61 protein-coding genes (1 of these 61 only partly in view) are annotated in these 56313 nt (G+C 54.6%); 40 read left to right on the top strand and 21 right to left on the bottom strand.

Going from position 1 to position 56313, the window contains the following annotated elements; all coding sequences use genetic code 11:
* Positions 1 to 101: 101 nt before the first annotated feature.
* The 3 genes from AC1MDE_RS07760 to AC1MDE_RS07770 form a co-directional block, all read right to left on the bottom strand.
* Positions 102 to 272, bottom strand: coding sequence for a hypothetical protein (locus AC1MDE_RS07760; protein WP_167347096.1), 171 nt, complete (start codon positions 270 to 272; stop codon positions 102 to 104).
* A 159-nt stretch (positions 273 to 431) separates the two neighbouring features.
* On the bottom strand, positions 432 to 1928 hold the full coding sequence (locus AC1MDE_RS07765; protein ID WP_058959628.1) for a SulP family inorganic anion transporter: 1497 nt from the start codon (positions 1926 to 1928) through the stop codon (positions 432 to 434).
* 151 nt (positions 1929 to 2079) lie between these two features.
* The gene (locus AC1MDE_RS07770) at positions 2080 to 2337 is read right to left on the bottom strand and encodes a biofilm/acid-resistance regulator YmgB/AriR (protein ID WP_034820289.1); all 258 of its coding nucleotides are present in this window, start codon (positions 2335 to 2337) and stop codon (positions 2080 to 2082) included.
* A 485-nt stretch (positions 2338 to 2822) separates the two neighbouring features.
* Here AC1MDE_RS07770 and AC1MDE_RS07775 point away from each other — a divergent pair, with 485 nt between their 5' ends.
* From AC1MDE_RS07775 to AC1MDE_RS07885, 23 genes are all read left to right on the top strand, one after another.
* Positions 2823 to 3254 (top strand): MarR family winged helix-turn-helix transcriptional regulator, encoded by a 432-nt coding sequence (locus AC1MDE_RS07775; protein ID WP_479398246.1) that lies wholly within the window; start codon positions 2823 to 2825, stop codon positions 3252 to 3254.
* A 2-nt stretch (positions 3255 to 3256) separates the two neighbouring features.
* Positions 3257 to 4936, top strand: coding sequence for an efflux MFS transporter permease (locus AC1MDE_RS07780; RefSeq protein WP_480344457.1), 1680 nt, complete (start codon positions 3257 to 3259; stop codon positions 4934 to 4936).
* Entirely contained in the window at positions 4933 to 6021 is a 1089-nt protein-coding gene (locus AC1MDE_RS07785) for an HlyD family secretion protein (RefSeq protein WP_058959625.1), read from the top strand. The genes AC1MDE_RS07780 and AC1MDE_RS07785 overlap by 4 nt, the downstream gene beginning before the upstream one ends.
* Positions 6018 to 7388, top strand: a complete 1371-nt coding sequence (locus tag AC1MDE_RS07790; protein ID WP_480344458.1) for an efflux transporter outer membrane subunit — start codon at positions 6018 to 6020, stop codon at positions 7386 to 7388. Before AC1MDE_RS07785 ends, AC1MDE_RS07790 begins: the two co-directional genes overlap by 4 nt.
* Positions 7389 to 7619: 231 nt before the next feature.
* Positions 7620 to 8012 carry a hypothetical protein gene (locus AC1MDE_RS07795; RefSeq protein ID WP_097119582.1) on the top strand — a complete coding sequence of 131 codons (393 nt, stop codon included), beginning with the start codon at positions 7620 to 7622 and terminating at the stop codon, positions 8010 to 8012.
* A 197-nt stretch (positions 8013 to 8209) separates the two neighbouring features.
* On the top strand, positions 8210 to 8941 hold the full coding sequence (locus tag AC1MDE_RS07800; protein ID WP_058959623.1) for a beta-ketoacyl synthase chain length factor: 732 nt from the start codon (positions 8210 to 8212) through the stop codon (positions 8939 to 8941).
* Complete coding sequence (locus AC1MDE_RS07805; protein ID WP_058959622.1) at positions 8931 to 9731, top strand: lysophospholipid acyltransferase family protein; 801 nt, start codon at positions 8931 to 8933, stop codon at positions 9729 to 9731. Before AC1MDE_RS07800 ends, AC1MDE_RS07805 begins: the two co-directional genes overlap by 11 nt.
* Before the next feature lie 3 nt (positions 9732 to 9734).
* The gene (locus AC1MDE_RS07810; protein ID WP_034820252.1) at positions 9735 to 9992 is read left to right on the top strand and encodes a phosphopantetheine-binding protein; all 258 of its coding nucleotides are present in this window, start codon (positions 9735 to 9737) and stop codon (positions 9990 to 9992) included.
* A gap of 11 nt (positions 9993 to 10003) precedes the next feature.
* Entirely contained in the window at positions 10004 to 10258 is a 255-nt protein-coding gene (locus AC1MDE_RS07815) for an acyl carrier protein (RefSeq protein ID WP_058959621.1), read from the top strand.
* Between the two features lie 8 nt (positions 10259 to 10266).
* Positions 10267 to 10827, top strand: a complete 561-nt coding sequence (locus tag AC1MDE_RS07820; protein ID WP_480344459.1) for a COG4648 family protein — start codon at positions 10267 to 10269, stop codon at positions 10825 to 10827.
* Entirely contained in the window at positions 10824 to 12152 is a 1329-nt protein-coding gene (locus AC1MDE_RS07825; RefSeq protein ID WP_480344460.1) for an AMP-binding protein, read from the top strand. The genes AC1MDE_RS07820 and AC1MDE_RS07825 overlap by 4 nt, the downstream gene beginning before the upstream one ends.
* A complete protein-coding gene (locus tag AC1MDE_RS07830; RefSeq protein WP_058959618.1) occupies positions 12139 to 12486 on the top strand; it encodes an ApeI family dehydratase in 348 nt (115 codons plus the stop codon). Before AC1MDE_RS07825 ends, AC1MDE_RS07830 begins: the two co-directional genes overlap by 14 nt.
* A complete protein-coding gene (locus AC1MDE_RS07835; RefSeq protein WP_480344461.1) occupies positions 12480 to 14174 on the top strand; it encodes a glycosyltransferase family 2 protein in 1695 nt (564 codons plus the stop codon). Before AC1MDE_RS07830 ends, AC1MDE_RS07835 begins: the two co-directional genes overlap by 7 nt.
* Positions 14167 to 14583: an acyl-CoA thioesterase gene (locus tag AC1MDE_RS07840; RefSeq protein WP_480344462.1), complete on the top strand. Its 417-nt coding sequence runs from the start codon at positions 14167 to 14169 to the stop codon at positions 14581 to 14583. Before AC1MDE_RS07835 ends, AC1MDE_RS07840 begins: the two co-directional genes overlap by 8 nt.
* A gap of 17 nt (positions 14584 to 14600) precedes the next feature.
* Positions 14601 to 15191 carry an outer membrane lipoprotein carrier protein LolA gene (locus AC1MDE_RS07845; RefSeq protein WP_182059005.1) on the top strand — a complete coding sequence of 197 codons (591 nt, stop codon included), beginning with the start codon at positions 14601 to 14603 and terminating at the stop codon, positions 15189 to 15191.
* Positions 15157 to 17478 (top strand): MMPL family transporter, encoded by a 2322-nt coding sequence (locus tag AC1MDE_RS07850; RefSeq protein ID WP_058959614.1) that lies wholly within the window; start codon positions 15157 to 15159, stop codon positions 17476 to 17478. Before AC1MDE_RS07845 ends, AC1MDE_RS07850 begins: the two co-directional genes overlap by 35 nt.
* Entirely contained in the window at positions 17475 to 18050 is a 576-nt protein-coding gene (locus AC1MDE_RS07855; RefSeq protein WP_034820211.1) for a DUF3261 domain-containing protein, read from the top strand. Before AC1MDE_RS07850 ends, AC1MDE_RS07855 begins: the two co-directional genes overlap by 4 nt.
* Positions 18047 to 19204: a beta-ketoacyl-[acyl-carrier-protein] synthase family protein gene (locus tag AC1MDE_RS07860; RefSeq protein WP_058959613.1), complete on the top strand. Its 1158-nt coding sequence runs from the start codon at positions 18047 to 18049 to the stop codon at positions 19202 to 19204. Before AC1MDE_RS07855 ends, AC1MDE_RS07860 begins: the two co-directional genes overlap by 4 nt.
* A complete protein-coding gene (locus AC1MDE_RS07865; RefSeq protein ID WP_034820205.1) occupies positions 19197 to 19670 on the top strand; it encodes a hotdog family protein in 474 nt (157 codons plus the stop codon). Before AC1MDE_RS07860 ends, AC1MDE_RS07865 begins: the two co-directional genes overlap by 8 nt.
* Entirely contained in the window at positions 19667 to 20398 is a 732-nt protein-coding gene (locus AC1MDE_RS07870) for a 3-ketoacyl-ACP reductase FabG2 (protein ID WP_034820202.1), read from the top strand. The genes AC1MDE_RS07865 and AC1MDE_RS07870 overlap by 4 nt, the downstream gene beginning before the upstream one ends.
* Positions 20398 to 21630 (top strand): beta-ketoacyl-ACP synthase, encoded by a 1233-nt coding sequence (locus AC1MDE_RS07875; RefSeq protein ID WP_058959612.1) that lies wholly within the window; start codon positions 20398 to 20400, stop codon positions 21628 to 21630. Before AC1MDE_RS07870 ends, AC1MDE_RS07875 begins: the two co-directional genes overlap by 1 nt.
* Positions 21631 to 21987: 357 nt before the next feature.
* On the top strand, positions 21988 to 24186 hold the full coding sequence (locus AC1MDE_RS07880; RefSeq protein ID WP_480344463.1) for a TonB-dependent receptor: 2199 nt from the start codon (positions 21988 to 21990) through the stop codon (positions 24184 to 24186).
* Between the two features lie 315 nt (positions 24187 to 24501).
* Entirely contained in the window at positions 24502 to 24675 is a 174-nt protein-coding gene (locus AC1MDE_RS07885; RefSeq protein ID WP_166931874.1) for a hypothetical protein, read from the top strand.
* Here the strand turns inward: AC1MDE_RS07885 and AC1MDE_RS07890 are convergent.
* Positions 24672 to 25820, bottom strand: a complete 1149-nt coding sequence (locus AC1MDE_RS07890) for a glycoside hydrolase family protein (RefSeq protein ID WP_479399810.1) — start codon at positions 25818 to 25820, stop codon at positions 24672 to 24674. The genes AC1MDE_RS07885 and AC1MDE_RS07890 overlap by 4 nt on opposite strands.
* Positions 25821 to 25975: 155 nt before the next feature.
* Between AC1MDE_RS07890 and AC1MDE_RS07895 the strand changes: the two genes are divergently transcribed.
* Positions 25976 to 27433 (top strand): phospholipase D-like domain-containing protein, encoded by a 1458-nt coding sequence (locus AC1MDE_RS07895; protein WP_058959609.1) that lies wholly within the window; start codon positions 25976 to 25978, stop codon positions 27431 to 27433.
* Between the two features lie 64 nt (positions 27434 to 27497).
* On the opposite strand, the gene mdoC is transcribed toward AC1MDE_RS07895, so the two are convergent.
* On the bottom strand, positions 27498 to 28649 hold the full coding sequence (mdoC, locus tag AC1MDE_RS07900; protein ID WP_480344464.1) for a glucans biosynthesis protein MdoC: 1152 nt from the start codon (positions 28647 to 28649) through the stop codon (positions 27498 to 27500).
* A gap of 279 nt (positions 28650 to 28928) precedes the next feature.
* Here mdoC and AC1MDE_RS07905 point away from each other — a divergent pair, with 279 nt between their 5' ends.
* The 3 genes from AC1MDE_RS07905 (at position 28929) to AC1MDE_RS07915 (ending at position 33383) form a co-directional block, all read left to right on the top strand.
* Entirely contained in the window at positions 28929 to 30464 is a 1536-nt protein-coding gene (locus AC1MDE_RS07905; protein WP_182058499.1) for a glucan biosynthesis protein G, read from the top strand.
* Positions 30457 to 33006, top strand: a complete 2550-nt coding sequence (gene mdoH / locus AC1MDE_RS07910) for a glucans biosynthesis glucosyltransferase MdoH (RefSeq protein WP_058959607.1) — start codon at positions 30457 to 30459, stop codon at positions 33004 to 33006. Before AC1MDE_RS07905 ends, mdoH begins: the two co-directional genes overlap by 8 nt.
* 137 nt (positions 33007 to 33143) lie before the next feature.
* A complete protein-coding gene (locus tag AC1MDE_RS07915; protein WP_211727775.1) occupies positions 33144 to 33383 on the top strand; it encodes a YceK/YidQ family lipoprotein in 240 nt (79 codons plus the stop codon).
* Positions 33384 to 33386: 3 nt separating this feature from the next.
* On the opposite strand, the gene AC1MDE_RS07920 is transcribed toward AC1MDE_RS07915, so the two are convergent.
* The 3 genes from AC1MDE_RS07920 to AC1MDE_RS07930 form a co-directional block, all read right to left on the bottom strand.
* Complete coding sequence (locus AC1MDE_RS07920) at positions 33387 to 33785, bottom strand: MysB family protein (protein WP_034820175.1); 399 nt, start codon at positions 33783 to 33785, stop codon at positions 33387 to 33389.
* 118 nt (positions 33786 to 33903) lie between these two features.
* Positions 33904 to 34170: a hypothetical protein gene (locus AC1MDE_RS07925; RefSeq protein ID WP_034820172.1), complete on the bottom strand. Its 267-nt coding sequence runs from the start codon at positions 34168 to 34170 to the stop codon at positions 33904 to 33906.
* A gap of 558 nt (positions 34171 to 34728) precedes the next feature.
* Entirely contained in the window at positions 34729 to 35652 is a 924-nt protein-coding gene (locus AC1MDE_RS07930) for a Kdo(2)-lipid IV(A) acyltransferase (RefSeq protein ID WP_034820169.1), read from the bottom strand.
* A gap of 268 nt (positions 35653 to 35920) precedes the next feature.
* Here AC1MDE_RS07930 and trhO point away from each other — a divergent pair, with 268 nt between their 5' ends.
* The gene (gene trhO, locus AC1MDE_RS07935; protein WP_058959603.1) at positions 35921 to 36976 is read left to right on the top strand and encodes an oxygen-dependent tRNA uridine(34) hydroxylase TrhO; all 1056 of its coding nucleotides are present in this window, start codon (positions 35921 to 35923) and stop codon (positions 36974 to 36976) included.
* 44 nt (positions 36977 to 37020) lie between these two features.
* On the opposite strand, the gene AC1MDE_RS07940 is transcribed toward trhO, so the two are convergent.
* From AC1MDE_RS07940 to mdtH, 10 genes are all read right to left on the bottom strand, one after another.
* Positions 37021 to 37596 (bottom strand): YceI family protein, encoded by a 576-nt coding sequence (locus tag AC1MDE_RS07940; RefSeq protein ID WP_479398269.1) that lies wholly within the window; start codon positions 37594 to 37596, stop codon positions 37021 to 37023.
* Between the two features lies 1 nt (position 37597).
* The gene (locus AC1MDE_RS07945; RefSeq protein ID WP_479414611.1) at positions 37598 to 38170 is read right to left on the bottom strand and encodes a cytochrome b; all 573 of its coding nucleotides are present in this window, start codon (positions 38168 to 38170) and stop codon (positions 37598 to 37600) included.
* Positions 38171 to 38464: 294 nt separating this feature from the next.
* On the bottom strand, positions 38465 to 39580 hold the full coding sequence (gene solA, locus AC1MDE_RS07950) for an N-methyl-L-tryptophan oxidase (RefSeq protein ID WP_058959600.1): 1116 nt from the start codon (positions 39578 to 39580) through the stop codon (positions 38465 to 38467).
* Between the two features lie 107 nt (positions 39581 to 39687).
* A complete protein-coding gene (bssS, locus tag AC1MDE_RS07955; RefSeq protein WP_013508627.1) occupies positions 39688 to 39942 on the bottom strand; it encodes a biofilm formation regulator BssS in 255 nt (84 codons plus the stop codon).
* Between the two features lie 288 nt (positions 39943 to 40230).
* A complete protein-coding gene (locus AC1MDE_RS07960) occupies positions 40231 to 40500 on the bottom strand; it encodes a hypothetical protein (protein ID WP_034820140.1) in 270 nt (89 codons plus the stop codon).
* A 143-nt stretch (positions 40501 to 40643) separates the two neighbouring features.
* Positions 40644 to 40889, bottom strand: a complete 246-nt coding sequence (dinI, locus tag AC1MDE_RS07965; protein WP_034820137.1) for a DNA damage-inducible protein I — start codon at positions 40887 to 40889, stop codon at positions 40644 to 40646.
* Between the two features lie 68 nt (positions 40890 to 40957).
* The gene (gene pyrC, locus AC1MDE_RS07970; protein WP_058959599.1) at positions 40958 to 42004 is read right to left on the bottom strand and encodes a dihydroorotase; all 1047 of its coding nucleotides are present in this window, start codon (positions 42002 to 42004) and stop codon (positions 40958 to 40960) included.
* Positions 42005 to 42139: 135 nt separating this feature from the next.
* Positions 42140 to 42703 (bottom strand): lipoprotein, encoded by a 564-nt coding sequence (locus AC1MDE_RS07975; RefSeq protein WP_038647632.1) that lies wholly within the window; start codon positions 42701 to 42703, stop codon positions 42140 to 42142.
* A gap of 110 nt (positions 42704 to 42813) precedes the next feature.
* On the bottom strand, positions 42814 to 43461 hold the full coding sequence (gene grxB / locus AC1MDE_RS07980; protein WP_058959598.1) for a glutaredoxin 2: 648 nt from the start codon (positions 43459 to 43461) through the stop codon (positions 42814 to 42816).
* Positions 43462 to 43552: 91 nt separating this feature from the next.
* Positions 43553 to 44755, bottom strand: a complete 1203-nt coding sequence (gene mdtH, locus AC1MDE_RS07985) for a multidrug efflux MFS transporter MdtH (protein ID WP_479414610.1) — start codon at positions 44753 to 44755, stop codon at positions 43553 to 43555.
* A 244-nt stretch (positions 44756 to 44999) separates the two neighbouring features.
* On the opposite strand from mdtH, the gene rimJ reads away from it, so the two are divergent.
* From rimJ to murJ, 4 genes are all read left to right on the top strand, one after another.
* Positions 45000 to 45593 carry a ribosomal protein S5-alanine N-acetyltransferase gene (gene rimJ / locus AC1MDE_RS07990; protein ID WP_034820126.1) on the top strand — a complete coding sequence of 198 codons (594 nt, stop codon included), beginning with the start codon at positions 45000 to 45002 and terminating at the stop codon, positions 45591 to 45593.
* Between the two features lie 12 nt (positions 45594 to 45605).
* A complete protein-coding gene (locus AC1MDE_RS07995) occupies positions 45606 to 46247 on the top strand; it encodes a DUF480 domain-containing protein (RefSeq protein WP_034820121.1) in 642 nt (213 codons plus the stop codon).
* 1 nt (position 46248) lies between these two features.
* Positions 46249 to 47169, top strand: a complete 921-nt coding sequence (locus tag AC1MDE_RS08000) for a Gfo/Idh/MocA family protein (protein ID WP_479414609.1) — start codon at positions 46249 to 46251, stop codon at positions 47167 to 47169.
* Positions 47170 to 47290: 121 nt separating this feature from the next.
* Entirely contained in the window at positions 47291 to 48829 is a 1539-nt protein-coding gene (gene murJ / locus AC1MDE_RS08005; RefSeq protein ID WP_058959596.1) for a murein biosynthesis integral membrane protein MurJ, read from the top strand.
* A 31-nt stretch (positions 48830 to 48860) separates the two neighbouring features.
* Here murJ and flgN read toward each other — a convergent pair whose 3' ends face one another.
* From flgN to flgA, 3 genes are all read right to left on the bottom strand, one after another.
* Entirely contained in the window at positions 48861 to 49292 is a 432-nt protein-coding gene (flgN, locus tag AC1MDE_RS08010) for a flagellar export chaperone FlgN (protein WP_058959595.1), read from the bottom strand.
* 5 nt (positions 49293 to 49297) lie between these two features.
* The gene (gene flgM, locus AC1MDE_RS08015) at positions 49298 to 49606 is read right to left on the bottom strand and encodes a flagellar biosynthesis anti-sigma factor FlgM (RefSeq protein WP_034830662.1); all 309 of its coding nucleotides are present in this window, start codon (positions 49604 to 49606) and stop codon (positions 49298 to 49300) included.
* Positions 49607 to 49711: 105 nt separating this feature from the next.
* Complete coding sequence (gene flgA, locus AC1MDE_RS08020; RefSeq protein WP_058959594.1) at positions 49712 to 50371, bottom strand: flagellar basal body P-ring formation chaperone FlgA; 660 nt, start codon at positions 50369 to 50371, stop codon at positions 49712 to 49714.
* A gap of 153 nt (positions 50372 to 50524) precedes the next feature.
* On the opposite strand from flgA, the gene flgB reads away from it, so the two are divergent.
* The 8 genes from flgB to AC1MDE_RS08060 all read left to right on the top strand — a co-directional run.
* A complete protein-coding gene (flgB, locus tag AC1MDE_RS08025) occupies positions 50525 to 50938 on the top strand; it encodes a flagellar basal body rod protein FlgB (protein ID WP_034830667.1) in 414 nt (137 codons plus the stop codon).
* A 2-nt stretch (positions 50939 to 50940) separates the two neighbouring features.
* Positions 50941 to 51345: a flagellar basal body rod protein FlgC gene (gene flgC, locus AC1MDE_RS08030; protein WP_034830669.1), complete on the top strand. Its 405-nt coding sequence runs from the start codon at positions 50941 to 50943 to the stop codon at positions 51343 to 51345.
* A 12-nt stretch (positions 51346 to 51357) separates the two neighbouring features.
* The gene (flgD, locus tag AC1MDE_RS08035) at positions 51358 to 52032 is read left to right on the top strand and encodes a flagellar hook assembly protein FlgD (RefSeq protein WP_034830672.1); all 675 of its coding nucleotides are present in this window, start codon (positions 51358 to 51360) and stop codon (positions 52030 to 52032) included.
* Between the two features lie 24 nt (positions 52033 to 52056).
* A complete protein-coding gene (gene flgE / locus AC1MDE_RS08040; RefSeq protein ID WP_034830674.1) occupies positions 52057 to 53289 on the top strand; it encodes a flagellar hook protein FlgE in 1233 nt (410 codons plus the stop codon).
* Between the two features lie 20 nt (positions 53290 to 53309).
* Complete coding sequence (locus AC1MDE_RS08045) at positions 53310 to 54068, top strand: flagellar basal body rod protein FlgF (protein ID WP_058959593.1); 759 nt, start codon at positions 53310 to 53312, stop codon at positions 54066 to 54068.
* Positions 54069 to 54085: 17 nt separating this feature from the next.
* A complete protein-coding gene (flgG, locus tag AC1MDE_RS08050) occupies positions 54086 to 54868 on the top strand; it encodes a flagellar basal-body rod protein FlgG (RefSeq protein ID WP_034830678.1) in 783 nt (260 codons plus the stop codon).
* Positions 54869 to 54929: 61 nt separating this feature from the next.
* Positions 54930 to 55640, top strand: a complete 711-nt coding sequence (locus tag AC1MDE_RS08055) for a flagellar basal body L-ring protein FlgH (RefSeq protein WP_034830679.1) — start codon at positions 54930 to 54932, stop codon at positions 55638 to 55640.
* 11 nt (positions 55641 to 55651) lie between these two features.
* Positions 55652 to 56313 carry the 5' portion of a flagellar basal body P-ring protein FlgI gene (locus tag AC1MDE_RS08060; protein ID WP_058959592.1) on the top strand. It continues 445 nt past the right edge of the window, so the window shows 662 of its 1107 coding nt (coding positions 1–662); the start codon lies at positions 55652 to 55654; its stop codon lies off the right edge, out of view.

The following is a 56313-nucleotide window of genomic DNA, read 5'->3' on the forward strand; positions in this document are numbered from 1 at the left end:
CTGCTCATCTGCTCATCTGCTCATCTGCTCATCTGCTCATCTGCTCATCTGCTCATCTGCTCATCTGCTCATCTGCTCATCTGCTTTGGGCGCGATAAGTCTCAAGCTTGCGGTTGCCCTACGGGGCCTTTACTCATCGGGCCGCCCGGAACAGGTTGCTCTGTGGGCACATTCGGACGACCATCAGGCCCAATTGGCCTGTCGGATTGCTGGCAACCCATCAGCGAGACCAGACAAGTAATAATCAGCATTCCACCGAATAAACTCTTCATTAATCACGTCCTTTATTTGGGCAACCGAGCGTTGCTTCCTAAGCGTAGTCGATATATCGCTGACGAAAGCCCATAAAAAAGCTGCCATCTCGTTGGAGATGACAGCTTAGAGAAAAATCAATCTGGACGAAGTGACTCAAACTCACTTCATTGAAATCATCACCCCAAATTACCGCTCAGGCGATCGCGGAAATCGCTACTGCGGTTATCCAGCCCGATGACGGTGACTGTCGCACCGTGACGTTGATAGCGGTATTCAATGGCATCCAGTGCCGCGACGCTGGATGCATCCCAGATTTGTGCATGCGTCAGGTCAATGGTGACAACTTTTGGATCGTGTCCGTAATCGAAATGTTCGAATAAATCATTGCTGCTGCCAAAGAACAGCGGGCCGCGCACCGTGTAATAGACCTGTTCACCGTTATCGCTTAACTGGCGTTCAGCATGGATAACATGGGCAATACGGCGTGCAAACAGCATCATGGCGAGGATCACGCCAATCAAAACGCCCAGCGCCAGGTTGCCAGTCCAAACGGTGACCACAACCGTCAGGGCCATCACCGAGGTTTCTGACCACGGCATACGTTTTAGCGTGGCGGGTTGCAGGCTGTGCCAGTTAACAGTTTTCACCGCGACCACCATCATGATGGCCGCGAGGACCACCATAGGAATCTGCGCCATGATCTGGCTCAGTCCGGTGACCAGCAGCAACAGCACAATACCCGCCGCAATGGTTGAGATGCGCGTGCGTGCTTTGCCCAGCTCAACGTTAACAATGGTCTGACCGATCATGGCACAGCCAGCGATACCGCCATAAAAACCGGCCAAAATATTACCGACGCCGAGTGCCCAGGACTCGCGGCGCTTACCTGAAGGCGTATCGGTAATATCGTCCACCAGTTTGGCGGTGAGCAGAGATTCCATCAAACCCACGAAGGCGATACTCAGCGCGGTAGGCCAGACAATCTGTAACGTCTGTAAATTAAACGGCACCAGCAGCGTGGTAAATCCGGGCAAGCCTGAACTCATTGGCCCTTCATCGCCAACGTTAGGCACGCGATAACCCAGCAACAACGCCACCCCGGTGACGACGACAATGGCGACCAGCGGTGACGGGACGCTTTTCAGGATTTTGGGTAACAGCAGCACAATCGCCAGGGTCACGGCAAACAGCACCCATACCAATCCCGATTGCCCCCAGACGTGGGGAACCTGCGCGAAGAAAATCAGAATGCCCAACGCATTCACAAAGCCCAGCATCACTGAACGCGGAATATAGCGCATCATGCGGGACAGCCCGGCAAGACCAAAAATAATCTGAATGATACCGCCGAGAATGACCGCAGGAAGAATGTATTCAACCCCATGCGCGTGGACCATCGGTCCAATCACCAGTGCCACCGATCCCGCTGCTGCCGTGACCATGGCTGGGCGGCCACCTAAAATCGACAAGGTCAGACACAGCACCACCGAGGCAACCAGACTCACTTTGGGATCGACACCCGCAATAACAGAGAAGGAGATCACTTCGGGGATCAGTGCCAGAGCGGTAATCACCCCAGCCAGACACTCACGGGTAAGCAGCGCAGGCGAGCGTAAAACGCTGCCCACGGTAATATCGTTCGCCGCAGGGGCGTGTTCTGTAGATGGGCTCATAAATGTGCAGGCTCTTTAATTATTTTGCGCATACCGTCACGGCATGGCAGCAACCAGTTGGACACTAAACGCGGGTGATGTTAGCGGGCATTGAGGGATGAAGCTAGCGGGAGAGCGAAGAAGAGAGTGATTCCGTCCCTGGAATCCGATATTACACCGAGAGATCGTCAGGTGTTTTGTTAACCACCAGTTCGAGAAGATGACGATAAATATCCAGTTGGATCACATCACTTTCCATCTCAAGGCGATTAATCAGCGAAGCGATGATGGCTTTATTGGTGACCGGCATTCCGGCTTGCAGGATTTCAGCGATGATCTGCCCGAAAACTTCCATCTCGGTGCTGTCGCTGTTACCGGCGAGTTTAAAGTAGTCAGCGATAGCGTCACTGCTGGTGGCGGCGTTTTGCATGTATGAAGCCCTTCAGATCGGTCTGATGGCAACCTGGCCTTCAGTTCCATGATGAAAAACTTACGCGCGGACAGGCGCGTAAGACCCAAACTCATCAACCAACGCAAAAAAGACACCTCTGAAGGTGGAAATCCAAAAACACCTTCAGAGGCGACGCAAAGTGCATCATTCGTTACGGAGCCAGTCGCTGGCTCACGGGAAGTAAACTTATACAATGAACCCTAACTTGTACAATGATATTTTTGAGGAATTTGTGCTTATTGTTATTTATCAGCGATTTAAATGATTTGATTTACACGAAACTTATACAAAATAGCTGTACATGGATAGGCTTTGTGGCAAGCCGCATCTATTTGAGAACAGAGTGGAAGGGCTGAGGCGCGCGAACTACAGTGCTAATGTAAGCAAACTTTTCATCAGGCTGACACTTTGTTTATAATAACGCACTTGTTTAGTTAGGTCTCTAATCATTAGGCTACTACGTTTTGAGTGACTATCCGCAACCTTTTTCGCGTTTATTACATCTTACGGCACATGCATGGCGGCTGGCAGTCGATCGTCGCCTTAAAGAGAGTGGCTTAAGTATGAGCAGTTGGATGGCCATCGCCACAGTGGCCACGGCCATGGAGCCGCCGACCCAGAAAGCGCTGGCCCAACTGTTGGGATTAGAAGAAGCGAGCGTGGTGCCACTGGTAGATCGACTGGTAAAACAGCAGTTACTGGCGCGCGTGCAGCCGAAAGAGGATCGCCGTAAACGCCTGCTGGTGTTGACCGAGCAGGGCGGCGTCGCATTTGCTGAAGTGAAAACCCAGGCAGACAGCTTGCGCGCACAGTTGCTGGCAGACATCGATCCTGAAGCGCTGGCAGTGACCGAGAAGGTTTTGCAACAGCTGCTGGCTCGACTGGGAAGTATCTAATCGTGGCAAAACGCAATCCTTATGCACAACGTGAATGGCTGCCTCATGAAAAACCGATGCTGCCGGGTTCACCTTCCACCCCAATCCACTCGCCCTCAAAGCGCGTGGCGTTTGGCATTATTGGACTGCTGATCTCCATCACCGGCGCGCTCAGTAATGCGCTGGTGACGGCCAATCTTACCAATCTTCAGGGCACCTTTGGCGCTTACAGCAATGAGATTGCCTGGCTGCCGGCTGTCTACGTGATGGGCAACATTTCCATCAACCTGCTGCTGGTTAAATTTCGTCAGCAGTTTGGCCTGCGGCTGTTTACCGAAGCTTTTCTCGTGCTTTACGTCATCGTGGCGTTCTTCCATATCCTGGCCAACGATCTCAGTTCCGCCATTATTGTGCGCACCGCTCACGGGATGGTGGGCGCGGCGCTAAGCTCCCTTGGTATCTATTACCAAATTCAGGCCTGGCCGGCGAAACACCGACTCAAAGCCCTGGTGATCGGCATTACCGCATCGCAGTTGGCGATCCCGCTCGCCCGTTTGTTCTCTACCGAATTGCTCCAGCTGGAAGAGTTGCGCGGTCTTTATCTGTTTGAGTTAGGGCTGGCGATGATAGCGCTCGGTTGTGTTTTGGTGGTGAAGTTGCCGCCGGGCGATCGTATCAAGGCCTTTGAAAAGATGGATTTTGTCACCTTTATCCTGCTGGCACCCGGCATGGCACTGCTGTGCGGCGTGCTATCGCTGGGCCGCATCGAGTGGTGGTTTACCACGCCGTGGTTGGGTATTTCATTAGCCCTTTCGTTGGTGCTGATTGTTGCGGCAGTGGTGGTGGAACATAACCGCGCGAATCCGCTGATTAACACCCGATGGTTAAGCAACGGCATGATTGTACGACTGGGCATTGTGATGATCATGATGCGTATTGTGTTGGCCGAGCAAAACACCGGCGCGGTGGGCTTCCTGCAACAGCTTGGGTTGCTGAATGACCAGATGCGTGGCCTGGCTTTAGCGATTATCGCTGGGGTGATTTTTGGCATGATCGCCAGTGCATTGACCATCAAACCGACGCATTTCAGTTGGCCGATCGTCACCTCGCTGGTGGTGATGATCATCGCCTCGTACATGGATGCACAATCCAGCCCAGTGACACGCGGCAACAATTTGTATGTCAGTCAGTTTTTACTCGGCTTTAGCAGCGCGTTCTTCCTCGCGCCCGCGATGCTGTTAGGGATTGGCGGTGTGGTGACGCAGCCGAAAAATCTGGTGAGTTTTGTGGTGCTGTTTGGCATGAGCCAAAATCTGGGCGGGCTGATTGGCTCGGCTATACTCGGCACCTTCCAGACGTGGCGGGAGAAGTATCACTCCAGCCTGCTGGGCGATCAGCTGTCACAGCTCGATCCCAATGTCATCGAGCGCCTCAGCCAATACAGTTCACTGTTTAGCAGCCAGTTGCCCGACAACGTTCTGCTCAGCGCGCAGAGCAGCAGCCAGTTACAAGCTGTGGCCACACTCCAGGCTAACGTGCTGGCCTACAACGACACCTATTTATTGACTGCCGCGATGGCGCTGATCACCCTGATGTGGGTGCTGTGGCGATTGACGCGGCTGCGTTATATCAACTGGCGTCAGGCACGCCATAATTTGACGGAACAGCGTCAGCAAGCTTCAAACCCGACGGAGAATTCATGAGCCAACAGGACGATATTCAGGCTGCGGAGCGCGAACGCGCCAACCGCCGACGCATTCTTTCCATCGCTTTCGGCAGCGGCATCGTGATCGTTGGCGTATTGGTGATTTTATACGCCTGGCAGCTGTGGCCGTTTACCAGCACGATTCAGTCAACGGAGAACGCCTATGTGCGCGGGCAGGTCACCTTTATCAGCCCACAGGTCAGCGGCTATCTGACCGACGTGAATGTGGTGGATTTACAACCGGTCACCAAAGGGCAGTTACTGATGACCATTGACGATCGTATCTATCGCCAGCGCGTGCATCAGGCGCAAGCGCAGCTGGATATGAAAATCGCTGCGCAAAACAATAACCAACAGCAACGCCGCAGTGCGGAAGCCAATATTCTCAGCAATAAAGCTGCGCTGGAGAATGCCAAAGCCCAGGCGCTGAAAAGCAGCCTTGACCTGAAGCGTGTAGAAAATCTGGCGGCCGATGGGTCGCTCTCCGTGCGTGAACGTGACGCAGCGCGTGCCGCTAACGCGCAGGCGCAAGCGCAACTTCGCCAGGCAGATGCGCAGGTTGCGGTATCGCAGCAGAGTTTACAAACGGTCATCGTGAATCGCGGTTCCCTGGAAGGCGATGTAGCCAGTGCCAAAGCCGCGCTGGAACTGGCCAATATCGATCTGGCCAATACACGTATTATCGCGCCCGACAGCGGACAGCTGGGACAATTGTCGGTGCGTAAAGGGACCTATGTCACGGCGGGCACGCGCCTGACATCAGTGGTGCCGGATAACAAATGGGTGATTGCCAATCTGAAAGAAACACAGCTGGCACGTGTGCGTCCAGGATTACCCGTGACGATTCGGGTTGATGCACTGGACGGCAAGCGTTTTGACGGCCGGGTTGAATTTATTTCCCCCGCTGCCGGTTCGGAATTCAGTGCAATTTCACCGGACAATGCCACCGGTAACTTTGTGAAGATCGCACAGCGTATTCCGGTACGTATTCAAATCCTCGGCGATACTGAAGAATTGCGTCCCGGCATGTCGGTTGAAGTCAATATTGATACTGCAGCAGAGCCGCACAAGGATGTGCCATGAAGCGGTTAATCCTCACCTCGCTGATGACGTTGATGGTCAGCGGCTGCGCGACAGAAGTGGAAAAGGCCCCATCATCCTTACCGATCCCAGACAGTTGGCGCCAGCAGGTTGGCCCGTCGGCAGCTCCCGAAGCACAGTGGTGGCAACGCTTTGGCGACGATAACCTTAATCATTTAGTCAATCAGGCATTGCAACATAACAGCGATATCCTGATTGCCCGTTCACGGGTCGATCAGTACCGCGCGCAATTGCGTGCTGCGCAGGGGGATAATTTCCCCACGCTATCCGCCGGGGTTGCCGCCACACATCAGCGCGCATTGTCGGCAGTAACCGGGCAACCGTATGAGAATGCCGTCTTCCAGGGACTGTTGCAGGCAAACTATGACGTAGACCTCTGGGGCAGTCGCAGCAACAGCATTCTTGCTTCGCAAGCGTCTCTGGATGCCCAGCGTGCTGCAGCTTCAGCGGCTGAATTAACGGTTGCCAGTTCGGTGGCCTCCGGTTACCTCAGTTTGTGCGCGCTGGACGAACAATTGCGTGTCACCGAAGCGACGCTGGCCACGCGTGAAAACTCGTTAAATCTGGCGCAGCGCCAGTTTGAAACCGGCTATACCTCACGACTGGAGTGGATGCAGGCGGCTTCGGAATATCAGACCGCCAAAGCGCAGGTGCCGCAGTTACGGCATCAAATCGAACAACAAGAGAATGCACTCAGCGTGCTGGTGGGCATGAATCCGCGCGAGATTGCCCGTACCCGCAACTTCGACCATATCAAACCGCAGACGCTGCCGGCGTTGTTGCCGTCTCAGCTGCTCAACCGCCGCCCGGATATCGTGCAGGCACAGCGTCAGTTGATTGCCGCGGATGCCTCGCTGGCTTCGGCGCAGGCCGATTTATTGCCTTCACTTAATCTGACGGCGACCGGCACGCTGCAAAGTTTTCAACTGCATCAGTTACTCGACAATCCCTTCCGCCTGTGGAGCATTGGCGGTAGCATTCTCGCACCACTATTAAACCGCGAAGCACTGACGGCGCAGGTGGATGTGGCGATGGCCGCACGTAACCAGGCGCTTTATGGCTATGAGAAAGTGGTACGCGGTGCCTTTTCAGATGTGGATAACGCGTTGGATGCCATTCGCCGCAGTGAGGAACAGCTGACGGAATTGCAGAAGCAAGAAGGCTATGTGACAGAAGCATACCGCATCGCACGTAATCGTTATCAGAACGGTTATGCCTCTTATCTGGATGAACTGGACGCGCAGCGCACCTTGTTTAACACTCAGCTCAATATTGTCTCAGTGAAAAACACTCTGTTGCTCGCACAAATCGATCTTTACCGATCGCTCGGCGGCGGCTGGCAGGGCTAAACATCATGCCTCAAGCCGGTTTTGCGGCAGATTTTACGCTGTAAACCCGGCAATTTCTGCTTTTGCCATGAAATGAGGCGCTGCTTAAGTCATTCGTGCTTTTTTTTACTTGTCTTTACATATAGTGGTATTATTCGCGCGCTTTACAAAGTCTGAACGGATCAGTGCAAGTTCAATTACGCACACGGTCGCCATTTGTGGTGATTGGCTACGACAGGGGAAACAAAGGAAATGATGAATAAAAAAGCGGCGCTTGCCTTAATCGTGACAGCGGCATTAATGACGGGTTGCGCACCGCGCACCGCGCCCATTCAGAACGTGAGCCAGACCGTTGGGCAAAGCTACACGGATAGTCAAATGCAGCGCGCCATTGTTGAAGCCGGTGCGGCCAACCACTGGGTGATTTCCCCGGCAGGCCCGGGCGTGATGAACGGTAAGCTGTCCGAGCGCGGTCATACGGCCGACATTCGCATCACATATGCTGCAAACAGCTACCGCATTGATTACGTGAGCAGTACCAATCTGAAAGCGGGCAGTGGCCAGATCCATCGTAACTACAACCGCTGGATTCAGAATCTGAACCAGGGTATTCAGACGCGTCTTGCGGTTCAGGCCGTAAAATAAGCGCCATGCGTGATCGCTGACATAATGTTTTAAAGAAAGCGCTAACGCTGCCGAAAGAGAAAACAGGCGGGCCACGTGCCCGCCTTGTTAATCGGCGACATTCGCATGAGACGGATGACGGACTCGAACGCAAGCAGGGAAGGGATGCCGCACAGCGAAAATCTGACCATCCCTGAGGCTGAAGAAAGAATACAGGTATGAAACTCGCTTACACCCTGGTTGACTGGCACGCGATTGCACCAGGTCACAGCACTGCCGATGAGTGGCAGCACTGGGCCGGACAGCAAACCGCGTTGGACGCCACCCTACCGATCGCCAAACCCCAATTTTTGCCGATGATGACTGCACGCCGCCTGAGTGCGGGCAGCCGTGCGGCTGTGGAGAGCGGGCTGGCGCTACTGGCACGTCAAACGGTGGATGCCATTGTGTTTACCAGCCGCCACGGTGAGCTGGAACGTAATCTGCGCATACTCACGGCGTTAAAAGATCAGCAGGCGCTCTCTCCGACCGATTTTGCCATGTCCGTACACAACTCTGCGGTGGGTAGCTTAACCATTGCGGCGCGACAGCCGCTGGTTTCTTCGTCAATTTCAGCGGGCATGGACAGTTTTCAACAGGGTTTGCTTGAGGTCGCGGCTTTGCATCAGGCGGGCTACGCGCAGGTGCTGCTGGTGGATTTTGACGGCGTAGTACCTGCCTATTATCAGCCGTGGCTACCCGAAATTGACCGCTTAAACGCCCCTTACGCGGTGGCTTTGTTGCTGCAATCTGGCAATGAGTGGCGCTGCACAGCAGAGCCCGCGCGCCCCGCAGCCGAGACTTTGCCGCAAAGTCTGCAATTCCTGCAGGCGATGTTGCAAGGTGACGAACGAATGACGATTGCCGGTGAACGTCACCTGTGGCACTGGGAGCGTCATCATGGCGGATAATTCGTTAGCCCTGCGCTGGCGTGCTGGCTGCAACTTTTACTGGCGACTGGTGATGACTGCCGTGAGTTTTACGCTGTTCAGCGTGGGCGGTCTGCTGCTGTCTGTGACCTGGTTTAACCTGCTGTTGCTGATTCAGCGCGATGGCCTGCGTCGTCGTCAGATTGCACGCAGCAGCATTGCCTGGAGCTTCCGCTGTTTCCTGCGCTTTTGTCGCTTTGTCGGTGTTTACGATTATCAGATCATTGGTGCCGAGCTACTGCGCCAGGATCGCGGCTGTCTGATCGTCGCCAATCATCCTTCGTTAATTGATTATGTGATGATTGCTTCGGTGCTTCCGGAGATGGATTGTCTGGTCAAAGCCGAACTGCAGCACAACATTTTTTTTAATGGCGTCATCAAATCTGCCGATTACCTGATTAACAGCGAAGCCGATACCTTGCTGCCCGATAGCCAGCAGCGTTTAGCGCGCGGCGATACCATCCTGATTTTTCCTGAAGGGACGCGTACCCGTTATGGTGAACCGTTAAAGCTGCAACGCGGTGCCGCCAATATCGCGGTGCGTGCCGGATGCGATCTGCGCGTGGTACATATCAGCTGCACCCAGCGTATGCTCGATAAGCAAAGTCGCTGGTATCAGATTCCGCTGGTTAAACCCGTTTTTACTGTACGCGTAAAATCGCGTATTGATAGCCAGGCGTTCAGTGAAGCCGAAGAAGATGCGCAGCCGCTCGCCGCGCGTCGCCTGACGCGTCACTTGCAACAGGCACTGGTCCCTGAAGAGACAAAGTAAGTTATGCAAGCACTGATTGACGACATCAAACTGATGATTATCGACACGCTGAATCTGGAAGATATCAGCCCGGACGATATAGAAACCGACGCACCCTTGTTTGGCGAAGGGTTGGGACTCGATTCAATCGATGCCCTTGAGCTGGGACTGGCGGTGAAAAATCGCTTCGGCGTACAGCTTTCCGCAGAAAGCGAAACCTTACGCGCGCACTTTTTTTCCGTGGCCACGCTGGCCGCGTTTGTTGAACAACAGCAAGCCTGAGAACAGTCAAGATGATGAATAAAGACGAAATTTACCAGGAAGTGGCCTCGCTGCTCACCTCGCTGTTTGAAATTGATGCCGATGATATCCGCCCGGATGCCCGTTTGTATGAAGATCTCGAACTCGACAGCATTGATGCGGTCGACATGGTGGTGCACCTGCAAAAACGTACCGGCCGTAAAATCAAACCCGAAGCCTTCCGTGCCGTTCGCACCGTGCAGGATGTGGTGGACGCTGTCGTTCAACTGATGCGCGACGAAGCCTGATTCCCGGCATGACAGCATTTCTGCGCCTGTTAAATGGTCTGGCCCTGCTGGCCTGGCCGTTTCTGGTGTGGCTTGCCGTCACCCATCCGCAATGGCGTGGTGTGATTGCTCTGTTAGCCCTGCTGTTTGGCTGGCGCATCTGGCAGTTACGTCATGTGCAGGGCGCGATGGGGCGGGTGATGCTGTCGCTGGCGCTGGTGGGGACCTTACTGTGCCTCGCCAGCATGCTGTTGCGCAGTCAGCATTTGTTGCTGTGGTATCCGGTAGTCGTGAATGGGCTGATGCTGCTGCTGTTTGGCACATCTTTGTGGAGCCCGATGCCGCTGGTCGAGCGTTTAGCGCGGCTGCGTGAAGCGGATTTGCCCGCGCGGGCCGTGCGCTATACGCGGCGCGTGACACAGGTATGGTGTGGTTTTTTCATTTTTAACGGCAGCGTGGCGTTGGCCACTTGCCTGCTCAATGATCTCTCGCTGTGGACACTCTGGAATGGGTGCATCAGCTATCTGCTGATGGGCACGCTGATGGGCGGCGAATGGTTGCTGCGTCAGCGTATGAGGAACAAGGCATGAAGGTGGTGAGTATCCGCGACTGGCTCGAAGCGCCGGATCGTGTCGTGGCCTGGCAAGGGCAGCAACAGCATTGGTTATCGGAGATGCGTCAGCAGGTGCTGGCGTTAGTGGAAACAGTACAGCGCCTGCCGGGCCAGCATTGGGCGTTATGCTTCGATAACAGTTATCACTTTACGGCTGCGCTGCTGGCGTTATGGCACGCCGGTAAAACACCGGTGATCCCCGGACATTGTCGGGCCGCGCAGCTGGAAGAGATGGCAGAACAATTGGATGGCGTGATCAGCGATATGCCGCTGGCGGTGTCCCTGCCACAGTTGCGCTGGGACGGTGCACTGGCGCTGGGCGAACTGCCTGCCATCGCCGAAGATGCCGAACTGGTGCTGTTCACCTCCGGCTCCACCGGCACGCCGCGTCGCGTGGTGAAATCACTGCGTGCACTCGATCTTGAAGCGCAGTGGCTGGCAGCGTTATGGGCCGACCGTCTGCAGCAATGCCACGTGATTGCGTCAGTGAGCCATCAACATCTGTATGGCCTGACGTTTCGCATTGTGTTGCCGATGGCGCTGAGCTTGCCACTTGCCGCTCAGCAAATTTTTTACGGTGAACAGCTCGCCGATCAGCGTCGCGATCGTCGCTACGCCTTTATCAGTAGCCCGGCTTTTTTGCGTCGCCTGGATCCTGCCCTCGATGCACCTTCATGTGCGCTGATTGTTTCGGCTGGCGGGGCTTTGCCCTGGGCTGATGCACAGCACGCTCAGCGCGCCTTTGAGTGTGCGGTGGATGAGATTTACGGCAGCACCGAAACCGGCGTGATCGGCTGGCGCTGTGCGCAGGAAGAAAACGCCCCGTGGCACTGTTTTCCTCAGGTCAGGCTGGAGCGGCAGGCATCTGCTGAATGGCGGGTGTTTTCGGCGTTGCTGGAAACCACTGAGGGTTGGCCGCTCGACGATCGGATTGTACAACAGCCCTCCGGCACGTTTCAGCTGGCGGGCCGTCAGGATCGGGTGGTGAAGATCGAAGATAAGCGCGTTTCACTCAGTGAGATCGAGCGAAGACTGCTGGCCTTACCCGGCGTAGAAGACGCGGCCGCTCTGGCGATTCAGCGTCACGGACGCCAGGCGATTGGCGTGGTGCTGGCTTTGCCGGACACGCTGGATGCCGCAACGCTGACCCAACGTAAGAAACAATGGAAAATCGCGCTGCAACCCTGGCTGGAGCCGGTTGCCATGCCGCGCTACTGGCGCGTGGTCAACGCGATTCCGGTTACGGCGCAAAGCAAACGCGCCTGGCCCCAAATTGAGGAACTGTTTGATGTTGCCGGTTGAACTCAACGCCCTGCAGCAGGGCGCAACACTGACGCTGCGCCTGCATGCTGCCGCGGATCTGTTTTGGTTCCGCGGCCACTTCCCGACCTTACCGATTTTACCCGGCGTGGCGCAGCTCGACTGGGCTTTACATTACGGCCTGTCACGCCTGGCCATCGGTAAACACTTCCGTTCAATTGAGAACATCAAGTTTCAGCAGCCGGTGCCGCCTGATGCGGAGCTAGAGCTGCAGCTGAGCTGGCAGGAAGACAAATCACTGCTGAGCTTCAGCTACAGCCTGATTTACGCGGACAGCACTGAGATTGCCAGCAGCGGGAAGATTCGCCTGTGCTGAATGTGCCTTTCAAACCCTGTGTTTTGATTCCCTGTTACAACCACGGCGCCATGCTGGCCTCGGTGCTGGCGCGGCTGGCTCCCTTTAATCTGCCGGTGATTATCGTCGATGACGGCAGTGATACGCAGACTCAGCAGCAGATCGCTGACCTTGAGGCTCCACAGCTGGATATCCTCACCTTACCGGTTAATCAGGGCAAAGGTGCGGCGGTGATCGCCGGGATGCGCCGGGCCGCCGCAGCAGGATACAGCCACGCGCTACAACTCGACGCGGATGGTCAGCATCAGGTGGAAGACACGCCGCGCATGCTGGCGGAAGCGGAAAGCCATCCCGATTGCCTGATCTCCGGCCAGCCTGTTTACGATGATTCCATTCCGAAATCCCGCTTGTATGGCCGTTACATCACCCATTTTTGGGTGTGGATTGAAACGCTCTCCTTCTCGCTAAAAGACAGCATGTGCGGTTTCCGCGTCTACCCGCTGCGACCTTCATTGGCACTCTGCGATCGCCACCCGATTGGCCAGCGCATGGATTTCGACACCGAAATAATGGTGCGACTCTACTGGCAGGGCACGCCGAGCCGCTTTATCAGCACGCGCGTCACCTATCCGGAAAGTGGCCTGTCACATTTTGATGCCTTGCACGACAACCTGCGTATCTCATGGATGCACACGCGCCTGTTCTTTGGCATGGTGCCGCGCATCCCACAGTTACTGAGCCGGGGTAAAACGGCGCAGCACTGGGCCGCCACGCCAGAGCGTCGGGGTCAGAGCGGGTTGCGTTTTATGCTGTGGTTGTATCGTCGCGCCGGGCGGCTGCCGTTTGTGCTGTTGCTATGGCCGGTGGTGGCGGTTTACTGGTTGAGCGGACGTGAGGCGCGTGCCGCCTCTCAGCAATGGCTGACGCGGGTGCAGGCAGAAGCCAGTAAACAGCAGATTGCCCTGCCGACGCCGATCAATAGCTATCGCCACTTTCTGCGCTTTGGTTACAGCATGCTGGACAAAGTCGCCAGCTGGCGCGGAGAGGTGCAGTGGGGACGCGATATTGATTTTGCGCCGGGTGCCGAAGCGGTCATCCGTGCTGCGGAGGGCAAAGGACATTTGATCCTCGCGTCGCATCTGGGTGATATCGAAGCCTGCCGCGCGATGGCAAAGCAGGTCAGTGGGCTGGTGATCAATGCGCTGGTGTTTACCGATAACGCCCAGCGCTTTCGCGAGGTGCTGGAGAGCATTGCACCGCAGGCCGGGGTGAATCTGATGCCGGTCACCGATATCGGCCCGGATACCGCCATCCTGCTGCAGCAAAAACTGGATGCCGGGGAATGGGTGGCGATTGTCGGCGATCGTACCGCCGTGCATCGTCAGCGCGGGGGCGAACGCCGCGTGGTGTGGAGTGCATTTATGGGCCGTCCGGCACCGTTTCCGCAGGGGCCTTTTGTCCTGGCCGCCGCCTTACGCTGTCCGGTGCTGTTGATGTTTGCCTTACGGGAACATGGCAGACTGCGCGTGCATTGTGAACCCTTTGCCGATCCGATCCTGCTGCCGCGAGCCCAACGACAGGCGGCGCTGCAGGCCACGGTGGATCGCTATGCCGAACGACTGCAGCAGCATGCGCTGATGGCGCCGCTGGACTGGTTTAACTTTTACGATTTCTGGACGTTACCAGAGGAGAAGAGCCGCGATGAGTGAACATATCTGGCGCGCTGAGGTTGAATTAACCGTGTCGTTCCACGACTGCGACCCGATGGGCGTGGTGTGGCACGGCAACTATTTCCGCTTTTTTGAAGTGGCGCGTGAAGCGCTGCTGCGCAGCATCAACTACAGCTACGGTGAGATGACCGCCAGCGGTTTTGTCTGGCCAGTGGTAGATACGCGTGTCAAATATCGCCAGCCGTTACGCTGTGAAGAGGTGATCCGCGTGGAAGCCCGCATAACCGAATACGAAAACCGCCTGCGTATCGATTATGTGATCCGCAATGCCGCGGGCCAGATCACCACCAAAGCACACACGCTGCAGGTGGCGGTCGATGCGGCAAGTCAGGAAATGAATTACGTTTCACCCGATATTTTATTTGAACGCCTGGGAGTCAAACCGTGATCAGAACTCTTTGTCTGATGCTGACGTTGCTGTGTGCCAGCGCACAGGCCATCACGTTGGATCAGCTGCAGCAGCGTTTTGCCAGCCAGCCGGTGATCCGCGCCAACTTCGAGCAGGTGCGTACCATTTCTGGTATGTCGCAGCCGCTGGTGTCGCGTGGCCAGTTATTAATCGCCCAGCAACAAGGTTTGTGGTGGCATCAGGCCACGCCGTTTGTGATGACCTTGATTCTCGATGATAAACGCATGGTGCAGAGCATGAGCGGTCAGCCGCCGCAGGTGATCACCGCCGACAGTAACCCGCAGATGTTCCAGTTCAACCATCTGCTGCGCGCCTTGTTCCAGGCCGACGAAAAGGTGCTGCGTGAGAATTTCGAACTCGATTTCCATGATAAAGGGAATGACCAGTGGCAGCTCAGCCTGACGCCTAAGGCGGCACCGCTGAACAAAATCTTCAATCGCATCGATCTACAAGGTGCAGCCTTCCTTAACAGCATTACGCTGGATGATAAGCAGGGCGATAAAACCGCCATCACCTTAAGTGATACCCGCACCGAGCCGAAACAATTGACTGATGAAGAGCGAGCGCGTTTTGCCCCAGCGCAGTGAGAAAACCGCTGCGCTGCTGTGGCTGGCGGTTTGCCTGGCATTGGCGGTGGCACTGGCCATCCTGTTGCCGCGCAGCCAGCTGAACAGCAGCGTGCTGGCTTTACTGCCGCAACAAAATCTGGGGCAAGCGCCGGCAGAGATTCAGCAAGGGTTTATGCAGCGGCTGGATCGTCAGCTGGTGTGGCTGGTGAGCGCCGATAACGATCACGGCGATGAAGCGGCAAAGTGGTGGCAAGCGCAGCTGCAGGCGCTGCCGATGCTGAAACAGGTGAGCGGTGCGCTGGATGATGACCAGATGCAGCGTTGGGGCACTTACGCTTTCCAGCATCGCAATGGCCTGATCGATCCGTTGACGCGCGCCCGTCTGCAAAACGGCGGTACAGCACAAGCCGACTGGATTCTGGCGCAACTGTTCTCAGCGTTTGCCGGTGTGAGCAGTAAAGAAATTCAAAACGATCCGCTGATGCTGGTGCGTGGCGCGCAGCTGGCACTGCAGCAGAATGCCAGCAAAATGGTACTGCATAATGGCTGGTTAACCGTGAATGACGCCCAGCAGCGCCGCTGGTATTTCCTGCACGGTGAACTGGCGAGAAATGCCTTTAGCATTCAGCAAAGTCATCAGTTGGTGACCGCCCTCAACCAGCTTGAACAGCAGTTAAGAACGCGCTGGCCAGATGCGCAGCTGTTAACGCGTGGCACAGTGCTGTTTAGCGATGATGCCAGCCAGCGCGCGCAGCATGATGTCGAGACGCTCGGCAGCGTCACACTGGCCGGCTTGCTGCTGCTGGTGTGGCTGGTGTTCCGCTCGCTGCGACCGCTGGCGCTGTGTGCGCTCTCGGTGGCGATAGGCGCGATGGCGGGTACGGTGCTGACCTTGATCTGTTTTAGTGAGCTGCATCTCACGACTTTAGTGATGAGCCTCAGCATTGTCGGCATCTCTGCCGATTATACCTTGTACTATCTGACGGAACGCATGGTACACGGCGAACAAAACACGCCGTGGCAAAGCCTGCATAAAGTGCGCGCCACGTTACTGCTGGCACTGGGCACCACGGCGATTGCCTGGTTGCTGATGCTGCTGGCACCGTTCCCCGGTTTGCGCCAACTGGCGGTGTTCGCCGCCAGCGGGTTAAGTGCATCTTGCCTGACGGTGATCTGTTTTTATCCATGGCTGGTGCGCGGCCTGCCGGTGCGACCGATTCCCGGTATGGTGTGGCTGGCGCGCTGGTTAGCGGCATGGCGTCGCAACACGCTGTTAAAAGTTGGATTGCCGCTACTGGTGGCGATCTATGCATTGAGCGGCATGATTCAGCTGCGCGTCGATGACGATATTGCTCATCTGCAGAGCGCTCCGGCTAAATTACTGGCACAGGATCGGCAACTGGCACAGCTGACGGGACAACAGGCCGACCAAACCTGGTTCGTGGTGTGGGGGGATAACGAGCAGCAGGCATTGCAACGTCTCAGCGCACTGACACCCAAGCTACAACTGGCGCAGCAGCAGGGCTGGATGGCGGGTTATCGCGTATTGCCGCTTAATTCGCTGGATCAGCAACAGCAGGATCTGCAGCTGTTGCAGCAGGCTGCGCCGAATATCCTGACGCGGTTAAAACAGGCGGGCATCACATTAGCCAATGCCGATCTTGCTGCGATGCCAGTCAATGCCGATGACTGGCTGGCAAGTCCGCTTAGCGAGGGCTGGCGTTTGCTGTGGTTGTCGCTGCCGGATGGACGCAGCAGCGTGCTGGTGCCGGTCAATGGCGTGAAAAACAGTGCGGCGTTATTGGATTTAGCTACGCAGCAGGCGGGGGTGAGCTGGGTCGATCGCAAAGCCAGTTACGATGAGCTGTTCCGCTTTTGGCGTACGCTGCTGAGTGGCCTGTTGGCGCTGGCGTTGTTGCTGATCACCGTCAGTTACATCGTGCGCCTTGGCCTGCAAGCGGGTTTACGCAGCGCCTTGCCTTCCTGGTTGTCGCTGGCGGCAGCGCTGGCAACATTAGGCTGGATTGGCGCCAGCCTGAACTTATTTGCCTTGCTGGCGCTGATTCTGGTACTCGGTATTGGCATCAATTACACGCTGTTCTTCAGTAATCCACGCGGGACGCCGCTGACCTCGATGCTGGCGGTTACGCTGGCGATGATGACCACTCTGCTGACGTTGGGCATGCTGGTGTTCAGCAGCACAACGGCGATCAGTGGTTTTGGCACCGTGCTGTGCAGCGGGATCTTTTGTGCATTCTTGTTAGCGCCGCTGGCGCTGGCACCAGGGAAAAGGAAGCAACGATGAAAACAGGTGCTTTGTTGTTGATGCTGAGCCTGCTGTTAAGCGGTTGTGCGCAGCATGACAGCGCATCCAATCGGCCCACCGCGTGGCTGAAACCGGGCGTGCGCGTGACTTTGCCTGCGCCGGGCATTTCACCCGCGTTTCAGCAGCAGCAACTGCTGACCGGCCACGCCAAAGGTAAAACCCAGTCACTGCTGGTGCTGTTAAGCGCCGATTCACAGCAAATCAGCCTGGCGGGTTTGTCCTCGCTGGGCATTCGCTTGTTCCGTGTGACCTATGATAAAAACGGGATTCATACGCAGCAGATGATGGCGCTGCCAGAAATGCCGCCAGCCAGCCAGGTGCTGGCGGATGTGATGCTGAGCCACTGGCCGCTCAGCGCATGGCAGCCGCAGTTGCCGCCAGGCTGGCAACTGGTCGACGAGGGTGATCGTCGTGAGTTGCGCGATCCTGCCGGTAACGTGGTGACGTTGATTCGCTATCTGCAACGGGGAACCGTACGTGAACCGATCAGCATCGACCAGCGCGCCTTCGGTTATCAAATTCAAATTCAGCATCTGGACGCATCTTCATGATCTACATTTCGGCGTTTGGCATGGTGAATGCGCTTGGCAACTCACTGGAGCAGATTGCCGCGCAGTTAACCTCAGGCCACGCACCCGGCATGCAGCCGCGCGAAGGCTGGTTGCAGCAAGGTAAAACCTGCTGGCTGGGCGAGGTGCCGGGCGAACTGCCAGCTGTGCCCGCCGCACTCGCCGCGCATAACACGCGCAATAATCAGCTGCTGCTGGCGGCGCTGGCGCAGATCCGTCCGGCTGTGGATGCGGCGATTGCCCGCTTTGGTCGTGAACGTGTCGCGGTGGTGCTGGGCACTAGCACCTCGGGCGTGGACGAAGGTGATCGTCAGGTTGACAGAGGCTTACCGGGTTACGATTACCGCATGCAGGAGTTGGGCGATCCGTCGCGTTTCCTGGCGCACTACCTTGAACTGGACGGCCCGGCGTACACGATTTCTACTGCCTGTTCCTCCAGTGCACGCGCGTTGATCAGTGGACAGCGCTTGATTGAGGCCGGTCTGGTGGATGTGGCGCTGGTGGGCGGTGCGGATTCATTGAGCCGCATGCCAATAAACGGTTTTGCCAGCCTGGATTCGTTATCCGAACGCCAGTGCGCACCGTTCAGCGCAGAACGTGACGGTATTTCTATCGGTGAAGCGGGGGCGCTGCTGCTGCTGACGCGTGAGCCGCAGTCGCTGGCGCTGCTTGGTGCGGGTGAGTCATCAGACGCCTGGCATATGTCGGCTCCGCATCCAGAAGGCATTGGCGCCGAGCAAGCGATGAAGATGGCGCTGAAGCAGGCCCAATTGCAGCCGCAGGATATCGGCTACATTAATCTGCACGGCACCGCGACACCGCTCAACGATCAGGTCGAGTCGGACGTGATTCATCGTTTGTTTGGCGATAGCGTGCCTTGTAGCTCCACTAAGCACCTGACGGGCCACACGCTCGGCGCGGCGGGTGCGACCGAGGCGGCGCTGGCGGCACTCATCGTGCAGCAGAATCTGGCGTTACCGGCGCAGGATTTTAGCGCCACTACCCTGGATAGCACGCTGCCGGTTTGCGGACTGCTGACTTTGCCACAGCCGCTGGCGCGTCCCATCATCGCCTCAAACTCTTTTGCCTTTGGCGGGAACAACACCTGCCTGATTGTAGGAAAGCCTGATGACTGATTTTCTGCCGGTGGGCGACTATCTGCCGCACCGTGCACCGATGCTGCTGCTGGATCGCGTGATTCAGGTCAGCGATGAGCGTGTGGTGTGTGAAGTGACCATCAACCACCAGGGCGTACTCGCGCCGTTTCTTAATGCGCAGGGCGAGCTGCCCGCGTGGTTTGGCGTCGAGATCATGGCGCAGACCGTTGGCGTCTGGTCTGGCTTTCATGCCCGACAGCGCGGCGATCGGAATATCCGCCCCGGCATGTTACTGGGGGGACGCGGCTATCGTGCCGCTGCTGCCACCTTTGCCGCAGACAGCACGCTGCGGGTGGAGATGCATCTGCTGATGCGTGACGACAAGCTCGGTAGCTTTGAAGGTGAGATCCGCAGTCAGGACGCGGTCCTTGCCAGCGGTCGGCTGAATACCTATCAGCCGGATGAACAGGAACTTAATCAATTACAACAAGGGATGCAGCCATGACGCGCAGCGTATTAGTGACCGGCGCCAGTAAAGGGATTGGCCGCGCCATTGCGCTTCGCCTGGCGCAGGATGGTTTCAACGTGGTGGTGCATTACCACCGTGATGCAGCGGGTGCACAACAGACGCTGGCGGACATCACGAATGCGGGCGGAGTGGGGCGCACTCTGCAGTTTGACGTGGCCGATCGCGAAGCCACACGCACGGCAATTGAAAACGATATCGCCGAACACGGCGCCTATTACGGCGTAGTGAACAATGCCGGTATTACGCGTGACGGCGCTTTCCCGGCCCTGACCGAAGATGAGTGGGACAGCGTGATCCACACCAACCTCGACAGCTTCTACAACGTGATTCATCCCTGTGTGATGCCGATGATTGGTCTGCGTAAAGGCGGCCGAATCGTCACCCTATCCTCGGTGTCCGGTATCATGGGCAATCGCGGTCAGGTGAATTACAGCGCGGCCAAGGCAGGGATTATTGGTGCCACCAAAGCGCTGGCCATCGAGTTAGCAAAACGCAAAATCACCGTGAACTGTATCGCGCCAGGTTTGATTGACACCGGCATGACGGATCTGGAGCCGATGGTGATCGACGAAGCGCTGAAAATCATCCCGATGAAACGGATGGGCGCGGCTGAGGAAGTCGCCGGGCTCGCCAGCTATTTGATGTCGGATATTGCGGGCTACGTAACGCGTCAGGTGATTTCAATTAATGGAGGTATGCTGTGATGCAGCGGGTCGTGGTAACCGGAATGGGGGGCGTCACTGCCTTTGGTGAAAACTGGCCAGCGGTGGCTGCGCGCATTAAGCAGGGGCAAAATGCAGTGCGTAAAATGCCGGAATGGCAGATTTACGACGGCTTACACACCTTGCTCGGTGCCCCGGTCGATAACTTCGAACTGCCTGCGCACTACACGCGCAAACGCATTCGTTCGATGGGGCGAGTGTCGCTAATGGCGACGCGCGCCACCGAGTTGGCGCTGGAACAGGCCGGCTTGATCGATCACCCGGTGCTGACCAGCGGGGAAACCGGTATTGCCTATGGTTCATCTACTGGCAGCACCGGCCCGGTCAGTGAATTTGCCACCATGCTGACAGAAAAACATACCAACAACATTACCGGCACCACCTATGTGCAGATGATGCCGCATACCACGGCGGTGAACGCCGGGCTGTTCTTTGGCCTGCGCGGCCGGGTGATCCCGACTTCCAGCGCCTGCACCTCGGGCAGCCAGGCGATTGGCTATGCGTGGGAAGCGATCCGCCATGGTTATCAAACCGTGATGGTGGCGGGCGGTGCGGAAGAGTTGTGTCCTTCCGAAGCGGCGGTGTTTGACACGTTGTTTGCCACCAGCCAACGCAACGATGCACCGCATTCTTCACCGTCACCTTTTGATCAGCATCGCGATGGGTTGGTGATTGGCGAAGGCGCGGGAACCTTGATCCTCGAATCACTGGAGCATGCCCAGGCACGCGGCGCCACCATTTACGCCGAACTGGTGGGTTTCCACACCAACTGTGATGCGGCGCATATTACCCAGCCGCAGCGTGAAACCATGCAGATCTGCATCGAACGCGCGCTGAAAACGGCGGGTGTGACGCCGGAGCAGATTGGCTATATCAACGCCCATGGCACGGCCACCGATCGCGGCGACATCGCTGAAAGTCAGGCCACCGCGGCGATTTTTGGCAATGACACGCCAATCTCCTCGCTGAAAAGCTATTTTGGTCACACGCTCGGTGCTTGTGGTGCACTGGAAGCCTGGATGAGCATTGAGATGATGCGAGAAGGGTGGTTTGCGCCCACGCTGAATCTGACGCAGCCCGCCGCAGAGTGTGGCGATCTGGACTATATCATCGGCGAATCACGCTCGATCGATACCGATTATATTCAATCCAACAACTTTGCCTTCGGGGGTATCAACACCTCGCTGGTGTTTAAACGCTGGCGCGACGCCTGAATTCCCGACTGTCAGCGGCTTCAATAAGTGAAGCCGCGACGCCTAAATTCCCACACAGTCAGCGGTTTCAATCAACGAAGTCACAACGCCTAAATCCCCCAGACTGACGGCGGTTTCAATAAACGAAGCCGCGGTACTCTTATTTTTACCGGCCTTAAATCCCCACATTTTCTGAGTGAAATTACAGTGGTCAGGGCAATTAGCGCAGGGTGTTTTCGTTTTCTTAACAAATAAGCGCATCTGACCACGCTGAGTTGAGGAAGTTCAGCGATTTTGCTTGCTTTCGTAATAACACTCCGCATAATCGCAAACCGTAATAAAAATGATTATCAATATATTTCGTATCAGGGGATATCCATGCGTACTTCGCCTTTCAATCCCGGACTGAAACCGACGCTGCTTGCTGTTCTGGTCAGTGCCGGTTGTTTGCCAGTGATGGCTGCTACCACCAACACCACAACGTCTTCAACCGCGGCCAAAAACGAGCAGCAGACGCTGACCGTAACCGCGACGCCACAAGCTGACTTCAAATCCGGCGGCAATGATTTAGTACCCGCGTACCTCGACGGGCAAATCGCCCACGGCGGCCGCCTCGGCATGCTAGGTGAGCAGAATGCGATGGACGTGCCGTTTAACGTCATCGGCTTTACCTCGAAAATGATTCAGGACCAGCAGGCAAAAACCATCGCTGATGTCGTGCGTAATGACGCAGGCGTTCAGAATGTTAAAGGCTACGGTAACTTTGCCGAGGCTTATCGCATCCGTGGCTTTGAATTGGATGGCGACGACATGACCTTCGGTGGTCTGGCAGGCGTGGTGCCGCGTCAGGTGATGGACGCTTCCCTGATTGAACGCGTCGAAATTTTCAAAGGCGCTAACAGCCTGGTCAACGGCGCGGCGTCATCTGGCGTCGGTGGCATGATCAACCTGGAGCCGAAGCACGCGGAAGATGCGCCGATTACCCGCGTTGGCGTGGATTACACCTCTTCTTCTCAGGTCGGCGGAACGCTGGACGTGGGTCGTCGTTTCGGTGATAACAACCAGTTTGGCGTACGTTTCAATGCAGTTCATCGCGAAGGTGAGACTGGCGTCGATGGTGAAAAGAAACGCACCACGGCAGCATCATTGGGCCTGGATTATCGTGGCGATCGTCTGCGCACCTCGCTGGACGTGGGCTATCAGAAAAAGACCTATCATGATGCGCTGCAGGGCGTGAAATTCGGCGACTTCATCCCAGAGGTTCCCTCCAATTCGCACAACTACAGCCAGAAATGGGTGTATAGCGATATGGAATCCGAATTCGGAATGGCGAAAGCGGAATACGATATCACCGATAGCTGGACGGCCTATGCCGGACTGGGTGCACAGCACGCCCACGAAACCGGTAACTATGGTTCGCCAACGGTTACCGACACTAATGGTGATGGCACTATCAGCAGTTTCTACTCCAACCGTATTCAGGACAACATGAGCGGTATGGTGGGTCTGCGCGGTGATTTCCACACCGGTTTCGTCAGTCATAAAGTCAATGTGGGCTATTCAGCATTAACCACCAATGCCAAAAACGCCTACAACATGTCGCTGGTCGGCACGCCGTTCAACATTTACAACAGCGGCGATGTTGCAGAGCCGGCAGCGACCTTCGCCGGTGGTAAATTCTCAGACCCGCTGACGACAGCCCGCACACGTACGCAAGGTTATCTGCTGAGTGACACATTAGGCGTGTTTGACGATACGCTGCTATTCACCGTGGGTGCGCGCCATCAGAAAGTGGTAGTGCGTAATTATGCTTACGGCACAGGCGCGGAAGATGTTGCGTCTCGCTATACCAACGATCGCTGGATGCCAACGTATGGCGTGGTTTATAAACCATGGAAAGAAGTTTCCTTCTACGCCAACCATACTGAAGCCTTACAGCCAGGCAGCGTGGCACCAAATACCGCGACCAACTACGGCAGCGTGACCGGTGTTGCCCACTCTAAGCAAAACGAAATCGGTGTTAAAACTGACTTTGGCCGCGTGGGTGGATCGTTAGGTCTGTTTGAAATTAAGAAACCATCAGGCCTGTTAAACAGTGACGGCGCCTATGTGATGGATGGCGAGCAGCGTCACCGTGGGCTGGAAGCCAACGTCTTTGGTGAGCCGGTTCTGGGTCTGCGCTTAAATGCCAGTGCGACCTGGATCGATCCAGTGATGACGAAAACCTCCGGCGGCACCTATGATGGCAAACAGGCTATCGGTGTGCCTCGTTACAACTATGTGTTGGGCGCGGAGTATGACATCAAGCCGGTTGATGGTCTGACTGCCACAGCAATGCTGAACCACTCTGGTTCGCAGTACGCTAACTCAGCCAATACGTTGAAGCTGGATAGCTATACCACGCTCGATTTGGGTGTGCGTTACCGCATGAAGGTCAGCCAGAACGATCTGGTCTGGCGCGTGGGTGTGGATAACGTGACCAATGAGAAATACTGGGCCAACGTCGATGGTACCGGCACCTATCTGGTGCAGGGCGACCCTCGCACCTTGAAAGTCTCCATGAGCTACGATTTCTAATCCGGCTCTTAACAGGGACGCCATTGCGTCCCTGTTGTCATTTCATACTGAAATAATTCTGTACCTTGCCACGCATTCCATTACACTCAGTGCGGCAATCCCGCGCACAAAAGTTTTTGTTATTGAGTCGACATGAGTTCACCCGCGCCACCTGACGATCACGACGAGCCTTTACGACAATCTCTGGATGATGCGCACTTCGCTATTGTGGTACTTGCAGTGACCTCTGTTACCCTTATAATCTTCGTCCTGATGGTGACGTTATGGATGAGCTAAGGTCAGCAACAGTTCATGGAAGCCTGCAAGGAGATGTCGATGGAAGCCCGAGATGACAAACTGATCGCCATAATTGGCCTGCTCTCCGCCTGTTTAATCGGCGTGGTGTTCCTGTTCACCATGACATGGCTGACCGATGTGCGCCATCCCGCCGATCCCACGCTTGATGTACAAACCTGTCCGCCAAAAGTTCATCCGACACAACACTCTTAATCCTGCTTTTCCCGGTTGTGCCACTTAATTTGCTGACTGCGTAGCTCTAACGCCAGGGCTTCGTGTAGCGTGCGATTGCCATTGGGATCGCCCAGGCCAAACAGCGCGCCAGGTGAACGTCGATCGTCTGCCCAGGCCGGATATTCGACTACCGGATAGAGCGAAATGCCTTCCAGCGCCACCCCTTCGTCCAGGGCTAACAGCGCCTCTTCCGTGACATGCCGCAGCCAGGGCGCGCGCGCGTCGCCTTCCGCACCGGTTTCTGCCAGCAATAATGGACGTTGATAGCGTTGCCAGCATTGCAGCATCAGGCGATGCAGCGGTTGATAAGTCGCGTGTTCAGCGGGGATGGTGTCGCCGGAAAAGAACCAGTGATTATCGGGATAGTAATTCAGGCCGAGAATATCGAGGAAGTCTTCACGTCCGCCCAGCTCCGGCGCATCGCGCCCGGCAATCCAGTCCCAGGCTTCAAACTGGGACTGATGCTGGGCATCTGCATAGGGCTTACTGTCGGGGTTGTCGGGGTCGGCAGCGATTTGCACCAGCGGATCGGTGAGTACAAAGCGCGCATCAGGATAAACCTCGCGAACCGCATGCATCGCCGCCAGCGAGGCGCGTACCAGCTGACGTTTTAGCTCGCGGCCGCGCTCGCTGGCATAGGGATCAAGCCAGGAAACATCTGCCCCGGCCCACGACCAGAACGAGATTTGGTTGATTGGGGTGAAAAAAGGGTGTTCAACGCCTTCATCACGCATCAACTGCGCCATGGCACGTGCGAAACGCTCAAAATGATCGACAAAGGCGCTACGCCAGATATCAAGGTGTTCCGGGTAGCCAAAATGGGCTAATTCCCAGATGATCTGCATATCGTGACGTGCGGCGGCATGGACCATCGGTAAAAAGCTGCGCCAGTCATATTCACCTGGCGTGGCTTCGATTAAATGCCAGCGTGCACCGTCGCGGGCAGTGTGTAATCCTTCCTGCGCCAGCGCAGCGTAATCTTTCTCCAGTAACATATCGTGACCACTACTGATCACCATATCCATACGACGGCCCCCGCTGCGGCAGGCGGTGGAGCAGGGGAAGCTACCCTGGAAGAAACTGCGGAAAAGCTGCGGGTGATGGCGCGGGGATTGCTGAGTCATCATCCTCTCCTCACGGTAAACGTCGGATGCAGAACGCACGCCTAAGTCTAGACTGTAAACTAAAGACGCGTCAGCGAGCGGTAGCAGATATCTCTGATGGCCATCCGATGCGGTAAGACCAACAATAATAGATCCAGTGAATTCAGGGATTCGGTATGAGTGAAGCAGCATCCGTTCAGCAACCGCCAGCGGGCGAAGGGTTACGAGAGATTGTTGATGCACGTTGTGCGCTGCATCCTGGGATGAGTGGCATTCATCCCCTTAACGATGGTTTGGACGCTTTTGCCGCGCGCTATCTGCTGATGGGCATGGCGCAACACACTATTGATGTGCAGTACTACATCTGGCACAACGACATGTCTGGCCGTCTGTTGTTTAGCGCGTTGCTGGATGCCGCCGAACGTGGCGTCAACGTTCGCTTGCTATTAGATGACAATAATACGCCGGGCCTGGATGACACGCTGGCCGAACTCGATCGCCATCCCAATATTGCGGTGCGCTTATTCAATCCCTTTTCCTTTCGCACCCTGCGCGCGCTCGGTTACCTGACTGATTTCGCCCGACTTAATCGACGCATGCACAATAAGAGCCTGACGGTGGATGGGGCCGTGACACTGGTCGGTGGGCGCAATATCGGCGACGAATATTTCGGGACTGGCGATGAGCCGCTGTTTACCGATTTGGACGTGCTGGCGATTGGCCCGGTGGTACATCAAGTCGCGCACGATTTCGAGCGCTACTGGCACAGTAAAGCGGTTTCACCCTTGCGCGCGGTAGTAGATGTCTCGGGCGATGCCCATCAGGCTGTGCGTTTACCGGCAGAGTGGCAGCAGAGTGAAGCCGTTCAGCGTTATCTGGCGCGGCTGGAGCACTCTTCTTTTGTCAGCCAAATGGAACAGGGATCAATGCAGATGACGTGGGCAGAATCGCGCCTGTTGAGTGATGATCCACGCAAGGGACTTGGCAAAGCGAAACGTTCCAGCCTGTTGCCGCAACGCATGCTGGAGGTGATTGGCACACCGCAACAGCAGTTCGATATCATCTCGGCGTATTTTGTGCCCACGCGTGCCGGCGTGGCTCATCTGGTCGCACTGAAGCGGCGGGGTGTCAAAATCGCCATACTCACCAATTCACTGGCGGCCAATGATGTGTCTGTGGTACACGCAGGTTATGCGCGCTGGCGCAAGAAGTTGCTGCGTCATGGTATTGCGCTGTATGAGACGAAGCCGCAAGCCAACGCCAGTGACGCCCCGCATGACCGCGGGTTAACCGGTAATTCCGGTTCTAGCTTGCATGCCAAAACGTTCACCGTCGATAACCGGAAAGTGTTTATCGGCTCATTCAATTTTGATCCCCGCTCTGCGGTGCTTAACACTGAAATGGGGCTGGTGATTGAGAGTGAAGCCCTGGCGCAGCAAACCCATCAGCGCTTTATTGCCGGGATGCGCGATCGCGCCTGGACACTGCGTCTGGACAACTGGGGGCGGGTGAACTGGGTTGAGTATCCCGGTGAAGCAGGTGAGGTGGTGCACAAGCATGAGCCGCAGTGTACCTGGATACAACGACTGCTGGTGCGATTGGTGTGGCGCTTACCGGTGGAGTGGTTGTTGTAAATGACGCAGGACATGCTGGCGCACCGGACAACAATCGCCCCCACATTGTGGGGGCTGATGCCGATTACCGTGTAGCAGAGGGCGCTTTAACCGCATTGCGCTGGGGTTTACCGGAGAACAGGAAACGCAACAGCGGAATGCGCAGATGGATTTCGTACAGCGTAAAAGCAATCCCAAACACCATCAGCAAGCCCACAAAAAAGCCCAGCGTATTGCTGCTAATGTGTGGGGTGACGTAAATGCCATACAGAATGGTCAGCGGATGGTGCACCAGATAGATAAACAGTGAGGCATTCACTAAATACATGATGCGCGGTGAGTGGCTGTTTAGCAGCTTGTGGCCAAAGCTAAAGCAGACATTCAGCATACAAAGTCCCATCAAGGTTGAGATCACCTCATCGATTTCATACAGCCAGCCATCGCCGCTGCTGTAGCGTTGATTCAGGCTATAGGCGATAAACACCGCAATGGCGCCAAAGCACATCACCGGATTGAAGCGCACAAACAAGGCTTTCAGCGCCTGATGTTTCCATGCCAGTGCACCGAGCATAAAGAACGGCAGGAACGTCAGGGTTTGCATCACGGCCACGCTAAACAGACCATCGGCGAACACATTAGGCACGGCATAAAACAGCACGCGGCGGAACAGGCACCAGATCAATGCATAAGCCAAAAACGCCAGCGTCAGTTTCCCCCAGCCAACCTGCTGATAATCAATTTTCCGTTTCTGGCTGCGCAGCCAGCGGAAGGTCAGCATGCCGAATGCCGTCAGAATCACTAAAACCAGTAAAAACCACAGATGAGAAATCAGTTCCCACGCCAGCGTGTTGTACTTGTCATATAAAGAAAAGCTATCCCAATGACCCACTTTGTCGGTCAGATTTTTTAGCATAAAAAACTGCGGCAGGGTAATGAGCGGAATGGCGGTTAACAGCGGGATACCTACACGCTCCATGCGGACCTTCAGCCAGTGTTGTGGCTGGTAGCGCAGGTAAAGCATGTAGGAAAAATAACCAGAAATAACAAAGAACACCTGCATGCGGAAGGCGTGGATGAAGTCATTCAAAACGGTTAACCACATCGAGGCATCGTGGCTATTCACGGCCCAGCGCTGTGTGGAGTAAATCAACGAGACGTGAAAGGGCACGCCTAATAACATTAAGTACGCTCGAATGGAGTCGAGAAAATATTCGCGTTCGGGTTTTGCTGAACTCATAAGCTTCCAATTTGTCAGTTTACTTGCCGGTTTCACCCTGAAACCGGATTATGCTGGATGAAAATTCTACCGCCTGTAAACAGCGTATACTATCAGGTGATTCTGTATCTTAACCTGAAGGGTTTAATTATCCGAAAAGCACACTTTCAGCTTACAAATCAGCGGAACAATCTTGTGCATAAGCTGTCGGAAAACCGAATAATCCTTTAAGATAAATGGGTTTGATCTGAGCACACGAAAGGGGGGGATGTGCTAAATAAAGTGAATAAAAAAGTGGGACTGGTAAAAATGCGCTGGGTAGGCGCGGCAGTTCTGCTGGCGTTGTACGCCAACAATAGCTGGGCGTTCAACATTGATGATGTGGCAAAACAAGCCAAGGCGCTGGCAGGGAAAGGTTACGAAGCGCCGAAGAGCAATTTACCCTCTCAGTTTCGTGATATGAAATTTGCGGATTATCAGCAGATCCAGTTTAACCACGACAAAGCATACTGGGGCAAACTGCGCACGCCGTTTAAGCTCGAGTTTTACCATCAGGGCATGTATTTCGATACGCCGGTGAAAATTAATGAAGTCACCGCCTCATCAGTACGTGAAATCAAATATAACCCTGACTATTTCAACTTCGGCAACGTGAAACACGATGCTGATTCCGTCAAGAACCTCGGGTTTGCCGGATTCAAAGTACTGTATCCTCTAAACAAAAAGGGTAAAGACGACGAAATCACCAGTTTCCTGGGCGCCAGCTATTTCCGCGTGATTGGCGAAGGTCAGGTGTATGGTCTTTCAGCGCGCGGCTTAGCGATTGATACTGCACTGCCATCAGGTGAAGAGTTCCCGCGCTTTAAAGAGTTCTGGATTGAACGTCCAAAACCTCAGGACAAGCAGCTGGTGATCTATGCACTGCTGGATTCGCCACGTGCGTCCGGTGCTTATCGCTTCATTATCAAACCGGGCAAAGAGTCGACGGTGGATGTGCAGTCTAAGGTTTACCTGCGTGACAACGTCGGCAAACTGGGCGTGGCACCACTGACCAGCATGTTCCTGTTTGGTGCTAACCAGCCTTCACCGGTGACCAATTTCCGTAACGAGTTACATGACTCGAATGGGCTGTCCATTCACGCGGGCAACGGTGAGTGGATTTGGCGTCCGCTGAACAACCCGAAACACCTGGCGGTGAGCACCTTTACCATCGAAAATCCGAAAGGGTTCGGATTGCTGCAGCGTGGCCGTGATTTCAGCCATTACCAGGATCTCGACGATCGCTACGATCTGCGTCCAAGCGGTTGGGTTGAGCCACAGGGTGACTGGGGTAAAGGCCGTGTCGAACTGGTCGAAATCCCGACAGCGGATGAAACCAACGACAACATCGTGGCTTTCTGGACGCCTGAGAAATTGCCAGAGCCGGGCAAAGAGATGAATTTCCAATATCGTCTGCACTTCACGCGTGATGAAAACCAACTGCATCAGGATGATGTGGCATGGGTGAAAAACACGCTGCGTTCTGCGGGTGATGTGAAGCAGTCTAACCTGGTACGTCAGCCGGATGGCTCAATTGCCTTTACCATCGACTTCGTCGGTAAAGCGATGAGCAAACTGCCGGACAATACTCAGGTCGCGCCTCAGGTCAGTGTAGGCAACAATGCCGACGTGGTTGAGCAGAGTGTACGCTACAACCCGGTGACCAAAGGCTGGCGTTTGGTATTGCGTCTGCGCGTGAAAGATAACAAGCAGCCGACCGAAATGCGTGCGGCGCTGGTGAGCGGCGACAAGACATTGACGGAAACCTGGAGCTATCAGCTACCTGCCAATGAATAAATCGACTTTTTTACCTCAATCTTACGTGGAGGCCCTGCCGCTTGATGCGGCGGGGCGCGCTCGTCTGAGTGATTCGTTACAGAATGCACAGGCGTTCCACGCTATTCATACGGCGCTGGGGCAAGATGTTGCCGCCAGCGATCGCCCGGATGATGCGCCGCTAAAATCGGTGTCATCACGCGTACAGATGGCCTGGCCGGATTCACTGGCCGAGGGTCAACAACTCAGTAAGGATTATCTCGACCGCACCACGCTGAAGGCGATGCCTAAAGTGAAGCGCTCGCTGATGTTCCCTGAGATCTGGCGCACCAACCCGATCGCGCGTGCATGGGATTCTGTGCGTGGGAAAAAATCCACGCCGCGTTATGCCACAGCGGAAGAGCAAAAGACCGAAGATAAGTGGCGTCATGTCGGTTCTATGCGCCGTTATGTCCTGCTGATTCTGACGATTTTACAGACGGTAGTGGCGACCTGGTACATGAAAACCATTCTGCCATATCAGGGCTGGACGCTGCTCGATCCTATCGAGTTGTTTAACCAGAACTGGCTGCAGTCGGTAGAGCTGATCCTGCCTTACATTTTGCAAACCGGGATATTGTTCCTGTTTGCCATTCTGTTCTGCTGGGTGTCCGCTGGTTTCTGGACCGCGTTGATGGGCTTCCTGCAGTTGATGATGGGTCGCGACAAATACAGCATTTCGTATTCGACCACGGGTGATGAGCCGCTCAATCCGGAGCATCGTACTGCGCTGATCATGCCGATCTGTAACGAAGACGTTGAACGCGTATTCGCCGGTCTGCGTGCCACCTGGGAATCGGTGCAGCGCACAGGTAATGCCGAGCACTTCGATGTCTATATCCTGAGCGACAGCTACGATGCCGATATCGCCATCGCTGAGCAGAAAGCCTGGATGGAGCTGGTGCGTGATGTCGGAGGCGCAGGCAAGATTTTCTATCGCCGTCGCCGTCGTCGTGTGAAGCGTAAAAGCGGTAACATCGATGACTTCTGCCGTCGCTGGGGCAGCAATTACAGCTACATGGTGGTGCTGGATGCTGACAGCGTGATGAGCGGTGAGTGTCTCACCGGACTGGTGCGCATGATGGAAGCCAATCCGAACGCCGGTATTATCCAGTCGTCGCCAAAAGCGTCAGGCATGGACACGCTGTATGCGCGTTGTCAGCAGTTCGCGACCCGCGTCTATGGCCCGCTGTTTACCGCCGGTCTGCACTTCTGGCAGTTGGGCGAATCGCACTACTGGGGCCATAACGCCATCATCCGTGTTCAGCCGTTCATCGAGCACTGTGCGTTAGCACCGCTGCCTGGTGAAGGTTCTTTTGCCGGTTCAATTCTGTCACATGACTTCGTTGAAGCCGCGCTGATGCGCCGTGCCGGTTGGGGGGTGTGGATCGCCTATGATCTGCCGGGCTCTTACGAGGAACTGCCGCCGAACCTGCTGGATGAACTGAAGCGTGACCGTCGCTGGTGCCACGGTAACCTGATGAACTTCCGTCTGTTCCTGGTGAAGGGGATGCACCCGGTTCACCGTGCGGTGTTCCTGACCGGTGTGATGTCTTATCTGTCAGCACCGTTGTGGTTTATGTTCCTCGCCTTGTCCACCGCGTTGCAGGTGGTACATACGCTGATGGAACCGACCTACTTCCTGCAACCGCGCCAGCTGTTCCCGGTGTGGCCGCAGTGGCGTCCTGATTTGGCGATCGCGCTATTCTCTACCACGTTGGTACTGCTGTTCCTGCCGAAGCTGCTCAGTGTGGTGTTGATCTGGTTCAAAGGTGCCAAACCATACGGTGGTGCCATTCGACTGTTCTGCTCGCTGATTCTGGAAATGCTGTTCTCGGTGTTGCTGGCACCGGTGCGTATGCTGTTCCACACGGTATTCGTGGTCAGCGCGTTCCTCGGCTGGGAAGTGGTGTGGAACTCACCGCAGCGTGATGACGATGCTACACCATGGGGCGAAGCTTTCCGTCGTCATGGTTCTCAGATGCTGTTAGGTATCGTTTGGGCGGCCGGTATGGGTGTGCTCGATCTGAACTTCTTATGGTGGCTGGCGCCGATTGTGTTCTCACTGATTCTGTCGCCGTTTGTGTCGGTGATGTCGAGCCGTGCAACGGTGGGACAGAAGAGTAAGAATGCGAAGCTGTTCCTTATCCCGGAAGAGTATGAACCACCAAAAGAGCTGGTTGATACCGATCACTACCTGCAGTTGAACCGCGAGCGGGCGTTGAAGAATGGCTTTATGCATGCCTTGTTCAACCCGGCATTCAATGCACTGGCAACCGCAATGGCCACGTCGCGTCACAAACAGAGTGCGTTGCTGGATCATGCACGCGACCGCCGTGTCGATCAGGCACTGAGCGATGCGCCTGAGAAACTGAACCGCGAGCAGCGTTTGCAGCTCATCAGTGACCCAGTAGTGCTGGCGCGCGTGCACTCACGCCTGTGGGAAAGTGCAGAGAAATATCATCAATGGGTGGAGAGTTATCAGAAATTGACACTCAATCCTGAGGCGCTTCCACAGCGCTAACCTCGAAAACCTAAAAGCGGCAGCGATGCCGCTTTTTTTTGCCAACATTCTGACTAACACAATCTTTACGCGCACAGGTGTAGTTATTCCACCCGTGACCCGGTTAAACTAACGCCAGTTCATTGTGAGTAAATGTTGTGAATTATTTCCTTAAATTAACCCTATTGTGTGCCACCACACTCGTGTTGAGCGGCTGCGGCAGTATTATCAGCCGAACCGTCCCGGGACAGGGACATGGCAGCCAGTATTATCCCGGTGTGCAATGGGATGTGCGTGACGGGCCATGGCGCGTGCTGACCATCCTTGATCTGCCACTCTCGCTGGTGATGGATACGCTGTTGCTGCCCGTCGATGCCAGCCACGGCCCTTACGAGTAACGCTTACGCCCATTTATCCGATGGGCTATCGTCATCTTCCCATTCCTCAGCCGCAGCTTCACCCTCTTCGAGATCACGTGGTGGCTCCAGCTGGAATTCCCCTTCATCCCACTCGTGCAGGGTGTTTTCCGACTGCCACTCCTGACGCAGTTCCACCTCATCGAAATCGCCGTCAAATATCGCCTGGGCTGCTTCGCCGCTGCAGATCGGCAGGCATTCACCTTGCTCATCTTCACCGTCAAAGAACTCTGCCTGCCACATGATGTCACCATCCTGCATCACGTACTTTTGTAGCGAGAACTGGCTCACGCTGGCATCGTCCTCGTGCACATCCGTCTGGCTGGCGAGAAACTCCTCGCGTGCGGCGTCGATAGCTTCTTCAAGCGTGCTGTACAAGCTCATAATGAACTCCATGTCTGTTGAAAGGGATTTCACAGAAGAATAGACGAAAAATGGAAGTGTGCAGGGCAGGCATAGAATAACGGCGGGCGGATGAATGCAATTCAACCGCCCAAACCGTTTAGATCATCTTTTGCGGGAAATGCAGTACAGGACGTACTGACTCGCGAATAATAGGAGCAGAGTAACGAATGCAGCATTTAATACAGGGTTTCACCTTTTTAAAATTAATACGAGCGGTTGATAAAGCCTGATTTAAATTATAGAGCGTACCGATAAAAACCATATCCTCCTTAACGGGTAGACGTTTACACTCTTTCCGATGCAAGAGGTGGTAGCCCTCTTGATCAGTACTGATTGTCACGTAGTAATAGATGCCTTTATTCATATTATAGGTTCCTGCGATATATTTGCTGTGTGTAATCTTTTTATATTTTTAGAAGGGCAGTTATTTGGCTAACTGTCACGGTTGAAATTAACTGGAATCGATTTCGCTAACAAATTCCAGAAAGGAATAAGCATAGCTCTTCTTTTGTAGAAACAGAATATAAAGGGGGTGGACTAAGACAATACCTTGTTATGTAAGTTAATTTTACTGGATTGATAAGCGGAGCAAAAGCATTCAGCAATATTAAATAGGAATAGGCCTGGAATGCGTGAAAATTAGATCCGTGGCCACCTGTTTCAATTGATGAAGCTTTTTGATGCTGCTGGATGAGAATTCAAAGAGATGCGCATTTTAGTGTTTACATTTCGTTAACAAAGATTAATATTCTGCATTTCTACAGGTTATTCTGCTCCATGGATTAAGTTAAAGCTGGACCTAACAATGCCATCAGCCTGAATTCAGACTGGTCCGGTTTGACTAAAATTGACAGACTATCGTCGTGAAATAACGCAAATTTCTTCAGGAAAGCGTGGAGCACAGACTGTGCTCCACATCACATTAATACAGCGATGGTTGACCTTCAGGGCGGGTTTTAAAACGGCGGTGCAACCACATGTACTGCTCTGGTGCCAACAGAACGGTTTCTTCAACCACTTTATTCATCACGATAGCGGTATCGAGTTCATTCTCGAGCGAGAACTTATGGCGAATGTCAGGCATCATTTTAAGCTCATAACCGCGTCCGTTGGGCAGGCGGCGGGCGAGAAACGGGATCACGCTGGGATTGCCCAATCGAATCAACATATGCGTGCCCGTGGTGGTTGCCGCATCCTGCACGGCAAAGAACGGGGCAAACACGCTACTGCGCGGGCCATAATCATGATCAGGCGCGTACCAGATGATGTCGTTGTTCTTCATGGCGCGAATCATGCCTTTGAGATCTTTGCGATCCAGCATGCTCTTATTTGAGCGCATGCGTCCCCAGGTTTGCAGCCAGTCGATGAGCTTATTGTCATTCGGCCGGTAAACGCCAATGCCTGGGTTGTGCATGCCAAACACGCGAGCACCCAGCTCCAGCGTCAGGAAATGCATGCCAATCAATAAAATGCCGCGTTTTTCCGCAAGCGCATGGCTGACATGTTCGAGCCCGGAAGTGGCCACCCATTTTTGAATACGCCAGTCAGGCCAGAACCACGCCATACCGGTTTCAATCAGCCCCATGCCAACCGATTCAAAGTTGTGCTTCACCATGGCTTCACGTTCGCTGGTAGGCATATCCGGAAAACAGAGTTCCAGGTTACGTTGCGCGACTTCCACACGACGTTTTAAGAAGCGCATGGCAATGCGGCCCAGGCCACAGCCAATCGTATGCAGCACCGGGTAAGGAAGTAACACCAGCAAATAAAGAAAGCCGATACCTATCCAGGTCAGCCAGTAACGCGGGTGAAGAAGTTCACGGGAAAATTGGGGAAGTTGAGTCATGGAAATGTCAGTATCCTGCGTCTTGTGCCAGAGAGTCCGGTTTCTGTTATTTGTCGTTATTATGCCATTTTTTCGTGCTGACTGAAATCAAGCATAGCCTGCAGGCGGGTGTAAGGCAGTCAGATTGCGCATTAATCTACAACTGCGGCGGAGAATTGCGTCGGTAATCACGCCATTCAGGATTATCTGACCAGGGGCTTTGCATCGAGCGGAATTCAGGTATCATGTGCGCGCTAAATTTCTCTGATTGCTAACAGGATCGAACACCATGCCAGTGTTACATAACCTTGTTTCCAATAAAGAGCTGAAAGAACGTATGCTGGCTGAAAACGAGCCGCGTACCACAGTCTCTTTTTACAAGTACTTCCAGATTGCCGACCCGAAAGTCTTCCGTGATGCCCTCTACATTGCGCTAACAAAGCTCAAGGTCTTTGGACGCGTCTACGTGGCAAAAGAGGGGATCAACGCGCAAATCAGCGTTCCTGCCAGCCAGTACGAAGCCATGAAAACTGCACTGTATGCGTTTGACCCGGCGTTAAATAACCTGCGAATGAACATTGCGCTGGACGATGATGGCAAATCTTTCTGGGTACTGCGCCTGAAAGTTCGTGAGCGCATTGTGGCCGATGGCATTGAAGATGAAAGCTTTGATGCCAGCGATGTCGGTGCCTATTTAAAAGCCGCAGACGTCAATGCGATGCTGGATGATCCCGATGCGGTGTTTGTCGACATGCGTAATCACTACGAATTCGAAGTGGGCCACTTCGATCAGGCGATGGAAGTCCCGGCCGACACCTTCCGCGATCAGCTGCCGATGGCCGTGGATATGCTGCAGGAGCATAAAGACAAAAAGATTGTCATGTACTGTACCGGCGGGATCCGCTGCGAAAAAGCCAGTGCGTGGATGAAACACAAAGGCTTCAATGATGTTTACCACATTGAAGGCGGCATCATTGAATATACCCGCCGTGCGCGTGAGCAGGGTTTGCCTGTCCGTTTCAAAGGTAAAAACTTTGTGTTTGATGAACGTATGGGCGAACGTATTTCTGACGATATTCTCTCGAGTTGCCACCAGTGCGGCGTGCCGTGCGATAGTCACACTAACTGCGTCAATGACGGATGCCATCTGCTGTTCATTCAGTGCCCGAGCTGTGCGGAGAAATACCACAACTGCTGCAGCCCGCTGTGCATGGAAGAGGCGACATTAACACCGGAAGAGCAGCGTTCACGCCGCGCAGGCCGTGAAAACGGTAATAAAGTGTTCAACAAGTCGCGTGGTTTACTCAATATGACGATGGCGATCCCCGCGCCAGAGAAAAAGTAAACGACATCCAGCCTGAAGTCACATGATCTCAGGCTGGCTCTGCCTTACTGCCGCACACCTTCCACAGAAATAATCAGCTCTGCTTTCTGCGATGCCGGTCCAAGATCTTTAGTAATATTGAATTCCTTCAACACAATTTCACCGTGAGCTTCAAAGCCGGCACGATAGCCACCCCAGGGATCTTTACCTTCGCCCAGCAGTCGGGCGTCCAGCGTGATCGGCTTTGTCACGCCGTTGAGCGTCAGGTCACCCGTGATCTTGTACTCTTTGCCCTCTTTTTTCACTGCGGTTGAGGCAAAGGTGGCTTGTGGGAATTTGGCAGTGTTAAGAAAATCGGCACTGCGAATATGCTTGTCGCGTTCGGCATGGTTAGTGTCGAGGCTGGCGGTGTTCAGCGTGACGCTAACCTTATCGCTCGCAGGGTTAGCTTCGTCAAAGCTGAAAGTCCCGTCAAAATCCTTAAACGTGCCGTATAACCAGCTATAACCCAGGTGCTGAATACGGAACTGTACGAAGGCGTGCTGGCCTTCTTTATCAAATTTATAGTCTGCTGCGCTGGCCAGCAAACTGGTGCCTAACAGACTGGCGGCACTCAGTGTCAGTAGCGTCTTCTTGAGCATTTTACTTCTCCTTTTCAGAGGTTAACGGGATGTGGTAACCCAGCATCCTTTTCAATGTGACGTCTCGATCAATAAAATGGTGTTTTAATGCCGCCAGCCCATGCAGCGCGGAAAACAGCACTAATCCCCAGGCCAGCCACAAATGCAGATCGCCAGCCAAATCAGCCTGTTCACCTGCTCCACTTAACAGGGCGGGCACTTCGAACCATCCGAACACAGAGATAGCTTTGCCATCGGCGGTCGATATCAGGTAGCCGCTTACCAGTAGCAGCAACAACAAGCCATACAACAGCCCGTGAGCCAGGCTGGCGGAGCGGCGAATTAAGGGAGAATAGTGTGGTAAGAGTGCGGGTGGGGGAGAAATAACACGCCAGCCAAGGCGCAGCAGTAATGTGGCAAATAGGAGCATGCCAATGCCTTTGTGGATTTCCGGGGCGCTGTGATACCAGCCATCGTAATATCCCAATCCGACCATCCACAGACCCAGCGCAAACATGCCGTAAATGACCAGCGCCATCAGCCAATGCAACATAATGGTCATTAGCCCGAAATGTTGTCTGGAGTTACGCCACATAAAAGTGAATCCATATCTGGAAATAGGTGGTAATAAGCATCCATACTTTGAAATATGAAAGCAATTAAGCTTACCTTTCTATAAAATTTAAAAAGACATTCGGAAATTGTGCGTTTATATCGATGTCTGCGTCAGAAATATTGACGATGGCTGTATAGGTGGCGGGGAAATAAAATTGAATTGAATATTGCTACACCTAATGCGGCAATCTTAACGCTAAAATGTCAGGAAAGAACTATTAATGTAAGCTTGCGTCAATATAACGCTGGCGCCTGAGGCGCCAGCGAGACAACGTTAAGCAAAGCGCGAAAGTGAAAACGGCTTCAGGTCAAAGGAGAAGGGCTTATCCTGGGCAAATTCACTGGCAAGTTCACCTAATACGCTGGCAAATTTAAATCCGTGTCCACTCAAGCCGGTAATAATTAATCGATTTGGCTCGCCTGGAAGGGTATCTATAATAAAGTCTTCATCAGATGTGTTGTCATAACTGCAGGCCTCACCGTGTAAGCAAACGCCAACCCCTGGTAAGAACTGACGCAGGAAACTGAAGGCTTCGCTGCCGTCTGCAGCGATACTGCCGAAAGGTTTACGATCTTCGGGTTTCTGCATCAGCTGCCCGCCATCGTGACGTCCCACTTTTAATGCATTGTTGTCGGCAGGGAAGCCATAAAAGTGACTGCCATCAGGCATCTCCACCGTGAAGCCAGGAAATTGGTTGTTCTCGCTATAACGTCCATCTGCCTGATACCAGGCAAAGACTTTACGCACCGGTTGTACTGGCAAATCTTTTACCAGCTCACTCACCCAGGTTCCGGCACTGACCAATAATTTACGCGCGCGAAACACGCCGTCGCGGGTAGTGACTTGCTGCAAGTCACCATCGCGTGCGATCTCACTCACCGGGCAATTAAACAGTTGTGCGCAGCCCGCCTGTTCAGCCAGCTGTATCCAGCTACGAACCGCCTGCTCACATTTCAGGAAGCCGGAGTGAGGTTCGAATACCCCAATGTAGCCGTCGGGCACAGAGATCTGCGGCCAGCGCTTGCGCACTTCGTCTGCCTGCAGGATTTTTACTTCCAGTTGATAGGTTTTGGCGCTGTCGATGACATTTTGGATAAATGAGGAAGTGAGGGGGGCCAGATTGAGGATGCCGCTTCGATGCATAATGCGTTCACCGCTCTGACGTTCCAGCTCATCCCACAAGGTTTGTGCGCGCAGCACCAGCGGGACATAGCGTTCACCTTCGCCATAGGCATGGCGGATCAGGCGTGTTTCACCGTGGTGTGTGCCCTGGCTGTGCGGAGGATGGGCACTATCAATCATCAATACCGATAAGCCTGCCTGGGTTGCGTAAAAACCGGCGGCGGCTCCCACCGATCCGCTGCCCACCACAATCAGATCATAAACCATAACCACATCACTCCTGCCAAACGACGAAATTTTTCAACAGCATAGCAAAAAAATCGTGCCCATGAAAAAGGCACCCTATTGGGTGCCCTTTCACGCGAAGTAAGAAATTAGTGCTTTTGATTATCGCGTAGGTATTGCTCTGTGGACTCAATCTTTGCAATGCCAGCTTCGAGTATCGAGATGAACTGTCTGGCTACGTCGGTAGTCAGCCAGTAGGTGGGTCCCACGTCAGCTTCTTCTTCTTTCTGATCCTGCGATGATAGCGAGTGCAGGCGGATCATCATGGCGTCATAACTGTCTACGGTACTGATGTCCCATCCAACCAGCGGATGAGTCTGAATGACGTCTTTATTTCTGTCCATTATAACCTCCTTATTACTCGTTAAACGAAGTGCTTCTTGAGGTTCAATGCGGCTTTTCTTGCACTAGCGGAACAATTATAACATGAAACAGGCGGTACAATAGTTAAAACGTGTGGCGATTAAAAAGAGAACGATAATAAATGCGTTCAGAATGCGACTTTTGTCGAATAATAAAGTGCCCGCTGCTTCGGGCCTTTATTCGATAATCGTGACAGTGGCTACACCTTAGTTATCGGCGGCGTTAGGGGAAAACTTTACGCTTCAGCGACAAGTAAAAAAAGGCCAGTTTCAGGCCTGCGCTTCTGGAGGCAGCTGGCCATTACGCCGCTGAATCTCTTCAGCCAACCGAGTAAAGTGCTGCTGTAACTGTGCGTCGTGGTTCTGATTTTGCGCTTCGAGCGACAGATTATGCACCAGTAACTGACTGGCGCGATCGTCGAGGCAGAACGTCAAACTGGCAAAGGCATTTTCCAGCACCGTTAAACGTCGCTGCTGTTCAGCAATTAATGCCAGCAATTCACCGAAGGTCATCGCCTCTTCTGGTTTTTCAGTAGTCATGTAAAACACCTCCCGTAAGCATGACGAGGCAAGGATAGGGGATCGTTAAACATGAGTCTAGATGCAGCGACTTTATCTGGCGAGAGGGAAATTAAAACAAAAAAACCGGGTGGCGAAACCCGGCAAAAACGGCACAGTGGCAGTTAATCAGTAATAAACCAGTCGTCTGCGCTTTCCCACGTTTCTTGTAAAATATCGCTAATGCGTTCGCGTGACGCTTTACAGCCACCAAATACACTCAATTGATTGCCACCCGCATAACGGACTTTGACATGGTGATCGTCATCGGGAAAATCACGGGAAATACGACGGGTAAGTTCGGCACTGAGTGCATCCAGTGCACCTGCGGGAAGGGGCTGAGTTTTCGCTACGGTAATTTCAACACGCATAAAAGCCTCCGGGATAATATACTGGTTATTTGTACAGTAAAATTATCCCAAAGGCAAGCTGTGCAATATTATTCTTTGATACGCCAGTTTAGGGTTTCACCTGCCAGGAACGGCACCAGCGTGTCATCGGCCACGTTGATGGTGTCCTGCACTGTCCAGGACTCACGTACCAGCGTCAGTGTGCCCTCATTTAGCGGCAGGCCGTAGAAGTTCGGACCGTTTTCTGAACAGAACGCTTCGAAATGTTCCAGCGCATTCAACTCTTCGAATACCGTGGCATAGGCAGGCAGTGATGTCGGGGCGTTAAACACGCCGGCACAGCCGCAGCTCGCCTCTTTAAGGTGACGCAGATGTGGTGCGGTGTCCGTGCCAAGGAATACGCGACGATTGCCGCTGGCCACCAGGCTGCGCAGTGCTTCCTGGTGAATGTTGCGTTTCAGAATCGGCAGGCAGTAGAGATGAGGACGTACACCGCCCACCAGCATGTGATTGCGGTTAAACATCAAATGCTGCGGCGTGATGGTGGCACCCAGCAGGTCGTTGCCCGCAGCCAGATATTCTGCCGCTTCTTTGGTGGTGATGTGTTCCATCACCACTTTCAGGGCAGGGAAACGCTGACGCAGCGGTTCCAGCACGGTTTCGATAAAGCGTGCTTCACGGTCAAAAATATCGATGTGCGAATCCGTGACTTCACCGTGTACCAGCATCGGCATACCGATCTGCTGCATACGATCCAGCACGCTGGCAATGGAGTCAATATTGGTGACGCCGTGGCTGGAGTTGGTGGTGGCATGCGCGGGATAGAGTTTCGCTGCGGTAAAAGTCCCGTTGCGGAAGCCACGCTCAATTTCATCCGGATCTAAGGAATCAGTGAGATAGCAGGTCATCAGTGGCGTAAAAGCGTGTTCTGCAGGCAGCGCAGCCATAATGCGCTCGCGATAGGCAATGGCGGCATCGACGCTGGTCACCGGTGGAACCAGGTTTGGCATGACAATCGCACGACCATTGACCGCACTGGTATAAGGCAAAACTGCATTAAGCATCGCGCCATCGCGCAGATGGATATGCCAATCGTCAGGGCGGCGAATCGTGATTTGCTGGGGTTGGGCTGTCATTCAAAAAGGCTCCGGCTGAGAAAAAACGAATGGGCACGTTTAGGCCGGGGAGTAATCATAAGGGTGTGAGCAACCGTTTGCACGGGATTTTATTGCCGGAAACAAAAACCGCACCCGAAGGTGCGGTGGTTGAGGTTAATCCGTAAACGGAATCACCAATTGTCCCGGTTTCACTTCAATACCCTTGGCAAATTTCTTCGCCAGTGCTTCCCCTTTACTACGGTCTTCGCTCAGCACATAGGCAGGCTTCTCATTGAAGTAGCGTTTGAGAGACTCATTAAGATAAGGCGTCAGTGTTTTCATGATGGACGCCATCTTTTCTGGTTGTACTTGCGCGTCGACAATTTCAATATCATGCAGATAAATCGCGCCTTCCTGCGCATTGAAAATCGGCTGCGCTTTCATCTTCAGCTGCATCTCAGCCTGCTGCGGACCAAACAGCGAGCTGACATTGATGTTTGCTTTGCCGGAGAGGGTAATCTTACCGGGTTCTTCACGACCAATCTGACTGGTGAGATCGCTGAGCACGATGTGTGCATTGACCAGCCCGGATACGCCGACGTCTTTTTCGAAGTTATTGCGCTTCTGCAGCGCTTGATTCACTTCCTGTTCGCTAATGGTGTATTGCGTCAATTGATTACAGCCGCTCAACAGCACGGCTAAAAACAGGGCTAATAGCCCAGACATCGCCTTTTTCATAGATCCTCATCCTGAACGATACGGCAAAACAGCCATAGCCTGCCTGAAACCGGGCCAGGTGTCACCAGGAGAGGGATGAGAAACGCCGCAGCGTTTCTCATCGGACGGGGCTATGCCGCGATGGAAGAGAGCAGGTTAATCTGGGTTTGCTTCGCCATATTGTCGCGGTAATCCGCTACGCGACTCGGCCATTCGATGCCAGCCACTAAGGTGAGCGAACGCAGGAGCGGAAACAGATTGATATCGTCTTCAGACAGTTCGCCATTCACGGCATTGGGTTTGACGATGAGCTTATCGAGTTGGCGCAGGTCATCACTGATGTTTTTTATCAGCCCGGGCGCGTGTTTACGCAGCTCAGTGAAATCTCCGACGCTGGCCTGTTTTTTCTCACGGAAGTAACTCCGCGCTTCCGGCGTGGCAAATTCCGCAAACGAGGCATCAGCGATGCGCGGAATCAGCAGCTTATTGATATAGCCGTTAACGCGGCGCAGCCATTCGCTGATGGCGGGGTTGTTTTTACCATTAAGCAGCGGCTCGCGATCCTGCTTATCCACCAATCGGACAATGTCCATACTCTCTGGCATCGCACTGCCATCGGCTTTTTGCAGAATGGGCGCCATCTTCTGCCCGATGAGTTTTTTTGGCATCTGCTCATCGTCATTGAGCATGACGATCAATTCAACCGGCAGGTTCTTTAAGCCAAAAATCATGCGTGCTTTTACGCAGAAAGGGCAGTGATCGTAGATGTAGAGTTTCATCCCGTTTCTCCTGTGTAAATCTAAGGGTGACGGAGGTCACCCTTTTTTCGGACGTGCGGGAAGTATGGAAGAGATCATCCGAAGGGGCAAACTAGCTGCTGAAGATGATCGGTGCCACCGGGCGCGGCTGGAACTGCCACCACAGGGCCAGCAGGGTGATGATGCCAACGCTGCTCAGCAACATCCAGGGCAGCTCAGGCAGAGCCAATTGCTGGCCCATGTCGAACATCCACCCGCCACCGGAGTAGCCAATCAGACCGCCGATGGCCAGACCTGAACGACTGAATCCCATGTAACTGCCCCGCGCGCGAGAACTGGCCAACGATGCGCTGAGCGTCTCGCGTGCCGGTTCGGCGATGATGGACCCCAGGTAGAACACGCCGATTAACAAAAACAGCGAAGGGAGAGATTGGGTCATGCCGACAGGTAGCAGGCTAAAGGTCATCAGGAATAAACCCGCCATAAGCCGGGTTTCCAGGCGGAAGCGTTTTTCGCTCCAGCGGGCCAGCGGATAGAGCAGGCTGAGCGACAGCATGGCTTCGATGGCGTACATCCATTTCACGGCGGCGGGCGCACCAGCCACCTGATTCACCATCACCGGCAGCATCAGCATGACCTGCACGGCCAGAATGTAGTAGCCGGTCAACGTCAGCACATAGAGGCGAAAACGTTTATCCTGCCAGACACGCTGCATACCTTCGCGCATCGCAATGCGTTCCGTTGAGATGCGCCACGCCGGTAGCCACACGGCGTTAAATATCGCCGCAGCGACAAACACCGCTGCACCCACCCAGCACACCAGGCGGAAATCCCACGCCAGCAACCAACTGCCAATCAGCGCCCCTAGCACCGCTCCCGCGCTGTCCTGCATCATCAGCAGCGAGAAGAAGCGACCACGCTCACGAGCGCGCACCAGTTTTACCACCATGGCGCTGCGGGGCGGGTCAAACAAGGTGCCACCGAGGCCGGAAAGCAAACAGGCCAGCCACAGCATCCAGGGTTGATGCGCCAGCGCCATGCAGGCAAATCCGGCTGCGCGCATCAGCATGCCCGTCACAATCAGCGGACGTGCGCCAAAACGGTCCGCAATCGCGCCGCCGAAAATGCCTAGCCCCTGCTGTACAAATTGACGCAAACCCAGCGCGATACCCACCATTAACGCCGCCCAGCCCAGTTGCTCAACGAAATGGATAGAAATCAGTGGAAATACCACGAAAAAGCCTAACACCACCAACATGTTATCGACTAAGAGGAATGTTTTACCGAGGCGTCGTGCCCGCGCTACCCGAGACATGCTTAATCCTGAGCAAGAGAAGAGAAAAGTGACCAGTTGGTCTATTTTCCGCCTGCGCTGACGGGAAAGACAGCGTATCCAGGATGATATTTTTTCATCGAATCCGCAGAAAAATTAATCCTGGATAAGGATGAATTGCGTGGCAGGGTCTTGAGGGTTTTACCGTAGTGAAAGGGACGGTTATAGTGAGAAGTATCGCCTCAGGCGTACATCTTTCTTAAAGTTATGGATTTCAGGAGTCATGATGTTTGGCTATCGTTCCGCTGGACCCCGCGTGCGCCTGACTACCGATCGTTTGGTGGTCCGTTTAGTTCACGAGCGCGATGCCTGGCGATTGGCAGATTATTATGCAGAGAACCGCGTCTTTCTTAAACCCTGGGAGCCGGTGCGCGACGAGAGCCACTGCTATCCCTCGGGCTGGCAGGCACGCCTGGGACTGATCGCGGATATGCACAAACAGGGCTCAGCCTACTATTTTGTGCTGATGGACCCGGAAGAGCATGAAGTGCGCGGTGTCGCCAATTTTAGCAATGTGCTGCGCGGTTCATTTCACGCCTGTTACCTTGGTTATTCATTAGGCGAGAAGTGGCAGGGGCAAGGCATGATGTTTGAAGCGTTGCAGTCAGCGATTCGCTATATGCAGCGGCAGCAACGCATTCACCGCATTATGGCTAACTATATGCCGCATAATCAGCGCAGCGGTGATTTGCTGGCGCGTCTCGGATTCGAGAAAGAGGGTTATGCCAAAGATTACTTGCTGATTGATGGACGCTGGCAGGATCACGTGCTGACCGCGCTGACGTGGCAGGAGTGGACCGCGGATCGTCGTGGACAATAAAAGGAAAACCGCATGAAGATGGCTTTATCCGCGCAGGCGCTGCGTGTGATCGGTTGCCTGTTAGAGAAACAGGTCACTACTCCGGATCAATATCCGCTTTCCCTTAACGGCGTGGTCACTGCCTGTAATCAAAAATCCAACCGTGAACCGGTGATGAACCTGAGTGAAATGGAGGTGCAATCTCAGCTTGATGAGCTGGTGAAAAAGCATCTGGCCACCTCCAATAACGGGTTCGGTCAACGCGTCAGTAAGTATGAACAGCGCTTCTGTAACTCTGCATTCGGTAATTTGCAGCTTAACAGCGCAGAAGTGGCGGTGCTGACGCTACTGTTCTTACGCGGCGCACAGACGCCGGGTGAGCTACGTACCCGTAGTGGACGTTTGCATGAGTTCAGCGATATGAATGAGGTCGAGCAAACGTTGAACGGCTTAATCACCCGTGATGACGGCCCGATGGTGGTGCGTCTGGCACGTGAGCCGGGTAAACGCGAAAGCCGTTATATGCATCTGTTCGGCGGCGATGTGGCTGAAGCACCCGCCGCGAGCACGGATGAGATGGACAGTGAAGATTTGGTCAGCCGGGTTGCGCAGTTGGAACAACAGGTGGCTCAGCTGCAATCCCAGCTGGAGCACCTGTTGCAGAAGGAGCAATAACATGACGCTACGTATCGGTATTGTTGGATTAGGCGGCATCGCGCAAAAAGCCTGGTTGCCCGTGTTGTCGCACGCCACCGACTGGCAGCTGGCAGGGGCGTTTTCGCCGAATCAGGCTAAAGCCCAGCCGATTTGCGACAGCTACCGCATGCCATATTTCAGTCAGCTGGACGCGCTGGCAGCCGCCAGTGATGCGGTCTTTGTGCACAGCAGCACCGCCAGTCATTTTGAAGTGGTGCAGGCGCTGCTGCTGGCGGGCAAAGATGTTTGCGTGGATAAACCATTAGCCGAAACCCTGCAGCAGGCGGAAGCGCTGGTGGCACTGGCAGAGAAGCGCAAACGTAAACTGATGGTGGCGTTTAATCGTCGCTTTGCGCCACGCTATCAACAGTTGAAAGCGGAAATGCCGCGAGCGGCTTCACTGCGTATTGAGAAGCATCGCGCGGATAGCGTGGGTCCAGGGGATTTGCGCTTTACTCTGCTGGATGACTACCTGCACGTGGTGGATACGGCGCTGTGGCTGGCAGGGGGCAAACTCACGCGTGAGCAGGGCTTTATTGAAACCAATGAGGAGGGGGCGATGCTGTTCGCCGAACATCACTTCTCGGCGGGAGCGTTGCAAATCACCACCAGTATGCATCGTCGCGCCGGCACACAGCGCGAAGTGGTGAGCGCCATCTGCGACGGTGACTACATCGAAATTAATGAGATGCGTGACTGGCAGCAGGAGAACCTCGGCGGCTTACGTACCGACCCGGTAGCCTCCTGGCAAAGCCATCTTGCTCAGCGTGGTTTCAGCGGTGCGGCACAGCATTTTATCCAGTGCGTACAAAATCAGACGATGCCTGAAACCAGCGGTGAACAGGCGCTGGCGGCGCAGCGTCTGGTGGAAAAACTGTGGCGCGATGCCGAACAGGAATAACCCCTTGTAACACTCAATGCTGGTCATTTCCCGCAGTGGCAGTAGACTATCGCCGGACATCAGCAGATGTCCGCGCTAAGTTGCTCATTTATCCGACACTTTTCAGGATGCGCCACTCAAAATGAATTTGTTGAAATCGCTGGCTGCGGTCAGTTCGATGACCCTTTTTTCCCGCGTGCTGGGCTTTGCCCGTGATGCCATAGTGGCACGCGTTTTCGGTGCCGGTATGGCCACCGATGCCTTCTTCGTGGCCTTTAAACTGCCCAATTTGCTGCGCCGTATCTTTGCGGAAGGCGCCTTTTCTCAGGCGTTTGTGCCCATTCTTGCCGAATACAAAAGCAAGCAGGGCGAAGAGGCCACACGCGTATTTGTGGCCTACGTTTCCGGCTTGCTGACGCTGGTGCTGGCGGTGGTGACGGTGCTCGGCATGATTGCCGCGCCCTGGGTGATTATGGTCACTGCGCCCGGATTTGCTGATACCGCCGATAAATTCGCGCTGACCAGTTCGCTACTACGCGTTACCTTTCCTTATATTCTGCTGATCTCCCTGGCGTCGCTGGCCGGTGCGATACTCAACACCTGGAATCGCTTCTCGGTTCCGGCATTTGCGCCGACGTTATTAAACATCAGCATGATTGGCTTTGCGGTGTTTGCTGCCCCGCATTTCCATCCACCGGTGATGGCGCTGGCATGGGCTGTGGTGGTCGGTGGGGTGTTGCAACTGTTATACCAGCTGCCGCACTTGAAGAAAATCGGCATGCTGGTGTTGCCGCGCCTCAACCTGCGTGACGCCGGCGTATGGCGCGTCATGCGCCAAATGGGACCGGCGATTCTTGGCGTATCGGTGAGCCAAATATCCCTGATCATCAACACCATTTTCGCCTCATTCCTCGTCTCGGGTTCAGTGTCGTGGATGTACTATGCTGACCGTTTGATGGAGTTCCCGTCGGGCGTATTGGGTGTCGCACTGGGCACGATTTTGCTGCCATCGTTAGCGAAGAGTTTCGCCAGCGGCAATCATGATGAGTACTCGCGTCTGATGGATTGGGGCCTGCGCCTCTGCTTCCTGTTGGCCCTGCCGAGCGCCGTTGCCCTCGGCATCCTCTCTGGCCCACTGACCGTGGCGCTGTTCCAGTACGGTAAATTCACCGCGTTCGATGCCGCCATGACGCAGCGTGCGCTGGTGGCGTATTCGGTAGGATTGATGGGGCTGATTGTGGTCAAAGTGCTGGCGCCCGGATTCTATTCGCGTCAGGACATTAAGACCCCGGTGAAGATTGCAATTGTGACGCTGATCATGACGCAGGTGATGAACCTGGCGTTTATCGGCCCGCTCAAACATGCCGGATTGTCGTTGTCGATTGGATTAGCGGCTTGTTTGAATGCCGCGCTGCTGTACTGGCAATTACGTAAACAGGATATCTTCCAGCCGCAGCCGGGTTGGTTTAGCTTCCTGGTGCGTCTGATGATTGCGGTTGTGGTCATGGCAGCAGCGCTGCTGGGCATTCTGCATGTGATGCCGGCCTGGGAAGAAGGGCAGATGTGGTGGCGGTTACTGCGTCTGGCTGCAGTCTGTGCTATTGGCGGTGGTGCTTACTTTGTCATGCTGGGTCTGTTGGGCTTCCGCCCGAGAGATTTTGCCCGCCGCACGCTGGCATAAAAAAATCCCGCCTCGGCGGGATTATTCTTTATTAACCTTTGCGGCTGAGCGTCGACTGACCTTTGCCTAATCCATCGGGACCGTAAAACGCCTGAGTCTGGTGCGGTTTCAGTACCGAGAGCGCATCATTGGTGAAACTGATTTGATGCTGCAGCAGAATACCGTTATGAGTGTTGGTATCGCGCAAACGGCGGGTATGCTGCTGAATGCTCTGCCAGCGGCGTTCACGATCGCTGTGACCATCATAGGGCGCCTGAGTACCGAGTGATTTTTCGGTATTTCGGCGCATGTCGTCCAGATAATTCAACGTCGTCAGCAGCGCGCTTTTATCTTCTGATATGCGCTGCAACAGGTTGCCATTAACCTGGCCGGCAGACAGTTGCTGTTGCTCTTCATCCATCACCACAGTGAGTGAAGCCAGCACGTCTTGCATTTTATCTAAGGTGGTCAGCAGATTGTCCATTGGGATTAGTTACCCTCTAAATACGCCTTGGTATCGGCGATCAGCGCGTCGGCGATCTTACCGGTATCCATTTTCAGTTCGCCATTACGAATAGCGGTTTTCAGTTGTTCAACACGTGCAGTGTTGATGTCTTTGCTGCCCGGCTGCATTAACTGCGCCTGAGCCGTGCTCAACTTCACTTCGGCACCGCTTTCGCTGGTGCTGGCGTTGGTTGAAGCAGTCACGTTTTGGCGCACCTTGCCGTTGTTATCGTTGGTGTCGCGGGATTGTACAGTGCTCACCGGAATTAAAGGCTGCGTTCTGTCGATGCTCATGGTCGTGCTCCTGTAAGGTCAGCTGAGGGTCAGTCAACTGAGTCAGCATAGGGTAATGTCTTTGTTGATATCTCTATCGGCAGAACAACAAGGTTCTTTAACGCTTTATAGCGATATCAGAATATTCCCATCCGCGTCGACGCGCCCACTGACAACCTGACCATTTCCCATGCGCACGCGCACCATTTGTGCCGCGCTGGCGTTGTTCAGCGCACGTCCTTCGCTACTGGCATTAAACCCGTTTCCGCTGGCTACCACCATCACATTTTGTCCTGCTTTGACCCGCCAGGGCTGACGCAGCATCATTGCGGTCACCGGCTGTCCAGGCGGGATGTCGCGCAGCGCAATCGCATCGGCCACACTGTTGTTATCGAACAGGGCTCGCGGAGGCAGTTCATCCAGACGCCCGGTCTCGAGACGGAAATCATTCGGGTCGAGGGTACTGCCACGGGCGACCTGATGGCTGGCAACTAAATACTGACCGGTCACCTGTACCTGAACTTGCAGGAAACGACGATTCTGATCGCAACTGGCGGCAATGCTGAGATTACCCCACTGGCGGCTGTTGCCCGGCAGTTGTAACGCCGGTGCCTCGCAGGTCGGCCACTGCTCTTTGGGCGTGCGCACCACCACGGTCATCCCCGCGGCATGTTGCGGATCGCGCGCTTTAAAAAACTGCGTTAACTGTGCGGTCAGGTCCGCCGCATGAACGGGCAGCGCGAAGGCCAACAACAACGTGGCCAGCAAAGATAAAGAACTGCGCATAAACGCCTCCTGTCGAGAAGATGGCCTGAGTCTACTCTTCGCGCGAAAAATTCAATGTCAAAAATAGCCGTGATTTTTGCTGCTATTCAGACGATCACCCTTGCATTTGTCCACTTAAGCTGTCAGCTCGAAATTCTCATTCGCGGAGGAAGCATGCTCGACAAACTCGATGCCGCGCTGCGATTTGGTACAGAAGCGTTAAATCTGCGTGCTCAGCGCCAGGAAATCCTGGCGTCCAATATTGCCAACGCCGATACCCCGGGCTACCAGGCGCGGGATATCGACTTTGCCAGCCAGCTGAGCAAGGTGATGGAAAATGGTCGCGCGGAGGGGAGCAGCATGGCGCTGAAAGTCACCTCTTCACGCCACATCGCTGCTGAAACCAACTCTCAGCCATCCATGGACCTGATGTACCGCATTCCCGATCAACCTGCCGCGGATGGCAACACCGTGGATATGGATCGTGAACGTACGCAGTTTGCTGATAACAGCCTGAAATACCAAACCGATCTCACCCTCATCAGTAGCCAAATCAAAGGCATGATGAGCGTTCTGCAGGGGCAATAACCATGGCATTGCTGAATATTTTTGATATCGCCGGTTCTGCGATGACCGCGCAATCACAGCGCCTCAACGTCAGTGCCAGTAACCTGGCCAACGCCGACAGCGTCACCGGGCCGGATGGCCAGCCTTATGTGGCAAAACAGGTGATATTCCAGACCGATGCCGCCCCTGGCGCGGCGACCGGTGGCGTCAAAGTCGCGGGCGTGGTGAACGATCCTACCCCGGCCAAATTGGTGTATGACCCCGGTAATCCGATGGCGGATGAGAAGGGTTACGTCAAGATGCCAAACGTCGATGTCGTATCAGAAACCGTTAACACCATGTCAGCGTCCCGCAGTTATCAGGCCAACGTCGAAGTGTTGAATACGGTGAAATCAATGATGATGAAAACCCTGACGATGGGTCAATAACGGAGCACGAACATGAGCGTAGCAGTCGGCGTTAATGCCAATCTTGACCCAACGGTACTGAGTTCTTCCAGTTCAACAGGGACGGGAAACAGTGCTCAGGACTTGCAGAACCAGTTCCTGACCATGCTGGTGACGCAGTTGCAGAACCAGGATCCCACCAACCCAATGGACAACAGCCAGCTCACCACTCAGCTGGCGCAAATTAACACCCTGAGCGGCATTGAGAAGCTGAATACCACATTGGGTTCTATCTCTGGTCAGCTCACTACAAGCCAGTCACTGCAGAGTACGACGCTGATTGGGCATGGTGTGATGATTGATGGCAGCCAGATCCTGGTTGGCAGTGGTACCACGACACCCTTCGGTGTGGAGTTGAGCACGGCCTCTACCGCCACCACCGCGACCATCAAAGATTCGAACGGCACTGTGGTTCGCACTGTCGATTTGGGCGCATTGACGTCCGGCGTACACGCCTTCTCCTGGGACGGCAAAGATGCGAATGGCACGACAGTGGCTGATGGTAAATATTCTGTATCAATTGCCGCCAGTAATGGCAGCACACAATTGGTGGCACAACCGCTTAATTACGCTTACGTGAATGGCGTGAGTACGGTGGATAACACCTCAAAACTGGACCTCGGCACCATGGGCTCCGCCACTCTTGATGAAGTTCGTCAGATTCTCTAATTCAATTTTAGCAGGAGACACGTTATGTCTTTTTCTCAAGCTGTCAGTGGTATGAATGCGGCCTCCAGTAACCTGGATGTCATTGGTAACAACATCGCCAACTCCGCGACCGCGGGTTTCAAATCCAGCACCATTTCGTTCGCGGATATGTTTGCTGGTTCAAATATCGGTATGGGTACTAAGGTCGCTGCGGTTATTCAGAACTTCAACGACGGTACCACGACCTCAACCAGCCGTGGTCTGGACGTGGCACTGAGCGGTAACGGTTTCTTCCGAATGACCGATGCCGCGGGTAGCGTGTACTACTCTCGTAACGGTCAGTTCACGCTGGATGCCAACCGTAACCTGGTGAATACCCAGGGCATGAGCGTGACCGGCTATCCGGCAACCGGTACACCGCCGACGATTCAGACGGGTGCAAACCCGGTGGCATTGAGCGTACCGACGACACAGATGTCGGCGCGCGCGACAACCACAGCAGGTTTGGTTTCTAACCTGAACTCCACAGATAGCGTGCCAACTGTGGCAACCTTCAGCTCGTCAGACGTCGATAGCTACAACGCCAAAAGCACCATCACTGTGTATGACTCACAGGGTAACGATCATGCACTCGACCTCTATTATGTGAAAACCAGCGATAACAACTGGGATGTGCACGCGATTGATTCCACGACTGGAACGTCAGCAGGTGATTTCTCCATGACCTTCGACTCCAACGGTAAGCTGCAATCAATCACAAGCGGCGGGACAACTACCCCAGGTGCAACCACTGTTGGCTTGACGATTCAGGGAGCTAATGGTGCTGCGGCTAATCAGGCCATCACGCTGAGCGTACTTGGAAGCCAGCAACAAAACACCGGCACCACTTCATTCGGAAACCCCACTCAGGATGGTTATGCGCCGGGCGACCTGACCAGCTACGCCATCAACGATGACGGCACCATCACCGGTACCTATTCGAACCAGAAAACTCAGCTGCTGGGTCAAATCGTTTTGGCTAGCTTCTCTAACCCGGAAGGTTTGCAGTCAGAAGGCGATAACGTCTGGTCAGCGACTAACTCTTCAGGTCAGGCAGCCATCGGTCTCGCGAATACCGGCACTTACGGTTCACTGACTTCAGGTGCACTGGAAGCCTCCAACGTCGATCTGAGTAAAGAGCTGGTCAACATGATCGTTGCACAACGTAACTATCAGGCGAACAGCCAGACGATTAAAACGCAGGATCAGATCCTCAACACCCTGATCAACTTACGTTAATTCGCTAACGGGATTGCATTATGGATCACGCAATATATACCGCGATGGGCGCCGCCAGTCAGACGATGGAACAGCAATCGGTGACTGCCAGCAACCTCGCCAACGCCTCAACGCCGGGCTTCCGCGCCCAGCTCAACGCGTTGCGCGCGGTGCCGGTCAACGGCTGGTCGCTGCCAACGCGCACCCTGGTTGCCGCTTCAACACCGGGTGCCGATATGACGCCCGGCGCAATGGACAACACCGGTCGTCCGCTGGATGTGGCCGTGCAGCAAGATGGCTGGCTGGCGGTGCGTACCGCTGACGGTTCTGAGGCTTATACCCGCAACGGCAACATGCAGATCAGCTCGACCGGTATTTTGACCGTTCAAGGCAATCCCGTAATGGGCGATGGCGGTCCAATCGCCATTCCGCAAGGCTCTGAACTGACCATCGCGGCTGACGGTACCATCACCTCGCGTAATGCGGGTGATGCACCCAACGCCACGGTGCAGATTGGCAAGCTGAAGCTGGTGAAAGCCACGGGCAAAGAGTTACAGCGTGGCGACGACGGTATGTTCCGTCCGACTCAGGCGACGCAGGCGACACGCGGTGCGGCTTTAGCTCCTGATGCAACGGTCGCAGTCATGCCAGGTGTGTTGGAAGGCAGTAACGTTAAGCCAGTGGAAACCATGGTCGACATGATCGCCAACGCCCGACGTTTCGAGATGCAGATGAAAGTCATCACTAACGTCGATGAAAACGAACAAAAAGCCAATCAACTGCTCAACATGAGCAGCTAAGGCGTAAGGAAAACAACATGATTCGTTCTTTATGGATCGCTAAAACCGGCCTTGACGCCCAGCAAACCAATATGGACGTCATTTCGAACAACCTTGCGAACGTTTCAACCAACGGGTTTAAACGTTCGCGTGCCGTGTTCGAAGATCTGATGTATCAGACGCTGCGCCAGCCGGGCACGCAGTCATCAGAACAGACCACATTGCCTTCAGGCTTGCAGATTGGTACCGGTGTGCGCCCAGTGACCACCGAGCGTCTGCATACCCAGGGCAACCTGTCGCAGACCAGCAACTCAAAAGACGTGGCGATCAACGGTCAGGGTTATTTCGAAGTGCAGATGCCAGACGGTACCTCTTCATATACGCGTGACGGTTCATTCCAGGTAGACCAGAACGGTCAGCTGGTGACCAACGCCGGCTATCCGGTTCAGCCTGGGATCACTATTCCGGCGAACGCCACCAGCATCACCATCTCGCGTGACGGTGTGGTGAGCGTGACGCAGCAGGGGCAGACCAACCCAGCGCAGGTGGGACAGTTGACGCTGAGCACCTTTATGAACGATGCGGGCCTCGATAGCCTGGGTGAAAACCTCTATCAGGAAACGCAGGCATCCGGTGCGGCGACGCAGAGTACGCCAGGGCAGAACGGCGCTGGTTTGCTGTATCAGGGTTATGTTGAAACCTCTAACGTCAACGTGGCGGAAGAGTTGGTCACCATGATTCAGACGCAGCGTGCTTATGAAATCAACAGCAAAGCGATCACCACTTCTGATCAGATGCTGCAGAAATTAACCCAGGTTTAATCTGGGGCCGTTGGGCCAGCCTGGCTGGCCCGATTAAGAACATGAATAAGGTCAGAACTCCGTGGCGAAGCAAGTGATTCTCAAGCCTGGGCATTGGTTAGTAGCCACGCTGCTACTGACATTAAACGGTTGTGCGTTAGTCCCGCGTACGCCTCTGGTGCAGGGTGCAACAACGGCAGAACCCACGCCTTCCGCACCGCCAGTGGTAAACGGTTCCATTTTCCAGGGCGTTGCGCCACTGAACTATGGCTATCAGCCGCTGTTCGAAGACCGCCGTCCACGTAACATTGGCGATACTCTGACGATTACGCTGCAAGAAAATGTCAGCGCCAGCAAAAGTTCTTCAGCCAATGCGAGCCGCGATGGCAGCAACAGCTTTGGCGTGAGCACTGTGCCAACCGGCCTGAGCGGTCTGGTCGGCGCCGCCGGTGAGAAAGCCGGACTGGATGCCAATGGCAAAAATGACTTCGCTGGCAAAGGTGGCGCAACGGCCAATAACACCTTTACCGGCACCATCACCGTCACCGTGAATCAGGTGTTGTCGAATGGCAACCTGCGCGTGGTCGGTGAAAAACAGATCGAAATTAACCAGGGAACCGAATTTATTCGCTTCTCCGGTGTGGTTAACCCACGCACCATCAGCGCCAGCAACGCCGTGTTGTCAACGCAGGTGGCCGATGCACGTATTGAGTATGTCGGAAACGGGTATATCAATGAGGCGCAAACCATGGGCTGGTTCCAGCGTTTCTTCCTGAACGTGTCGCCGATGTAATCGAGGTAATGATGAAAATGAACACTCTGCTGCGTCTGAGCCTGAGCCTGCTGCTCAGTGTCAGTCTGATGGCCCAGGCTGACCGCATTCGCGATCTGACATCCGTACAGGGCGTGCGCGAAAACCAGCTGATCGGTTACGGCCTGGTGGTGGGGCTTGATGGGACAGGTGACCAGACAACGCAAACCCCGTTTACCACCCAGACGGTAAGCAACATGCTGTCGCAGCTCGGTATCACCGTGCCCACCGGCACCAATATGCAGCTGAAAAACGTGGCGGCGGTTATGGTCACGGCAAAGCTGCCGTCGTTTGCACGACAGGGGCAGAATATTGACGTAGTGGTCTCTTCGCTGGGTAACGCCAAAAGCCTGCGCGGTGGCACGCTGTTAATGACGCCGATGAAAGGGGTTGATAACCAGGTGTACGCGCTGGCGCAGGGAAATATTCTGGTGGGCGGTGCAGGTGCATCTGCAGGCGGCAGCAGTGTGCAGGTTAACCAGCTAAACGGTGGCCGCATTACTAATGGTGCAACGGTAGAGCGCGAGCTGCAAAGTAACTTTGGCAGCCAAAACACCATCAATCTCCAACTGAATACTGAAGATTTCACCATGGCGCAGCGTATTGCCGATGCGATTAATAGCCGTGGCGTGGGTTCAGCGCAACCACTCGATGC

The sequence above is a fragment of the Pantoea folii genome, assembly GCF_056678875.1.

Coding starts and splice junctions, on each gene's coding strand:
- AC1MDE_RS07800 (WP_058959623.1), top strand. CDS start 8,210: ATGAAACTCGCTTACACCCTGGTTGACTGGCACGCGATTGCACCAGGT.
- AC1MDE_RS07860 (WP_058959613.1), top strand. CDS start 18,047: ATGATCTACATTTCGGCGTTTGGCATGGTGAATGCGCTTGGCAACTCA.
- mdoC (WP_480344464.1), bottom strand. CDS start 28,649: ATGAGTTCAGCAAAACCCGAACGCGAATATTTTCTCGACTCCATTCGA.
- AC1MDE_RS07795 (WP_097119582.1), top strand. CDS start 7,620: ATGATGAATAAAAAAGCGGCGCTTGCCTTAATCGTGACAGCGGCATTA.
- AC1MDE_RS07765 (WP_058959628.1), bottom strand. CDS start 1,928: ATGAGCCCATCTACAGAACACGCCCCTGCGGCGAACGATATTACCGTG.
- flgG (WP_034830678.1), top strand. CDS start 54,086: ATGATTCGTTCTTTATGGATCGCTAAAACCGGCCTTGACGCCCAGCAA.
- AC1MDE_RS07880 (WP_480344463.1), top strand. CDS start 21,988: ATGCGTACTTCGCCTTTCAATCCCGGACTGAAACCGACGCTGCTTGCT.
- AC1MDE_RS07790 (WP_480344458.1), top strand. CDS start 6,018: ATGAAGCGGTTAATCCTCACCTCGCTGATGACGTTGATGGTCAGCGGC.
- AC1MDE_RS07945 (WP_479414611.1), bottom strand. CDS start 38,170: ATGTGGCGTAACTCCAGACAACATTTCGGGCTAATGACCATTATGTTG.
- flgD (WP_034830672.1), top strand. CDS start 51,358: ATGAGCGTAGCAGTCGGCGTTAATGCCAATCTTGACCCAACGGTACTG.
- AC1MDE_RS07890 (WP_479399810.1), bottom strand. CDS start 25,820: ATGACTCAGCAATCCCCGCGCCATCACCCGCAGCTTTTCCGCAGTTTC.
- AC1MDE_RS07830 (WP_058959618.1), top strand. CDS start 12,139: ATGTTGCCGGTTGAACTCAACGCCCTGCAGCAGGGCGCAACACTGACG.
- AC1MDE_RS07770 (WP_034820289.1), bottom strand. CDS start 2,337: ATGCAAAACGCCGCCACCAGCAGTGACGCTATCGCTGACTACTTTAAA.
- flgE (WP_034830674.1), top strand. CDS start 52,057: ATGTCTTTTTCTCAAGCTGTCAGTGGTATGAATGCGGCCTCCAGTAAC.
- AC1MDE_RS07850 (WP_058959614.1), top strand. CDS start 15,157: ATGAAGAGCGAGCGCGTTTTGCCCCAGCGCAGTGAGAAAACCGCTGCG.
- AC1MDE_RS07820 (WP_480344459.1), top strand. CDS start 10,267: ATGACAGCATTTCTGCGCCTGTTAAATGGTCTGGCCCTGCTGGCCTGG.
- flgB (WP_034830667.1), top strand. CDS start 50,525: ATGCTCGACAAACTCGATGCCGCGCTGCGATTTGGTACAGAAGCGTTA.
- AC1MDE_RS07930 (WP_034820169.1), bottom strand. CDS start 35,652: ATGACTCAACTTCCCCAATTTTCCCGTGAACTTCTTCACCCGCGTTAC.
- AC1MDE_RS07920 (WP_034820175.1), bottom strand. CDS start 33,785: ATGAGCTTGTACAGCACGCTTGAAGAAGCTATCGACGCCGCACGCGAG.
- mdoH (WP_058959607.1), top strand. CDS start 30,457: ATGAATAAATCGACTTTTTTACCTCAATCTTACGTGGAGGCCCTGCCG.
- AC1MDE_RS07845 (WP_182059005.1), top strand. CDS start 14,601: ATGCTGACGTTGCTGTGTGCCAGCGCACAGGCCATCACGTTGGATCAG.
- pyrC (WP_058959599.1), bottom strand. CDS start 42,004: ATGACAGCCCAACCCCAGCAAATCACGATTCGCCGCCCTGACGATTGG.
- rimJ (WP_034820126.1), top strand. CDS start 45,000: ATGTTTGGCTATCGTTCCGCTGGACCCCGCGTGCGCCTGACTACCGAT.
- trhO (WP_058959603.1), top strand. CDS start 35,921: ATGCCAGTGTTACATAACCTTGTTTCCAATAAAGAGCTGAAAGAACGT.
- mdtH (WP_479414610.1), bottom strand. CDS start 44,755: ATGTCTCGGGTAGCGCGGGCACGACGCCTCGGTAAAACATTCCTCTTA.
- AC1MDE_RS07825 (WP_480344460.1), top strand. CDS start 10,824: ATGAAGGTGGTGAGTATCCGCGACTGGCTCGAAGCGCCGGATCGTGTC.
- AC1MDE_RS07810 (WP_034820252.1), top strand. CDS start 9,735: ATGCAAGCACTGATTGACGACATCAAACTGATGATTATCGACACGCTG.
- solA (WP_058959600.1), bottom strand. CDS start 39,580: ATGGTTTATGATCTGATTGTGGTGGGCAGCGGATCGGTGGGAGCCGCC.
- murJ (WP_058959596.1), top strand. CDS start 47,291: ATGAATTTGTTGAAATCGCTGGCTGCGGTCAGTTCGATGACCCTTTTT.
- AC1MDE_RS07805 (WP_058959622.1), top strand. CDS start 8,931: ATGGCGGATAATTCGTTAGCCCTGCGCTGGCGTGCTGGCTGCAACTTT.
- AC1MDE_RS07760 (WP_167347096.1), bottom strand. CDS start 272: ATGAAGAGTTTATTCGGTGGAATGCTGATTATTACTTGTCTGGTCTCG.
- AC1MDE_RS07865 (WP_034820205.1), top strand. CDS start 19,197: ATGACTGATTTTCTGCCGGTGGGCGACTATCTGCCGCACCGTGCACCG.
- dinI (WP_034820137.1), bottom strand. CDS start 40,889: ATGCGTGTTGAAATTACCGTAGCGAAAACTCAGCCCCTTCCCGCAGGT.
- AC1MDE_RS07855 (WP_034820211.1), top strand. CDS start 17,475: ATGAAAACAGGTGCTTTGTTGTTGATGCTGAGCCTGCTGTTAAGCGGT.
- AC1MDE_RS07960 (WP_034820140.1), bottom strand. CDS start 40,500: ATGACTACTGAAAAACCAGAAGAGGCGATGACCTTCGGTGAATTGCTG.
- AC1MDE_RS07995 (WP_034820121.1), top strand. CDS start 45,606: ATGAAGATGGCTTTATCCGCGCAGGCGCTGCGTGTGATCGGTTGCCTG.
- grxB (WP_058959598.1), bottom strand. CDS start 43,461: ATGAAACTCTACATCTACGATCACTGCCCTTTCTGCGTAAAAGCACGC.
- AC1MDE_RS07925 (WP_034820172.1), bottom strand. CDS start 34,170: ATGAATAAAGGCATCTATTACTACGTGACAATCAGTACTGATCAAGAG.
- AC1MDE_RS07885 (WP_166931874.1), top strand. CDS start 24,502: ATGGAAGCCCGAGATGACAAACTGATCGCCATAATTGGCCTGCTCTCC.
- bssS (WP_013508627.1), bottom strand. CDS start 39,942: ATGGACAGAAATAAAGACGTCATTCAGACTCATCCGCTGGTTGGATGG.
- flgN (WP_058959595.1), bottom strand. CDS start 49,292: ATGGACAATCTGCTGACCACCTTAGATAAAATGCAAGACGTGCTGGCT.
- flgC (WP_034830669.1), top strand. CDS start 50,941: ATGGCATTGCTGAATATTTTTGATATCGCCGGTTCTGCGATGACCGCG.
- flgA (WP_058959594.1), bottom strand. CDS start 50,371: ATGCGCAGTTCTTTATCTTTGCTGGCCACGTTGTTGTTGGCCTTCGCG.
- AC1MDE_RS07875 (WP_058959612.1), top strand. CDS start 20,398: ATGCAGCGGGTCGTGGTAACCGGAATGGGGGGCGTCACTGCCTTTGGT.
- AC1MDE_RS07975 (WP_038647632.1), bottom strand. CDS start 42,703: ATGAAAAAGGCGATGTCTGGGCTATTAGCCCTGTTTTTAGCCGTGCTG.
- AC1MDE_RS07815 (WP_058959621.1), top strand. CDS start 10,004: ATGATGAATAAAGACGAAATTTACCAGGAAGTGGCCTCGCTGCTCACC.
- AC1MDE_RS07840 (WP_480344462.1), top strand. CDS start 14,167: ATGAGTGAACATATCTGGCGCGCTGAGGTTGAATTAACCGTGTCGTTC.
- AC1MDE_RS08045 (WP_058959593.1), top strand. CDS start 53,310: ATGGATCACGCAATATATACCGCGATGGGCGCCGCCAGTCAGACGATG.
- AC1MDE_RS07870 (WP_034820202.1), top strand. CDS start 19,667: ATGACGCGCAGCGTATTAGTGACCGGCGCCAGTAAAGGGATTGGCCGC.
- flgM (WP_034830662.1), bottom strand. CDS start 49,606: ATGAGCATCGACAGAACGCAGCCTTTAATTCCGGTGAGCACTGTACAA.
- AC1MDE_RS07895 (WP_058959609.1), top strand. CDS start 25,976: ATGAGTGAAGCAGCATCCGTTCAGCAACCGCCAGCGGGCGAAGGGTTA.
- AC1MDE_RS07785 (WP_058959625.1), top strand. CDS start 4,933: ATGAGCCAACAGGACGATATTCAGGCTGCGGAGCGCGAACGCGCCAAC.
- AC1MDE_RS08000 (WP_479414609.1), top strand. CDS start 46,249: ATGACGCTACGTATCGGTATTGTTGGATTAGGCGGCATCGCGCAAAAA.
- AC1MDE_RS07940 (WP_479398269.1), bottom strand. CDS start 37,596: ATGCTCAAGAAGACGCTACTGACACTGAGTGCCGCCAGTCTGTTAGGC.